Annotated in this window: 48 protein-coding genes (1 of these 48 only partly in view); 22 read left to right on the plus strand and 26 right to left on the minus strand. The window is 33.6% G+C overall.

The genetic code is table 11. The annotated features are described in order from the left end of the window. Positions 1 to 150 precede the first annotated feature (150 nt). Complete coding sequence (locus HYN86_RS20425) at positions 151 to 1,029, minus strand: helix-turn-helix domain-containing protein (RefSeq protein WP_113679723.1); 879 nt, start codon at positions 1,027 to 1,029, stop codon at positions 151 to 153. Between the two features lie 307 nt (positions 1,030 to 1,336). Between HYN86_RS20425 and HYN86_RS20430 the strand changes: the two genes are divergently transcribed. The 7 genes from HYN86_RS20430 to HYN86_RS20460 all read left to right on the plus strand — a co-directional run bounded on the left by HYN86_RS20430 (position 1,337) and on the right by HYN86_RS20460 (position 10,355). After that, entirely contained in the window at positions 1,337 to 2,473 is a 1,137-nt protein-coding gene (locus HYN86_RS20430; protein WP_113679724.1) for a glycoside hydrolase family 26 protein, read from the plus strand. A gap of 38 nt (positions 2,474 to 2,511) precedes the next feature. Next, complete coding sequence (locus HYN86_RS20435; RefSeq protein ID WP_113679725.1) at positions 2,512 to 3,900, plus strand: MFS transporter; 1,389 nt, start codon at positions 2,512 to 2,514, stop codon at positions 3,898 to 3,900. 28 nt (positions 3,901 to 3,928) lie between these two features. Further along, complete coding sequence (locus HYN86_RS20440) at positions 3,929 to 5,119, plus strand: glycoside hydrolase family 130 protein (protein WP_113679726.1); 1,191 nt, start codon at positions 3,929 to 3,931, stop codon at positions 5,117 to 5,119. Positions 5,120 to 5,125: 6 nt separating this feature from the next. Further along, a complete protein-coding gene (locus HYN86_RS20445) occupies positions 5,126 to 6,316 on the plus strand; it encodes an AGE family epimerase/isomerase (RefSeq protein WP_113679727.1) in 1,191 nt (396 codons plus the stop codon). Between the two features lie 29 nt (positions 6,317 to 6,345). Next, a complete protein-coding gene (locus tag HYN86_RS20450) occupies positions 6,346 to 6,885 on the plus strand; it encodes a hypothetical protein (RefSeq protein ID WP_113679728.1) in 540 nt (179 codons plus the stop codon). A 126-nt stretch (positions 6,886 to 7,011) separates the two neighbouring features. Then, the gene (locus tag HYN86_RS20455; protein ID WP_113679729.1) at positions 7,012 to 8,298 is read left to right on the plus strand and encodes a glycoside hydrolase 5 family protein; all 1,287 of its coding nucleotides are present in this window, start codon (positions 7,012 to 7,014) and stop codon (positions 8,296 to 8,298) included. A 74-nt stretch (positions 8,299 to 8,372) separates the two neighbouring features. Then, positions 8,373 to 10,355, plus strand: coding sequence for a glycoside hydrolase family 97 protein (locus HYN86_RS20460; RefSeq protein WP_113679730.1), 1,983 nt, complete (start codon positions 8,373 to 8,375; stop codon positions 10,353 to 10,355). A gap of 45 nt (positions 10,356 to 10,400) precedes the next feature. Here HYN86_RS20460 and HYN86_RS20465 read toward each other — a convergent pair whose 3' ends face one another. From HYN86_RS20465 to HYN86_RS20485, 5 genes are all read right to left on the minus strand, one after another. Beyond that, the gene (locus HYN86_RS20465; RefSeq protein WP_113679731.1) at positions 10,401 to 10,892 is read right to left on the minus strand and encodes a hypothetical protein; all 492 of its coding nucleotides are present in this window, start codon (positions 10,890 to 10,892) and stop codon (positions 10,401 to 10,403) included. 21 nt (positions 10,893 to 10,913) lie between these two features. Further along, the gene (gene mgrA / locus HYN86_RS20470) at positions 10,914 to 11,870 is read right to left on the minus strand and encodes an L-glyceraldehyde 3-phosphate reductase (RefSeq protein ID WP_113679732.1); all 957 of its coding nucleotides are present in this window, start codon (positions 11,868 to 11,870) and stop codon (positions 10,914 to 10,916) included. Positions 11,871 to 12,078: 208 nt separating this feature from the next. Further along, on the minus strand, positions 12,079 to 14,376 hold the full coding sequence (gene bglX / locus HYN86_RS20475) for a beta-glucosidase BglX (RefSeq protein WP_113679733.1): 2,298 nt from the start codon (positions 14,374 to 14,376) through the stop codon (positions 12,079 to 12,081). A 349-nt stretch (positions 14,377 to 14,725) separates the two neighbouring features. After that, the gene (locus HYN86_RS20480; RefSeq protein WP_113679734.1) at positions 14,726 to 16,108 is read right to left on the minus strand and encodes a sialate O-acetylesterase; all 1,383 of its coding nucleotides are present in this window, start codon (positions 16,106 to 16,108) and stop codon (positions 14,726 to 14,728) included. Continuing rightward, positions 16,098 to 17,198 carry an SGNH/GDSL hydrolase family protein gene (locus HYN86_RS20485; RefSeq protein WP_113679735.1) on the minus strand — a complete coding sequence of 367 codons (1,101 nt, stop codon included), beginning with the start codon at positions 17,196 to 17,198 and terminating at the stop codon, positions 16,098 to 16,100. The genes HYN86_RS20480 and HYN86_RS20485 overlap by 11 nt, the downstream gene beginning before the upstream one ends. 217 nt (positions 17,199 to 17,415) lie before the next feature. Here HYN86_RS20485 and HYN86_RS20490 point away from each other — a divergent pair, with 217 nt between their 5' ends. After that, positions 17,416 to 17,925 carry a C40 family peptidase gene (locus tag HYN86_RS20490; RefSeq protein ID WP_113679736.1) on the plus strand — a complete coding sequence of 170 codons (510 nt, stop codon included), beginning with the start codon at positions 17,416 to 17,418 and terminating at the stop codon, positions 17,923 to 17,925. Positions 17,926 to 18,036: 111 nt separating this feature from the next. On the opposite strand, the gene HYN86_RS20495 is transcribed toward HYN86_RS20490, so the two are convergent. Together HYN86_RS20495 and HYN86_RS20500 are read right to left on the minus strand one after the other, a co-directional pair. Continuing rightward, positions 18,037 to 19,617, minus strand: coding sequence for a L,D-transpeptidase family protein (locus HYN86_RS20495; protein ID WP_113680019.1), 1,581 nt, complete (start codon positions 19,615 to 19,617; stop codon positions 18,037 to 18,039). 165 nt (positions 19,618 to 19,782) lie between these two features. Then, positions 19,783 to 20,199, minus strand: coding sequence for a DUF1573 domain-containing protein (locus HYN86_RS20500; protein WP_113679737.1), 417 nt, complete (start codon positions 20,197 to 20,199; stop codon positions 19,783 to 19,785). A 164-nt stretch (positions 20,200 to 20,363) separates the two neighbouring features. Here HYN86_RS20500 and HYN86_RS20505 point away from each other — a divergent pair, with 164 nt between their 5' ends. The 3 genes from HYN86_RS20505 (at position 20,364) to HYN86_RS20515 (ending at position 23,159) form a co-directional block, all read left to right on the plus strand. After that, a complete protein-coding gene (locus HYN86_RS20505; protein WP_113680020.1) occupies positions 20,364 to 21,626 on the plus strand; it encodes a sensor histidine kinase in 1,263 nt (420 codons plus the stop codon). Next, a complete protein-coding gene (locus HYN86_RS20510; protein ID WP_113679738.1) occupies positions 21,623 to 22,309 on the plus strand; it encodes a response regulator transcription factor in 687 nt (228 codons plus the stop codon). The genes HYN86_RS20505 and HYN86_RS20510 overlap by 4 nt, the downstream gene beginning before the upstream one ends. An 85-nt stretch (positions 22,310 to 22,394) precedes the next feature. After that, positions 22,395 to 23,159: an MBL fold metallo-hydrolase gene (locus tag HYN86_RS20515; protein WP_113679739.1), complete on the plus strand. Its 765-nt coding sequence runs from the start codon at positions 22,395 to 22,397 to the stop codon at positions 23,157 to 23,159. Here the strand turns inward: HYN86_RS20515 and HYN86_RS20520 are convergent. After that, entirely contained in the window at positions 23,156 to 25,360 is a 2,205-nt protein-coding gene (locus HYN86_RS20520; RefSeq protein WP_113679740.1) for a B12-binding domain-containing radical SAM protein, read from the minus strand. The genes HYN86_RS20515 and HYN86_RS20520 overlap by 4 nt on opposite strands. A 135-nt stretch (positions 25,361 to 25,495) precedes the next feature. Here HYN86_RS20520 and HYN86_RS20525 point away from each other — a divergent pair, with 135 nt between their 5' ends. Then, positions 25,496 to 32,725, plus strand: a complete 7,230-nt coding sequence (locus tag HYN86_RS20525) for an Ig-like domain-containing protein (RefSeq protein WP_113679741.1) — start codon at positions 25,496 to 25,498, stop codon at positions 32,723 to 32,725. A gap of 65 nt (positions 32,726 to 32,790) precedes the next feature. On the opposite strand, the gene HYN86_RS20530 is transcribed toward HYN86_RS20525, so the two are convergent. Beyond that, a complete protein-coding gene (locus HYN86_RS20530) occupies positions 32,791 to 34,068 on the minus strand; it encodes an MFS transporter (RefSeq protein ID WP_113679742.1) in 1,278 nt (425 codons plus the stop codon). A gap of 271 nt (positions 34,069 to 34,339) precedes the next feature. Between HYN86_RS20530 and bshC the strand changes: the two genes are divergently transcribed. The 3 genes from bshC (at position 34,340) to HYN86_RS20545 (ending at position 37,863) form a co-directional block, all read left to right on the plus strand. Beyond that, positions 34,340 to 35,929: a bacillithiol biosynthesis cysteine-adding enzyme BshC gene (bshC, locus tag HYN86_RS20535; protein WP_113679743.1), complete on the plus strand. Its 1,590-nt coding sequence runs from the start codon at positions 34,340 to 34,342 to the stop codon at positions 35,927 to 35,929. A gap of 122 nt (positions 35,930 to 36,051) precedes the next feature. Further along, a complete protein-coding gene (locus tag HYN86_RS20540) occupies positions 36,052 to 37,323 on the plus strand; it encodes an acyltransferase family protein (protein ID WP_113679744.1) in 1,272 nt (423 codons plus the stop codon). A 120-nt stretch (positions 37,324 to 37,443) separates the two neighbouring features. Further along, the gene (locus HYN86_RS20545) at positions 37,444 to 37,863 is read left to right on the plus strand and encodes a nucleoside-diphosphate kinase (protein ID WP_113679745.1); all 420 of its coding nucleotides are present in this window, start codon (positions 37,444 to 37,446) and stop codon (positions 37,861 to 37,863) included. Between the two features lie 86 nt (positions 37,864 to 37,949). Here the strand turns inward: HYN86_RS20545 and HYN86_RS20550 are convergent, their stop codons facing one another. Genes HYN86_RS20550 through HYN86_RS20560 form a run of 3 tightly spaced genes read right to left on the minus strand, consistent with a single transcriptional unit; the run spans position 37,950 to position 39,168 of the window. Then, entirely contained in the window at positions 37,950 to 38,423 is a 474-nt protein-coding gene (locus tag HYN86_RS20550; protein ID WP_162789413.1) for a hypothetical protein, read from the minus strand. A gap of 27 nt (positions 38,424 to 38,450) precedes the next feature. Beyond that, a complete protein-coding gene (locus tag HYN86_RS20555; protein ID WP_113679747.1) occupies positions 38,451 to 38,747 on the minus strand; it encodes a DUF721 domain-containing protein in 297 nt (98 codons plus the stop codon). Then, the gene (locus HYN86_RS20560) at positions 38,728 to 39,168 is read right to left on the minus strand and encodes a lipocalin-like domain-containing protein (protein WP_113679748.1); all 441 of its coding nucleotides are present in this window, start codon (positions 39,166 to 39,168) and stop codon (positions 38,728 to 38,730) included. The genes HYN86_RS20555 and HYN86_RS20560 overlap by 20 nt, the downstream gene beginning before the upstream one ends. Before the next feature lie 329 nt (positions 39,169 to 39,497). Here HYN86_RS20560 and HYN86_RS20565 point away from each other — a divergent pair, with 329 nt between their 5' ends. Further along, complete coding sequence (locus tag HYN86_RS20565) at positions 39,498 to 39,986, plus strand: hypothetical protein (protein ID WP_113679749.1); 489 nt, start codon at positions 39,498 to 39,500, stop codon at positions 39,984 to 39,986. Between the two features lie 311 nt (positions 39,987 to 40,297). Here HYN86_RS20565 and ftsY read toward each other — a convergent pair whose 3' ends face one another. The 11 genes from ftsY to HYN86_RS20625 form a co-directional block, all read right to left on the minus strand. Beyond that, the gene (gene ftsY / locus HYN86_RS20575; protein WP_113679751.1) at positions 40,298 to 41,251 is read right to left on the minus strand and encodes a signal recognition particle-docking protein FtsY; all 954 of its coding nucleotides are present in this window, start codon (positions 41,249 to 41,251) and stop codon (positions 40,298 to 40,300) included. A 219-nt stretch (positions 41,252 to 41,470) separates the two neighbouring features. Further along, positions 41,471 to 41,623 carry a DUF4295 domain-containing protein gene (locus tag HYN86_RS20580; RefSeq protein ID WP_008468081.1) on the minus strand — a complete coding sequence of 51 codons (153 nt, stop codon included), beginning with the start codon at positions 41,621 to 41,623 and terminating at the stop codon, positions 41,471 to 41,473. A 75-nt stretch (positions 41,624 to 41,698) separates the two neighbouring features. Then, positions 41,699 to 41,881, minus strand: a complete 183-nt coding sequence (rpmG, locus tag HYN86_RS20585) for a 50S ribosomal protein L33 (protein WP_008253902.1) — start codon at positions 41,879 to 41,881, stop codon at positions 41,699 to 41,701. A gap of 27 nt (positions 41,882 to 41,908) precedes the next feature. Next, on the minus strand, positions 41,909 to 42,145 hold the full coding sequence (gene rpmB / locus HYN86_RS20590) for a 50S ribosomal protein L28 (RefSeq protein WP_008468080.1): 237 nt from the start codon (positions 42,143 to 42,145) through the stop codon (positions 41,909 to 41,911). Positions 42,146 to 42,216: 71 nt separating this feature from the next. Continuing rightward, a complete protein-coding gene (locus HYN86_RS20595; RefSeq protein ID WP_113679752.1) occupies positions 42,217 to 43,470 on the minus strand; it encodes a CinA family nicotinamide mononucleotide deamidase-related protein in 1,254 nt (417 codons plus the stop codon). Between the two features lie 176 nt (positions 43,471 to 43,646). After that, positions 43,647 to 43,991, minus strand: coding sequence for an Hpt domain-containing protein (locus HYN86_RS20600; protein WP_113679753.1), 345 nt, complete (start codon positions 43,989 to 43,991; stop codon positions 43,647 to 43,649). Then, a complete protein-coding gene (locus HYN86_RS20605) occupies positions 43,991 to 44,602 on the minus strand; it encodes a fumarylacetoacetate hydrolase family protein (protein WP_113679754.1) in 612 nt (203 codons plus the stop codon). The genes HYN86_RS20600 and HYN86_RS20605 overlap by 1 nt, the downstream gene beginning before the upstream one ends. Before the next feature lie 95 nt (positions 44,603 to 44,697). Then, positions 44,698 to 45,468, minus strand: coding sequence for a 3'-5' exonuclease (locus HYN86_RS20610; protein ID WP_057116877.1), 771 nt, complete (start codon positions 45,466 to 45,468; stop codon positions 44,698 to 44,700). A 218-nt stretch (positions 45,469 to 45,686) separates the two neighbouring features. Continuing rightward, positions 45,687 to 47,036 carry a dihydrolipoamide acetyltransferase family protein gene (locus HYN86_RS20615; RefSeq protein WP_113679755.1) on the minus strand — a complete coding sequence of 450 codons (1,350 nt, stop codon included), beginning with the start codon at positions 47,034 to 47,036 and terminating at the stop codon, positions 45,687 to 45,689. 83 nt (positions 47,037 to 47,119) lie between these two features. Beyond that, the gene (locus HYN86_RS20620; RefSeq protein ID WP_113679756.1) at positions 47,120 to 48,283 is read right to left on the minus strand and encodes a glycosyltransferase family 2 protein; all 1,164 of its coding nucleotides are present in this window, start codon (positions 48,281 to 48,283) and stop codon (positions 47,120 to 47,122) included. Between the two features lie 31 nt (positions 48,284 to 48,314). Then, entirely contained in the window at positions 48,315 to 49,499 is a 1,185-nt protein-coding gene (locus HYN86_RS20625; RefSeq protein WP_230406400.1) for a BamA/TamA family outer membrane protein, read from the minus strand. 142 nt (positions 49,500 to 49,641) lie between these two features. Here HYN86_RS20625 and HYN86_RS20630 point away from each other — a divergent pair, with 142 nt between their 5' ends. Continuing rightward, on the plus strand, positions 49,642 to 50,196 hold the full coding sequence (locus tag HYN86_RS20630; RefSeq protein ID WP_230406401.1) for a hypothetical protein: 555 nt from the start codon (positions 49,642 to 49,644) through the stop codon (positions 50,194 to 50,196). Between the two features lie 124 nt (positions 50,197 to 50,320). Here the strand turns inward: HYN86_RS20630 and HYN86_RS20635 are convergent, their stop codons facing one another. Further along, positions 50,321 to 51,511 (minus strand): DUF5009 domain-containing protein, encoded by a 1,191-nt coding sequence (locus HYN86_RS20635; protein WP_113679758.1) that lies wholly within the window; start codon positions 51,509 to 51,511, stop codon positions 50,321 to 50,323. Positions 51,512 to 51,621: 110 nt separating this feature from the next. On the opposite strand from HYN86_RS20635, the gene HYN86_RS20640 reads away from it, so the two are divergent. After that, positions 51,622 to 52,359: a tyrosine-protein phosphatase gene (locus HYN86_RS20640; protein ID WP_113679759.1), complete on the plus strand. Its 738-nt coding sequence runs from the start codon at positions 51,622 to 51,624 to the stop codon at positions 52,357 to 52,359. A 9-nt stretch (positions 52,360 to 52,368) separates the two neighbouring features. Here HYN86_RS20640 and HYN86_RS20645 read toward each other — a convergent pair whose 3' ends face one another. Then, positions 52,369 to 53,787, minus strand: a complete 1,419-nt coding sequence (locus HYN86_RS20645) for an undecaprenyl-phosphate glucose phosphotransferase (protein ID WP_113679760.1) — start codon at positions 53,785 to 53,787, stop codon at positions 52,369 to 52,371. Between the two features lie 138 nt (positions 53,788 to 53,925). Between HYN86_RS20645 and HYN86_RS20650 the strand changes: the two genes are divergently transcribed. The 4 genes from HYN86_RS20650 to HYN86_RS20665 form a co-directional block, all read left to right on the plus strand. After that, the gene (locus HYN86_RS20650; RefSeq protein ID WP_113679761.1) at positions 53,926 to 54,891 is read left to right on the plus strand and encodes a T9SS C-terminal target domain-containing protein; all 966 of its coding nucleotides are present in this window, start codon (positions 53,926 to 53,928) and stop codon (positions 54,889 to 54,891) included. A 92-nt stretch (positions 54,892 to 54,983) separates the two neighbouring features. Continuing rightward, entirely contained in the window at positions 54,984 to 56,846 is a 1,863-nt protein-coding gene (locus HYN86_RS20655) for an ABC-F family ATP-binding cassette domain-containing protein (RefSeq protein ID WP_113679762.1), read from the plus strand. A 103-nt stretch (positions 56,847 to 56,949) separates the two neighbouring features. Beyond that, positions 56,950 to 57,423 (plus strand): FKBP-type peptidyl-prolyl cis-trans isomerase, encoded by a 474-nt coding sequence (locus HYN86_RS20660; protein WP_113680021.1) that lies wholly within the window; start codon positions 56,950 to 56,952, stop codon positions 57,421 to 57,423. 21 nt (positions 57,424 to 57,444) lie between these two features. Continuing rightward, positions 57,445 to 57,671, plus strand: the 5' end (the start) of a protein-coding gene (locus HYN86_RS20665) for an O-methyltransferase (protein WP_113679763.1). The gene runs 553 nt beyond the window's last position; 227 of the gene's 780 nt are visible here — the first part of the coding sequence; the start codon lies at positions 57,445 to 57,447; its stop codon lies off the right edge, out of view.

Genomic DNA, 57,671 nt, shown 5'->3' on the forward strand with positions numbered 1-57,671 from the left:
AACATATATGAAAATAAATACACATAAAAACTGAATTATTCGCAACGACAATCCTCAAAAAGAACCTAACACTTACATAAAAATCAACAAAAACCGTAAAATCAAACGATTTCGTTAAAAATAATATTTATTAGTGATAAAAAAGTATCACTATAAAATACGTTTCAATCCAGAAAAATCTTCTCTGTACTGACTTGGGGTACAATTTTTTGTAGCTTTAAAACTGCGGTTAAAATTGGCAATATTATTAAATCCCGATTTGAATGCGACTTCAGAAACACTCATATCTTTTTCAACCAGCCAGCGCGCCGCGTATCCAATTCGAATATCATTAATATAATTGACAAAAGTTTTACCCGTACGTTTTTTAATAAATCGGTTAAAAGAAATGATCGACATACTAGCCACATTTGCAACATCTTCTAATGTAATCTTTTCAGCGAAATGTTTCTGTACATATTCATAAACCAATTTCATTTTATCATAATCATCAAAAGTATCATAATCAACAGTATAGGTAGAGAGCAAGCGCTGATTTCTAGAATTAGCTAAATCATATAATAAAGAAGTAATTTCCAAAAAATAATCCATACCATCTAATTTCGAGAGCCTTACAAGTCTTGGCGTTAATTCTTCTGCTGTTTTTTTTGAAAAAAGGATTCCATGAATAGATCTATTAAACATATCACGTATCGGATTCATAATTCGTCTTGACAATAGAGATTCATGAAACAAATCATTATGGAACTGAATTGTTATTTCATGGATTTTTTTACTCGTGCATTTACTCAATTCCCATCCGTGATATAAATTCGGACCAATTAAAACCAATTCAACATTATCAATTTCTTCAATATTATCACCGACAACCCTTTTAACTCCTTTTCCATTCAGAATAAAATTAATTTCAAATTCGGGATGATAATGAACAGGAAAATCAAAGCTGTCCTTTACACGATCAAAAACCAAAAAACTATCACTCGCTGCTAATGGAGCAATCTCCCTATAAAAATTTTTTGCTGTACTCATCTCAAAAATTATTATTCCTCAACTTACTATTTTATTATTTTACTGCAATAATATGATATATAATTGATAAAATAATATTAATTACACGATATTCATCCGTTTATCTTTGAAAAAATTAATTATCATTTCTTTAAAAAGAACATTAATAATAAACATTAATCATTTTTAATTGAATAACTTTTTATAGTTTTAATAATTTTAACAACAATATTATATTGATTTTTCGACTAATAAAATAATAGAAATACCATACTATAATCCCTTGTTTATTTTACTTTTAGCTAAAAAAATAACTAATCATAACCTAATGAAAAAATACATTTTAACGTTTTTAACCCTAACCTTTATAAGCAGTTCTTGCTTCTCCAGAAAAAGTATGGATAATACTAATTTGTCACTTTCAGATAAAAAAGCTACCGCAGAAACTCAAACGCTGTACAAGAATCTAAAGAAATTATCGAAAAAAGGGTTTCTTTTTGGTCATCAAGATGATTTAGCATACGGTGTAAAATGGAAATATGAAGACGGCAGAAGCGATATAAAAGATGTAGCTGGAGATTACCCGGCAGTTTATGGATGGGATATTGCAGGTTTGGAAAACGATAAACCAAATAATATTGACGGCGTTCCTTTTGTCAAAATGAAACAATATATTAATGAAGTGAATTCACGCGGCGGTATTTCTACCATAAGCTGGCATTTTGATAATCCAGCTACTGGAAAAGATGCATGGGATCATACTCCAAATTCTTTAAAAACCATTTTACCAGGAGCCGAAAACCACAAAAAATTCACTTCTTGGTTAGATAAAGCAGCCACATTTTTTCTTTCTTTAAAAGATAAAAACGGTAAAAACATTCCAATACTTTTCAGGCCTTTTCATGAGCTTACCGGCGGATGGTTTTGGTGGGGAAAAGGGAACTGTACTCCTGAAGAATTTAAAACTGCTTGGAAATTTACGTTTGATTATTTGCAGAAAAAAGGCGTTCATAATTTAATTTATGTGTACAACACCAGCAGTTTTGGCAGTGAATCAGACTTTTTAGCTAATTATCCTGGAGACGAATATGCCGATATTTTAAGTTTCGACACCTACCAAAACAATACCGATTCGACTGGGCAGAAATTTATCAGCGAAGTTCAGAATCAGTTTAAAATCCTAAATGAAATCAATAGCAAAAAAAATAAATTAATGGCATTGGCCGAAGCAGGTTATGAAGCCGTTCCAGATCCTAAATGGTGGACAGGAACTTTACTAAAAGCTGTTGAAAATTATGAGGTTTCTTATGTCTTATTATGGAGAAACCACGGCTGGCAGGAAAAAGAACAGAAAATGCATTATTACGCGCCTTTCTTGGGACAAGTAAGTGAAAAAGATTTTGTCGATTTTTATAATCTAGATCAAACTATATTTGAAAAAGATATTCCAAAAAAATTAAAATAACTGCCCAAAAATAAATGACAATCTTTAAAAAAAACCTAATGCACGACAAAATTAGTTTAAAAGAAAAAATAGGTTACGGTCTTGGAGACGCGGCATCATCTATGTTCTGGAAAATTTTCAGCATGTATCTGTTGTTTTTCTACACCGATGTTTTCGGATTAGCGCCTGCAGTAGTCGGAACCATGTTTTTAATTACCAGAATCTGGGATTCCTGCTTTGACCCAATTGTTGGAATTTTAGCTGATAGAACCAAAAGTAAATGGGGAAAATTTAGACCGTATTTACTTTGGGTTGCCATACCATTTGCCGTAATCGGAGTTTTGACTTTTTATACTCCAGATTTTGACGAAAAAGGAAAAATCATCTATGCCTACGTGACTTATTCTTTAATGATGATGATTTATTCTTTAATCAATGTTCCTTACGCATCCCTTTTGGGTGTAATGTCTTCTGATCGAAAAGAAAGAAATACACTTTCATCTTACAGAATGGTTTTTGCGTTTGGAGGTAGCCTTTTGGCTCTTTGGCTGATTGAGCCTTTGGTAAATTACTTCGGCGGAAGCTTAAATTCTAAAGCTGGCTGGCTGGCAACTATCGCAGTTTTCGGATTAATCACAACTATCTTTTTCTGGGCTTGTTTCGCATTTACAAAAGAAAGGGTACAGCCAATTGGAGACGAACAAAATAATCTAAAAGAAGATTTAAATGATCTCTTAAAAAATAGACCTTGGTGGATTTTACTTGGAGCTGGAATTGGAGCTTTAGTTTTCAATTCAATTCGCGACGGTGCTGCGGTTTATTATTTCAAATATTATGTCAGCAGCAGTATAAACTTCGATTTTTCGCTTTTCGGAACCGATTTTCACATGACTCCAACTTCAATATATTTAGTTTTAGGACAGGCAGCCAACATCATCGGAGTGATCGCAGCGACACCAATTGCAAACAGAATTGGTAAAAAGAAAACCTTTTTTGGTGCAATGGCACTGGCGGCAATTCTTAGTTTGATTTTCTATTTATTCGGAAAAGAAGATATTTTCTTAATCATGACTTTCCAAGTTTTAATAAGTATTTGTGCGGGCTGCATTTTCCCATTAATCTGGTCAATGTATGCAGACAGTGCTGATTACTCTGAATGGAAACAAGGACGCAGAGCCACAGGCTTAGTATTTTCTGCTTCTTCAATGTCACAAAAATTTGGATGGACAATTGGAGGCGCAGGAGCTGGATGGCTTTTAGGATATTATGGTTTTCAGGCAAATGTAGAACAAACTGCAACCGCTCAAAACGGAATTCAATTAATGCTGAGCATACTGCCGGCAATTGCTGCTGGAATATCAGTAGCCTTTATAGCATTTTATCCATTATCTGAAGAAAAACTTCAAACAATTGAACAAGATTTAAACCAAAAACGAGACCAAAAATAAATTAGTATAGATACCGAAATCAATTAATATGACAACGATAACATCTTCAGCCACTTTTCAGGAAAGAAAATCGGCATTAGAAAAACAACATAAAACGCTTCTTGAGCAAAAAAATGCAGCTCAGGAAATTATTGGAAACGGAATTTATGACCGTTACAAAAACCCTGTTGTAACTGCATCCCACATTCCATTAAACTGGCGTTTTGATTTTAACGAAAGTACGAATCCTTTCCTGCAGGAAAGAATCGGAATAAATGCTGCTTTTAATGCTGGTGCAATGAAATGGAACGGCAAATATTTATTAGCTGTTCGTGTAGAAGGAATCGACAGAAAATCATTTTTTGCCATTGCCGAAAGTCCAAACGGAATTGACAATTTCAAGTTTTGGGACAAACCCTGCGTAATTCCGCAAACCGAAGAACCAGACACAAATGTATACGATATGCGTTTGATTCATCATGAAGATGGTTATGTATACGGCATTTTTTGTACTGAAAGAAAAGATCCAAAAGCACCAAAAGGCGACACAAGTTCGGCTGTAGCCAATGCTGGAATAGTCCGTACAAAAGATTTAGTAAACTGGGAAAGACTTCCTGATTTAATTTCGAATACGGGACAACAGCGAAATGTTGTTTTACATCCAGAATTTGTAAATGGAAAATACGCTTTATACACACGCCCGCAAGATGGTTTTATTGATGTTGGAAGTGGCGGCGGAATTGGTTTAGGTTATGTGGAAGACATGATAAACCCTGTTGTTAAAGAAGAAAAAATAATCTTTGGAAAACAATATCATACTATTTATGAATTGAAAAATGGTCTTGGCCCTGCTCCTATCAAAACCTCAAAAGGCTGGCTGCATTTGGCACACGGCGTTCGTAATACTGCTGCAGGTTTGCGCTACACTTTGTATATGTTCATGACAGATTTGAATGATATTACAAAAGTTACGCACGTTCCTGCCGGACATTTTATGGGACCAGAAGGAATCGAAAGAGTCGGCGACGTCTCGAATGTTTTATTTTCTAACGGATGGATTGAAGATAACGACGGAACTGTTTATGTATATTATGCCTCTTCAGATACCAGAATGCACGTAGCAGTTTCAACTGTAGATAAATTAGTTGATTATGTTACCAATGCACCAGCAGACACTTTTATTTCTGCAGGTTCTGTACAGACTATTATTGATCAAATCGAAAGAAATAACGCAATTTAAAATATCGTGTCATTACAAAGAAAGCTTTTAAAATCTGAACTCACCTCAGAACTTGATTCCATTTTAAAATATTGGTCAGAACATACTGTTGATGAGCAAAATGGCGGTTTTGCAGGTCAGATCGATTTTAATGATCAAAGAATTGAAAATGCAGAAAAAGGTTCGGTTTTAAACTCCCGAATTCTTTGGACTTTCTCTGCCAGTTATCAAACCACAAAAAACGAAAACCACAAAAAATTGGCAGAAAGAGCATTCGAATTTCTCATTGCTTATTTTTATGACACAAAATTTGGCGGTCTTTTTTGGAGTATTAATGAGGATAAAACTCCAAAAGACACCAAAAATCAAATTTATGCTTTAGCATTTGCAATCTACGGATTGTCTGAATATTATGTGATTTCAAAAAATGAAAAAGCTCTAGAAATTGCTAAAAATTTATATCTAAAAATTCAAGAACACAGTTACGATCCTGTAAATAAAGGTTATTTTGAGGCTTTTACAAGAGACTGGCAGCCAATTGAAGATTTACGTTTGAGCGCAAAAGATGCGAATGAAAAGAAAACTATGAATACGCATCTTCATATTATTGAAGGTTATGTGAATTTATACAAAGTCTGGAAAGATGAAAAACTGCTTGAAGATATTATTGAATTATTAGAAACAATCGACAAATATTTCATTAATATTGAAACTGGTCATTTACGTTTATTTTTCAACGAAAATTGGATTGAAAAACCAGATGTTGTTTCTTACGGCCATGACATTGAAGCGGCTTGGCTTTTACAGCAGTGTGCGGAAATTTCGGGCAATGAAAAACTGATCGAAAATTATAAAAAGTACGCCGTTCAAATTGCTGAAGCGACAAAGGAAGGACTTGATTCTGATGGAGGTTTGTGGTACGAATTTGATCCAGAAAAAAATAAATTAATTGCAGAAAAACATTGGTGGCCGCAAGCAGAGGCTTTAATTGGTTTTTACAACGCTTACCAATTAACTGGAAAAGAAGAATATCTGGACATTGTTTACAAAAATTGGAAATTCATAAAAAAACACATACTCGATCAGCAAAACGGAGAATGGGTTTGGGGAATTTTTGATGATTATTCTTTAATGCAAAAAGACAAAGCCGGATTCTGGAAATGTCCTTATCATAACGGCAGAGCCTGCTTAGAACTTATCAGTAGAATTCAGGATTAATTTATTTTTAAATCTAATTTACAGCTGCTATGAAACATTTTTTTCTTTTAAGTTTACTACTTGCTGCTGCAATTACAAATGCACAGAAGAATCTTTTAAAAAATGCAGGTTTTGAATACGACTTTGTAAATTGGAGAGGTGAAGAAAATGGTGCGCTTTCTATTTATGATAAAAAAACAGGAAAAAATGCTGCCCTCATCAATCAATATACGGGTGCAGAATGGAGGGCTTTTGATCAAATTGTTTCCATTCCGCGAAATACTTTTGCAATCGAATGCAGTGCTTGGATGAAAACCGACGGTGTAGAAATCCAAAAAGAAGATTATAAAGCTGCCGCAGTAATTATCGAATTTACCACTGATGCTGAAAAGAAAATCAGTTCTGAAATAATTGGCAATGCAAAAGGCACCACAAGCTGGATTAATTACAAAAAAGCTATTAAGGTTCCTGCAGATGCTAAAAAAATCAGGATAATGCTTGCCTTAGCCCAAACCAACGGCACTGTATTTTTTGACGATATTAAAATAACAACGCTTTCAGAAGAAGTATTTCTAAAACAAAATCCTTAAACGAAATAATAAAAAGGTCTAAAGTAACGTGAAGTCCTAGCCCCGATAGAAGCGGCATCCTTTTATGGTGGGGTTCACCATAAAAGATACAGCGGATAGCGGGATTAGCTCCTTAAAATATAAATCATGAAAAACAGATTTCTCAAAACACTTTCTCTTACACTGCTTTTGTCGACAATTGCTTGTCAGGCACAGGAAAAAATAACGCTAAAAGGCACGCAGTTTTATAAAGGCGACAAACCTTATTCCTACATCGGAACCAATTATTGGTATGGCAGTATGCTTGCTTCTAAAAAAATTGGGGACAGAAAAAGACTTTTACGCGAACTGGATTTAATGAAGAAAAACGGAATTGATAATCTTCGTGTTTTGGTTGGTGCTGATGGTGGCAAATACGCTTTTACAGTTCGCCCAGCTTTGCAATATGAGCAGGGAAAATATGATGAAGATTTATTAGACGGTTTAGATTTTTTGATCAATGAAATGAGCAAACGTAATATGCATGCCGTTTTGTACTTGACAAACAACTGGGAATGGTCGGGCGGAATGTCACAATATTTAGAATGGAATGGCAAAGGTGCAATTCCGGTTCCGAATATTCCGCCGAATACTTGGCCTCAATTTATGTCTTATACAGAACAATTTCACAGCTGTGAACCTTGTATGGAAGCTTTAAATAATCATGTGAAATTTATTATTGGAAGAACAAATGCTTACTCTAAAAAGAAATACAACGAAGACAACACCATTATGTCTTGGCAGGTTGGGAATGAACCGAGACTTTTTACGGTAGAAAATGAAGCTAAATTCACAAAATGGCTAAATAATATTGTGGATTTAATTGATAGTTTAGATAAAAATCACTTGGTTTCTACGGGTTCTGAAGGGAAAAACAGTTCAAACGACAGCATGGAGATTTTCGAAAGAACACACCAAAATCCGAATATTGATTACCTGACAATGCATATCTGGCCTAAAAACTGGAACTGGTTTAAAGCCGACAATGCCGAAGCTACAATGCCAAAAACAATCGAAAACGCTGGAAAATATATTGACGATCATATTATAGTGGCAAACAATTTAAAGAGACCAATTATTATTGAAGAATTCGGTCTTCCGAGAGAAAATGAAAACTTAAATGCAGGTGCTTCTTCAGTCTACAGAGATAAATTTTACAGTTATATTTTTGGACGAGTTCTAGAAAGTCATAAAAATGGAGGTCCATTGCAGGCTGCGAATTTCTGGGGATATGGCGGTGAAGGAAAAGCCGTTAATGAAACTGGAAAATGGAATCCGGGTGAACCGCTTACGACAGATCCTCCGCAAGAACCACAAGGTTTGAATTCTGTTTTTAACGGCGACAAATCGACTTTAGAAATCGTTAAGAAATACAATCTAGAATTGAAGAAATAAAAAAATATTCATCCCCCTTTTCTGTGGAGACGCACCGCAGTGCGTCTTATGCGTAAAGAACAAACCAAAAATTGATGAAAAAATCTCTAACAATATTGCTGCTTTTATTTTTCGTAAAACTATCTTTTTCGCAGAAGAAGCAGGATTTTATTTTGAAATCTCCTAACGGAAAAATTAAAGTAAAAATTAATGTTGATGATAAAATCAGTTGGACAATTTTGCATGAAAAAGATGTGATTTTATCTCCATCAGAAATGTCTATGACTTTGGACGAAAATATTGTTTTAGGAAAAAATGCTGTTGTTTTAAATTCAAAAAAGGAAACGGTAAACACTTCTTTTGAAACACCTTTATACAAAAAGAAATCAGTTCAGAATAATTACAATCAATTGACTTTAAACTTCAAAAATGATTTCAGCATAGAATATCGTGTTTTTGATGACGGCGCTGCCTACCGATTTATTACGAAAAAGAAAAAAGATATTACCGTAAAATCTGAAGAAGTGGTTTTAAACTTTGATCAGGATTACAATACTTTAATGCCTTACGTACGCGATTTACGAAACCCAAAAGATCCGTTTATTTCTTCATTTGAATCGCATTATGAAAACAAGAAAATAAGCGAATTCAAAAAAGATACTTTAGCCTTTTTACCTTTTTTAATTGATTATAAAAATCATAAAAAAGCCGTTTTCCTAGAAGCAAATCTGGAAGATTACGCTGGATTGTTTGTAACCAATAATAAAAACAAAACTGGTTTTGAATCTCGATTTTCTAAATATCCATTACAGGAAACCAACGGCGGATTCAATTACCTCAACAAATTAATTACAGAAAGAGCAGATTATTTGGTAAAAACCAAAGGAACAAGAAGTTTTCCGTGGAGAGCAATTGTCATTTCTGAAAATGATGCTGCTTTAGCCAATAATGATATGGTTCAGAAATTAGCCGAGCCATCCAAAATAAAAGATGTTTCGTGGATAAAACCTGGAAAAGTAGCGTGGGACTGGTGGAACGACTGGAACATTTATAATGTTGATTTTAAAGCTGGAATCAATACACAGACTTATAAATATTATATTGATTTCGCTTCTAAAAATAAAGTGGAATATGTGGTTTTAGACGAAGGCTGGAGTGTAGAAACCGATATTATGAAACATAATCCAAATGTAGATTTGGAAGATTTGATTGCTTACGCGAAAGAAAGAAACGTCGGCATTATTTTGTGGGCTTCGTGGATGGCTTTGCATGAAAATATTGATGGCGTTTTTGACAATTATGCAAAGCTGGGCGTAAAAGGTTTTAAAGTTGATTTTATAGACCGCGACGATGCTAAAATGGTCAATTCGGTTTACGATATTGCTCAAAGAGCTGCGAATCATAAATTAATTACTGATTTTCACGGAATGTACAAACCAACAGGAATTCAGCGAACTTATCCAAATATTCTAAATTTTGAAGGTGTAAAAGGTTTAGAAAATAATAAATGGACACCAAATGATGATGTTCCATTATATGATTGTACGATTCCGTTTATCAGAATGATGGCCGGCCCAATGGATTATACGCCTGGCGCAATGCGAAATGCCACAAAAAGCGAATTCAAACCAAGTCATTCCAACCCAATGAGTCAGGGAACAAGATGTCATCAACTGGCGCTTTACACTATTTTTGAAGCACCTTTGCAAATGATGGCAGACAGTCCGACCGCTTTTATGAAAGAGCAGGAAAGCACCGATTTTATTGCTAAAGTTCCAACAACTTTTGACGGAACAGTTTCTTTAAATGGTGAAGTTGGCAAATACATTTCCATTGCCAGAAGAAAAGGCAATACGTGGTATTTAGGTTCAATTACAAATTGGGACTCCAGAGATATTACTATTGATTTTTCTTTCCTTGAAAAAGGCAAAAAATTCCAAGCCGAGATTTTCTCTGATGGTTTAAATTCAGATAAAGCTGCAATTGATTATAAAAGAGAAATCATTACAATTGATTCGACAACGAAATTAACGTATCGATTAGCAAGCGGTGGCGGATTGGCGATGATTATAAAATAAAGATTGGGACAAATTGTCCCAATCTTTTTATTTAATTTATATGTTTTAATCTTTTTCAATTAAGGCTTTAGCTCCAACATATTTTTCTAGTTTAGAAATAATACCATTATTGAATCTATTTTCAATTCTTGTTTTTTCTTCTTCATTAAAATCTTTTTCATATAACCAACGGTTATTTTTTCTTGTAAACACTGCTCTAATTGCAATACTAACAGAATTAGCATTTGATTGAATGGAATCATTTTCATCTCCAATAAAAGAAACATAATACAATTCTTCCGGAGTATCCTGTAAATAAAAAAATCGAGCATCTAAAAAATCATAACCTCGTTTTTTCCAACTCTCTTGCTCTTCTTTCCATTTTGGAGGAGTTATAAACTGTGGATTCCTTTCATAAAAGCTTTCAATTGCAACAACTAACTTTTGCTTCGAAACAGGAAATTTTCTCGTTTTAAATCCTCCTAACGTTCCATCACAGCCAACTGCAATAAAGATCAAAAAAAGTACAATTATTTTTATTTTAATACCTTTTCCCATTTAATCAGTTCTGAATATTTTCTATAATAAAATCTGTTCAATCGCATTCAATTCATCATTCGAAAACTCGGTATTCTGAAGACAATCAATATTATTACACAATTGCTTTACAGAACTAGCCCCAATTAAAACAGAAGTAATTCGTTTGTCTTTTTGCAGCCAGGCCAAAGCCATTTGAGCCAAAGACTGGTTTCTATTTTGAGCAATTTCATTCAACTGCAATAATTTCTGAATGCGTTCTGCCGTAACCTCATCTTCTTTCAAATGTCCGTTTGGGTTATGCGCTCTTGAATTTTCTGGAATTCCGTTTAAATATTTATCTGTTAGAAGTCCTTGTGCCAAAGGCGAAAAAGCAATACAGCCCACTCCTTTTTCTTCTAAAACATCCAATAAACCATTTTCAACCCAACGCTCTAACATTGAATACTTCGCCTGATGAATTAAACATGGCGTTCCCAATTGTTTTAAAACATCAACGGCAACACGAGTCTGCTCCGCCGAATAATTACTGATTCCAACATACAACGCTTTTCCACTTCTTACGGCGTGATCTAATGCCATCATCGTTTCTTCAATTGGCGTTTCAGGATCTGGACGGTGCGAGTAAAAAATATCAACATAATCAATACTCATTCGTTTCAAACTCTGATCTAAACTAGACAACAGATATTTTCTCGAACCCCAATCTCCATAAGGTCCGTTCCACATCGTGTAACCCGCTTTGGTAGAAATTACGATTTCATCACGCAGATTTCCCTGAAAATTATGCCATAGTATTTTTCCAAAATTCTCTTCAGCAGAACCAGGAACCGGCCCGTAATTATTTGCTAAATCAAAGTGTGTAATTCCTTTATCAAAAGCTTCTACGGCAATACTTTCGCAATTTTCAAAATTATCAACCGAACCGAAGTTATGCCATAATCCTAAAGAAATTTCAGGTAATAATAACCCGCTTTTTCCGCATCTGTTATATTTCATTATTTTAATTTAATGGTTGGAGTTTTTATAGGTTTTAAAAATACAAAAAACTCTCGAAGTTTTGCCACGAAGACACGAAGACACGAAGATTTTTATACTAAAATGAAATCGCCACGAATTCACGAATTTTTAAACAATTAATTCGTGAATTCGTGGCGAAAAAAACCTTTGCTTCTTTGAACCTGTGCAACTTTGCACCTCAAAAAACCTATTCTTTTATCTCAAAACCACCCTGTAAACCTTTATCAGAACTTCCTCCAACCATAATTTTAAAAGTTCCCGGTTCAACTAAATAATTTCCTTCATTATTATAAAAACCAAGTTCTTTATCCGTTAAAGTAAAATTTACCGTTTTAGTTTCACCCTTTTTAAGATTCACCAATTCAAAGCCTTTTAATTCTTTTATTGGGCGAACGATACTTGCAAATTCATCATGAATATATAATTGCACTACTTCTTTTCCATCATAATTTCCTGAATTAGTTACTTCAACACTTACCTCCACTTTTTCTCCTTTTGCGAAAGCAGTTTTATTCAATTTCAAGTTTTTATAATCAAATTTCGTGTAACTCAATCCAAAACCAAACGGAAATTGAGGCGTTTTCTCCACATCCATATAATGCGACCAAAAAACATTTTTATCGCTGTCAATTGGTCTTCCTGTGCTGTATTTGTTATAATAAATCGGCACCTGACCCACATTTCTAGGAAATGACATTGGCAGTTTTCCACTTGGGTTATAATCTCCGTATAAGACCTGCGCCACTGCATTTCCAGTCTGAGTTCCCAAATGCCAAGCTTCTACAATTGCCGGAATATTTTCTGCTGCCCATGGAATACTTAATGGACGACCATTATTTAAAACCAAAACTACATTCGGATTCACTTTATAGATTTCTTCTAATAATTCCTGCTGTAAACCTGGAAGATTCAAATCTGTTCTACTTCTTCCCTCACCGCTTTGGAAACCATATTCGCCTAAAACCATTATGACAACATCGGCATTTTTTGCTGCAGTTTTAGCTGCTTCAAATCCGCTTTTATCTGTAGTGTTGAAAACTGTTTCAGTTAAAAAAGTCGCTTTTTGTTTTAATAAATCTACTCCTTTTTCAAAAGTCAGCTGATTGTCTTTATATTGCTGCATACCTTCTAAAACTGAAACCGCAGTATCATCGGAAGCGGCAATTCTCCAACTTCCCAACGGACTGTTTTTATCATTTGCTAAAGCTCCGATCAAAGCTATTTTCTGTCCAGATTTCTTTAGCGGAAGCAAGTTCTTATCATTCTTCAACAAAACGATTGATTTTTTCGCCATATCCAAAACGCCGTCGTTGTTGGCTTTACTTCCAACAACTTCTTTTTCGCGTTTTTCATCGCAATATCTGTACGGATCATCAAATAATCCCAATTCAAATTTCACTCGTAGAATTCTGCGAACGGCATCATCAACCAAAGCTTCTTTTACCTTTCCTGATTTTACCAAATCAACCAATTTTGCCACATATAAGTACGATTCCATATCCATATCAGAACCCGCAATTACGGCTTTTGCAGTTGCATCGGCTTCATCTTTTGCATATCCGTGCGCGATCATTTCACGAATCGAAGCATAATCAGAAATTACAAATCCGTCAAACTTCCATTTTCCTTTTAAAATATCTCTTTGCAGAAAAGCATTTCCCGTTGCCGGCACACCATTCAAAGTATTAAACGAATTCATAAACGTACGAACTCCCGCTTCAACCGTAGCTTCAAAAGGAGGCAAAACCGAGTTGTACAATTTAGAATTGCTGATATCCACAATATTATATTCCAATCCAGCTTCAACATAACCATAAGCCGCAAAGTGTTTCGCGCAAGCCGCAATCGTATTTACTTTCTGAAGATCTGCAACGGTTTCTCCTTGAAAACCTTTTACTCTTGCATACCCCACTTTACTTCCCAAATACGGATCTTCCCCTGCACCTTCCATCACACGTCCCCAGCGCGCATCATTTGCGACATCTACGTTTGGTCCAAAAGTCCAGTTAATTCCAGATGCCGAAGCTTCATCTGCTGCAATTGCTGCCGATTTTTTAATCGCTTCTAAATCCCAACTCGCAGCTTCTGCCAACGGAATCGGGCTTAACGTTTTATAACCATGTATAACATCAAAGCCAATAATTAACGGAATTCCTAATCGCGTTTCTTCAACTGCAATTTTCTGTACGGCACGAACTTCTTTCACGCCACGAACCGTCAGCATTGAACCCACTAGTCCTTTTCTTAAATGTTCGTATTTTAATTCCGCTGTTCCGCCTTTTGGTGCTGGTCCCGTTACATCCCAAAAACCGTTATATTGGTTCATCTGTCCAACTTTTTCCTCCAGCGTCATTAACGGCAAAAACAAATCTATGCGCTGCTCAACAGTTTTATTTTTATCCAGATACGGCTTTTTTTGTGCATTCATATTTCCAATCGTAAAAAGGGCAAAAACCCCAATAGTTATTATTTTTTTATTTTTCATATGTGTGGTTTAGTTAGTTTTTTTTTAAGACGCTAAGGTTCTGAGATGCTGAGATTCTAAGGTTTCTTTGGGCGTGTCCCGCCGAAAAAGGCGGGTCGGGCTATCCGTTTCAAGTCCTCGCACTTCCTTCGTCAGGCTGTGGGCTTTCCACTGCTATCCTTCACGCAAACATTTTCAAAAGACACAATCTTGTCATTTCGACTGAAAGGAGAAATCGCACTATCCCGACGCTTCGGGACACACAGAATATTCCCAATCTTTGGCGAATCCCGAGTGTGATCCTTCGTTCCTCAGGATGACAAACTATGCGGGCTTCGACTTCGCTCAGCATGACAAAAAAATCTAAAATCTAAAATTCTGACGTAAAAGAAGATGCAGGCAAATTCGCTTTATTAAACAAATCTGACTGTATTGTATTTCCCCATGCAAACCTCACTTTTGCTGGACTTGTAACTTTTTTACTTGTCAAAATCACTTCATTATTTTTAATCGAAGCTTCGGCTGGATAGAAAACTCCATCTGTTCCAGCGACTTCAAATTGATTCGATTTTTTATCTTTAAAATACAATCCATCAGCATAATCAAAAGAAACTACCACTTTATTTTTCTCAATTTTAATGTCTTTAAAAAGTGGTCCATTTACCAAATTGGAATTGACTTTATAGGTTTCAGCCAAAGCCAACTTGGCCAGACGAATTCCAACATCTTTTTTATTTTTGGGATGAATATCAATTGTGTCTGAAATATCGCTGATAACGACCATTCCGGTTTTTGAAACTTCTTTCAATAATTTTCTTTGAGAATCTCTAACCGTCACATTTGAAAAGTTGTTTGTTCCCGTTTTAAAAGGCGCGATTTGAACATAATAAAAAGGGAAATCATCTTTCCATTCTTTTCTCCATGACGTAATTAAGGCGCCTAAAGTTTTATCATAAACCAAAGAACCTACATTCGATTCTCCCTGATACCAAAGCGTTCCTGCAATCTTAAATCCGACAATTGGATAAATCATTGCATTATAAGCGCGTCCAGGCTGTCTTGGTCCGTATTCTTGTTCGTTTAGTTTTTTGGCATTTTCCAGTAAAAGTGTATCATTATTAACCACATCTTCTGGCATCCATATTTCGGCTGGAGTCCCGCCCCAATTGGAAGAAATTAATCCGATTGGAACATTTTTTAAATCTTCGCGAAGGCGTTTGGCAAAAAAATAACCAATGGCACTAAAATATTTCATAGTTTCCGGTGTCGATTCAGTCCAATTTCCAAGCAAATTATTCTGCGGACTTTCTGCAGTCAATTTCGGAACGGTAAAAAATCGAATATTAGAATTCGAGGCGTTTTTCATCTCTTCTTCACCATTGTCAATTCCCCAGCTTGCCGACATTTCCATATTCGATTGTCCCGAACAAAGCCAGACTTCGCCAATCAAAATATTTTTTAAAATGACTTCATTGTAGCCTTTTATCGAAATAGAAAAAGGTCCGCCAGCCTCTGGAGTTTTAATCGTGATTTCCCATTTTGCCTGATTATTGGCAACGGTTTTATATTCCTGATTATTCCAGCCAGAAACCAGTTTTATTTCCTCTTTTGGATTTGCCCAACCCCAAACTTTCACTTCAGAATTGCGCTGTAAAACCATATTATCACTAAAAATATTCGGAAGCGAAACGTTTGCCATCATAGTACTGGAAATCAATAGAAAGAAAACAAACTTATAAATATTATTTTTCATGTAATAAGCTTTTTAAAAATGGAGCATATTCATCAGCCAAAACTTTATGATCTGCCACATCTGGATGTCCTGAACAACCTTTTGGTGTCATCGGCTTAAATTTGAAAATCTGAATAGGTTTGTGTGTTTTATCAGAATCGAATGCTGATTTTACTTTGTTCAGACAATCTTCAAAAACAACTGCTCTTTCTCCGCCAACCATTGGACTATTCGTAATTACAATCTGCACATTCGGATTGTGTTGGTATAACATTTTGATGAAATTGATGTAATTCGAAACATACTTTTCAGGATTAAATGCAAGGCGTTCTTTTTTTCCGTCTCCACCAGAAAAATCATTGGTTCCTAAAGCAATACTTATAATATCCGGCTGAAAAGCAAAATCATATTTAGGTTTCGAAGGATCTTTCGTTAAATATAAATTCGGATAAATATCCGGCATTATTGCTTCGTCTTTGTTTTCGTCATTCCAGTTGCGATACATTCCGATTCCAGACACACAGCTCATTAAATAATCGACACCAAGTGTTCTCGAAAGTCTTGGTCCGTATGCATAATAACTGTTGTGATGATCCATATATTCTCCTTTATCACAAGGAATATCAGACGGATCACTTGCCGCGCCACAAGTAATTGAATCACCGATAAATTCGATTTTCTTTTTCTTTTTAAAAGAAATTGTAGTCAGTTTTGCCGTTGTTCCTGCAAATAAAATATTACCGCTTTGCGCTTCTGTATTTTTATAGATTTCTAAACGATGTTCTTTCTTGTTTGAAGTCACTTTTATTGGAAATGTCTGAACATCGCCTTTTTCTATCCTGATTTTCCCAATATATTTTCCATCCAAAACCACCTGAACATAATTATGATGTTGATAAGAATCTACACTTTGAAGTGCAATTGAACATTCATTTCCAATAAAATTAAACGAAACCGAAGATGCAGTCCCTATCAAAATGACATTATCGTTTTGAAGTTTATCAATTCGGCCATGGTATAAAAAAGTTTTACTTGAATTTTGCGTTTGCGAAGTCGAAACGATCGAAATCAGCAAAAACGAAATTAAAAGAGCTATTTTTTTGGGAAACATAATTTATTTGTTAAAATATAAATACGATTCACAAATATATTTGAAATGAATTAGACAGAAAGATACTAAAATGTCAAAATACAATAAAAAAACACCACATAAACACATCATTTGAAGGATAACGAATGTTATTTGTACTTTTAAAGGGTGTTTTTGTTCTTTTAGAAGAAAATAACGGTTTATCTTTAACGTTTCAACTTATATAAGACTAAAAAAAATGAAATCGATCCTTTATATTTTTTTACTTCCTCTTTTTTTATTTTCTTCTTTTACTGTGAAAAGAGAAGAGAAACAAAAAATAACTCAAAATCCTAAAATTAAAGCCGAAATTGATCGGGATTCTATTATTGCATATGCCAAAGAATATTTGGGAACACCTTACTTGTACGCAGGCAGTAACCCGAAAAAAGGTTTTGACTGCTCTGGTTTTGTAAGTTATGTGTATAGCAATTTTGGTTTGACATTGCCAAGAAGTTCGAGCGGTTATAAGAATTTGGGAAAAGCTCTAAAACCTGAAGATTTTAAGGTTGGAGATATTTTAGTTTTTTACGGTTACAAAGACAGAACTATTGTTGGCCACCTTGGAATTATATGCGAAGCTAACGGAATGCATTCTAAATTTATTCACGCTTCATCTGGAAAAGCACAACAAGTTACGATTACAGCTCTTGATACAGAACATTATACCAAACGTTTTTATAAATGTATTGATGTTTTATCTAAGTAGTTTTTGCCACAGATTAAAAGCTTAGCACCCATTTTCTATAATTCTCTTTAATCGATCAATCTCTGGATTCAATTTTTTCCTTCTGAATTATTGGAATTGGAATTTAAACTTTTATTCTTCCGTCAATAGTTTCAGCAGACTTTCATCTCTTTGATAAATATCTTTGTAGAAATTCAACTGCCCTTCGCGGTCTACCCACGCTGTAAAATAGCCAATATAAACAGGAACTTTTTTCTTAAGCGTATACCAGCTTTCTTTTCCGGCGTGCATGGCTTTATCGATTCTGGCAGGATTCCAAGATGGATCTGGTTTTAACAATTCAATTGCCAATTCACGAGGTTTTGCCACACGCACACAGCCGTGGCTAAAAGCTCTGCTTTCTCTTTCAAACAAACTTTTAGAAGGAGTATCATGCAGATAAATATTACTTGAATTTGGAAACAAAAACTTCACCAATCCCAAAGAATTATTTTTTCCCGGAAGCTGGCGAACGGCACCATTATTCCATTCTAAATTTTTCTTTTGCAGATAGTTTTTATCTTTCGCCATTCCTGGTTTTATCTCTTTTGCAATAATACTCGGCGGCACATTCCAATACGGACTAAAAACAATATTGTTCATCATTCCGCTGAAAATTACGGTTTTTGTCATCGCTTTACCCACAACAACAGGCGAAGTAAAAGCAATTTTTCCATCCTCAATTAAATACAATTTAAATTCAGGAATGTTTACTTCGATGTACTTTTTCCCTTTTTCCAATTCAGGGTCAATCCATCTGCAGCGTTCCATATTGGCGATTATGGTTTTTATCCTGTCAGAAACTGGAATATTCAAATCGTTTATATGTTCTGCTAAAATGGTGTTTTTTGGCGCATAACCGTGTCGCAGTTCATAGTTTTTCATGGCTTTTATTAAAACCGTATCACAAACCGCGCTTTTAGTATCTTCTTTAAGATCTTTAGTTACAAAAAGTCTTTCTCTAATTTGAGCTATAACATTTGAAGAATCGCCTAATTTTAAACTTTTAAAATCTTCTCCCGTTTCAATGGTTTTCCAGCCGCCTTTTTTCTCAATTTCTCTGTATTCTTTTAGAGCATCACGAAGTTTATAATATTGGCTGAACATCTTTCTTTTCTTATCGTCTAAAATGGTCGATTTTTTAAAGATCGAATCTGAAAGCACTTGATAATTGAACTTTTTACGAGGTAAAAGCCATTCTAAAGAAATAACCGTTTTTTCATCAAATCCTCCGTATACTTTTTCGGCATAATAGTAATAAAGATTAGAAAGAAGTAAATCAGTATCTTCCTTTGATAATTTCTTGGCAGCATTATTATCAAAAACCAGATTCAATTGTTCGCTGTATGGAAAATTCGCTTTTAATCCTTCTTGATCCAGGTTTTTGTATTGATTGAATAAAGTATTACCAAATTCTACAACTCCTTTGTTATCCTGCCACAATTGAGTTGATTTATTTTTTTGATATAAAGAAGTTACATCACTTTTAAATTTAGCAAGTTTCGGATAACTTTCATAAAATGCAGCAACTCGAGTACTGTCAATTGTAAGTTTCAATTCTGGAATTTTCTCAACTGTTTTAATCGAATTTTCTTCTCTTTTATCTGCTTTAGAGTTACACGAAAAAACAGTAAAAAGTACAACCGTAATAAAAAGCGAATACCAAATTTTCATACCAGATTTTTTTATTAAAAGTAGAAAAAATTCTATTAAATCAAAGTCTTCGCAAATAAATTTACTCAACTTCTTTTCTTCTTTTCAAAGTAATGATACTCCATAAAAAAAGCTCCAAACAATTACTTGTCTGGAGCTTGCCATATAACCAACCTATTAAAATTCTTAGATAACCGTACCTTTTAAAGTAAGGATTTTTGGTGTTGTTTCTGCACTAGTTGTTACAGTAACTGTTTTTGTAAAAGCGCCTTTGTTTGCAGCATTGTAAGTTGCAGTAACTTTTGCCGACTTACCTGGCTGAATTGGCTCTTTTGTATAATCTGTTGCAGTACAACCGCAAGATCCTTGCACGTTTGTAATTACAACGGCTGTTTTTCCTGTATTTTTAAATTCGTAAACAATTGCTTTTGGAGTTCCTTGTGGAATTTGTCCAACGTCAATTGTTTCTGCTTTCCAAACAATAGTAGAAGCAGCTATTTCAACAGTTGAAGTTCCTGAAACTAAAGATTGAACTGGTGCAATTGCCGAAAAAGACATTAGGCCTAAAGCTAAAGCTAACATCGAAATTTTAATCATTTTCATAACGGATATATTTAAAATGGTTTATAGTTCTAATTTGATATTACAAAGGTATTTCAGACAAAATCAAATCGCTGTTAACTGCTTTCAAATGTTTGTTAATGACTTGTTAATCGCTTATTTTCAGGGTAAAATTGATTAATATTACACTTTTAAATTCCTTATTCTTGAAAATTAATAAACTCAACAGCATCATTCTATTAGGGTTGGTGGCCATAATAAGTATTTTGGTTGCGCAGCTGTTATGGACAAAAGAGGCTTTTACTATAGAACAGAAAAAACTGAGCCAGAAAGCACATATTGCTTTATTGGAAGTGGCAAAAAAGCTTTATGAAGGAACAAACCATGAACTGCCGGTACAGAATCCCGTACAGAAAATATCGAACGACTATTATATCGTAAATGTCGACAATGAATTTGAACCCGAGATTTTAGAATTTTATCTCAAAACGGAATTCAAAAAAATGAATATCACTACAGATTTTGAATACGCAATGTATAATTGTCAGAGTGATGAAATGATTTATGGGGATTATATTGCACTTTCTAAAAAGGAGAAATGCAAAAAAAGCGTCTATTTCCCTAAACATAAAAATCTTGTCTATTATTTTGCTGTTCGTTTTCCAAATGAAACTACATATTTATTTAGCTCCATGCGTTTTTGGTTTGTCCTTTCAACCGCTTTAATTTTGATTTTGCTCATTTACGTTTATTCTATTTTTAAACTTTTGCAGCAAAAAAAATATTCAGAGTTACAGCGCGATTTCATCAATAACATGACGCACGAATTTAAGACACCATTGGCTTCAATTCTGATTGCATCTAAATATTTAATTGAACAAAAACCTATTAAGGAAGACAAAAAGCTTTTTACCTATACCGATATAATTATCAATCAAGGAAATAAATTAAATGGGCACATCGAGAAAATTCTAAATATTGCTAAGTCCGATTATAAGCCATTAGAACTTAAAAAAGAGAGTATTTTAATTGTTCCGATAATTGAAGAAGCGATTTCAAATATCAATTTAAAATATCCCGAAGCTGTTTTTAAAATTGAAACTTCATCCAATGATTATGCAATAGAAACTGATACTTTTCATTTTGCCAATTTAGTTTATAATTTATTGGATAATGCTGTAAAATACTGCAGCGTAAAACCAGAAGTAACAATCAAAATTACAGAAGAAAAAAATTGTTTAAAACTTGAGTTTATTGATAATGGAATTGGGATTACTCCTAAAAAAATATCTTTTATCTTTGATAAGTTTTACCGTGTCCAAAACGAAAAAAGCAACGAAGTAAACGGATTTGGTCTCGGTTTATATTATGTAAAAGAAATCTGTACGCTGCAGAACTGGAAAATAAAAGCTGAAAACAATGTTGAAAAAGGCGTAACAATAACCTTATCAATTCCTTATAAAAAATGAGAAATTTCAAAATACTATATGCCGAAGATGACGAAACTCTTGCGTTTTTAACCAAAGACAACTTGGAGCAGAATAATTATGAAGTAATTCATTGTTCTGACGGAAAAGCGGCACTGAAAACTTTTGAAGAAGAAGATTTTGATATCTGCATTTTTGATATTATGATGCCGAAAATGGATGGTTTTAATCTGGCAGAAGCTATTAGAAAAATCGATCTTGATATTCCTATTATTTTTCTTTCGGCAAAAACTTTAAAAGAAGACAGAATTAAAGGATTACGTTTAGGAGCTGATGATTATCTCGTGAAACCTTTTAGCATAGAAGAATTACTTTTGAAAATTGAGATTTTTTTAAAACGTTCGCAGAAAAATATTCCGCTTGTAAAAACTATTTACGAAGTGGGAAAATATCAGTTTGACACTAAAAATTTTATTCTTTTTAATAATGAAGAAAAAGTAGGTCTTACCCAGCGTGAAGCCGAATTATTGAAACTTTTTCTAGATCATAAAAATTCAGTTTTAAAGCGTGAACAAATTTTAACTTCTTTGTGGGGAACGGACGATTATTTTATGGGCAGAAGCCTTGACGTTTTTATTTCGCGTCTTCGCAAAATATTAGCAAATGAAGAAGGCATTTCGATAGAAAACCTTCATGGCATTGGGTTTCGATTTTCTATTGGATAAAATCACAATTCTACTAAAAATAAAGAAAAATCTGTAAATAGATTTTCGAAAATCTTTGTATTTTTAATATCTAAATTTCCTCGATATGAAATTACATCATTTGCGAAATGCCACTTTGGTGATTGAAACAGAAAAGCATGTCATTTTAGTGGACCCAATGTTAGGCAAAAGAAAAACGATTCCGCCTTTTACTATTTTTAGATACAAGCCCAAAAGAAATCCGCTGGTGGCACTGCCAAAAAACAGCCGTGAAATATTAAGCCGAGTTACACATTGCTTAATTACTCATTTGCATCCAGATCATATTGATAAAGCCGGCGAAGTATTTTTACGAAGAAAAAGTGTTCCTGTAATCTGCAGCTCTAAGGACGAAAAAGCACTTCTTCAAAGAGGACTGACCGTTATTCAAACTTTAGAATATTGGGAACCTCAAAAATTTTTAGACGGAAAAATAACTGGAATTCCTGCCATTCATGGTTATGGTTTTATTTCTAGATTAATGGGAAATGTAATGGGATTTCTTATCGAATTGGCAGATCAAAAATCAATTTATGTTAGTTCTGACACTATTTTTACCGAACATGTCGAAAAAGTTCTGACACAGTTTAAACCAGATATTTCGATTGTCGCCTGCGGTACTGCACGATTAGATATCGGACAGCCGTTATTAATGCGAATGGATGACATTTTGAAATTTGCAACCCTTGCTCCAGGAAAAGTTCTGGCCAATCATATCGAAGCTTTAAATCATTGTCCTACAACGAGATTGCAATTACGAACTGCTCTTTCAGATCATGGACTTTTAACCAAAACTTCCATTCCGAAAGACGGGGAATGTGTTGAATATTAAAGCAATAATAGTCCGAATTCGCGAAGCGTATTTACTGGTTTTGAATACCAAAATAATTCGAAATCTTCTAATGAAGTTTCGAAATCATTTTTCACTTCTTGAAAGGTATAATTTTTAGCATTTGAAATGGAAATTTTAGACAAGATTGAAATCAGCCACTCCCCTTCTTCTTTGCTGGTTTGAATATTGAAGCTTTCTTTTTTATCGTGAAAAGTTAAGAACATCATTTCCCAGCTTCTTCCTTTTTTCGATTTTATAAAAATTTCAGCAGATGGTTTTCCGCCAAGCCAAACCACTTTTGCATTTGGTTTTGTGTTAAAATCGTTCTGTTCCTGAAGTGCATCAAAAATAAAATCGGGATGAATTTTGGTTTTCGGAATTTTAAAATCAAACCAATCTTGCAATTCGTAATCAAAACAAATTCCGTGCATGAAATTGAAAAGCGATTTCTTTAATCCGAAGCTAAATTTATCGTGATTGATTCCAGTTGAATCGGTATATTCAATATCATTATTGGCAAAAGTTCCAATTGCTTCTGTTTTTTTGGTTACGCCAAATTTTTCAGGATATAACCCGACCGGACTATGAGCTGTCAAAGCAAATTGATGCCAGAATCCAGACTGTAAAACTCCAGCTTCAAATAATTGACGTACCATTTCGAGACTGTCAATTGTTTCCTGAATCGTCTGCGTTGGATATCCATACATTAAATAGGCATGAACCATAATTCCCGCTTCAGTAAAATTTCGGGTTACTTTCGCAACTTGTTCAACCGTAACACCTTTATCAATTAATTTCAATAATCGATCTGAAGCTACTTCTAAACCACCTGAAACAGCAATGCAACCTGAAGCCTTCAGTAACAGACATAAATCTTTTGAAAAACTTTTTTCGAAGCGAATATTAGTCCACCAAGTTACGGCTAGTTTCCTTTTTAGAATTTCAAGCGCCAAAGCACGCATTAAAGCTGGCGGTGCAGCTTCATCAACAAAATGAAATCCGTTCTGACCTGTTTTTTCGATCAATTCTTCCATTCGATCGCAAAGCAGACTTGCAGCAACAGGTTCGTATACTTTGATGTAATCTAAAGAAATATCACAAAAAGTACATTTTCCCCAATAACAGCCGTGTGCCATTGTGAGCTTATTCCACCTTCCGTCACTCCACATTCGGTGCATCGGATTAACAATTTCGATAACCGAAATATATTTATCCAAAGGCAGATCTGAATAATCTGGAGTTCCTACGTAAGCTTGTTTATAATCGTGTTTTAAGGAATTATTTTTATAAACTACTTCTCCATTTTCCAATAAAAATGTTCTTTTGAAAGAATTTGAGTCTGGATTTTCTAAATGAAAAATTAATTCTTCGATAGGAACTTCTCCATCATCTAAAGTGATAAAATCGAAAAATTCGAAAACACGTTTATCAGAAAGCGAACGCAATTCGGTGTTAGGGAAACCTCCACCCATCGAAATTTTAATTTCAGGATGATTTTCTTTTACCCATTGCGCACATCTAAATGCGCTATATAAATTCCCTGGAAAAGGAACAGAAATTAGAAATAAAGTTGGTCTTACAGCTTCAATTTTGGCTTTTAAAAGAGAAATTAAAATCGAATCTATATAAGTTGGTTCTTGCTGTAAAGCTTCGTACAATTCATCAAAAGAATTGGCGCTTCGTCCTAAACGTTCGGCATATCGGCTGAAACCAAAATTCTCGTCAACACATTCTACAATAAAATCTGAAATATCTTCCAGATATAAAGTTGCCAAATGTTTTGCTTTGTCTTGAGTTCCCATTGTTCCAAAAGCCCAATCTAGTTCTTCTAGTTGTGCAAAACGAGAAGCTTCTGGCAGAAAATCTTCCTGACAAATCTGTAAAGCCAAAGTTGGATTTTTCCCTTGCAAAAACTGGATTACAGAATCGATCGTTTTAATATATTCGTCTTGAAGAGCAAAAATTCTTTTGGAATTATCGGAAACTTCAACGTTTCCAACTTCAAACCTGAAACTTGAAACTTGAAACAAATTAATTAATCCCTTTTTCGAAAACAGTTCCAAAATTACATCAATACCCAAGTCAGCTTGAGCCGATTCGATATTTTTGGTATTCAGAAAACCTTTTATATATGCCGTTGCCGGATACGGAGTATTCAGTTGGGTAAAAGGAGGCGTAATTACAAAAAGTTTCGTTTTCAAGAGGAATTATTTTTTGCAAAAATACGAGATATTTAGAGACTTTTATGGGAAAGATTTTATTGGATGATGTTTTGAGTTTTTGATTTTGTTTTGTAGGATATTTAATTACATTTGCCTCGCTGTTAAATATCCTATATGAAGAAAATTTTACTCTTATTTATTGTTTTTATCAAATGTGCTTGTGTTTTTGGGCAAGAAATTAATCCGAATTCGTCCAATAATTTTTTATTAGAAGATAAAAATGGGCATCTAATTCAAAATTTGGAACAGCAAAAACAATTTTTGAAAATTAGGGAGGAAAAGATGAAAGAAGAAGTCCTGAATTTAAAAAAAGTGATTTTAAATTCAAAAGATGGAAATTTGACTTCAAAAACAGCAGCTACTCTTCAAGGAGTAGAAATGTGTACCAATGGAGGTTTTGAGCAATATGAAACCGTAAACGGAAACAGTTATCTTAAGAATTTTCTTTGCACAATAGGTGATCCTCCCGGACCAACGCAATGCCGATCGATCACCAATACTGCCGATTCATATATCAATCGCTATAATCCTAATAACATGAATATTATGGCAACTGGCGTTTCTGCCAATTTGGTTGACCCATATATAGGAGACATTAAAGCATTTGATCAATATGCTCTTAAAATTAATTATGAAAATTCCTCTACCTATGGTTCTATTGTTCAGGGCAAAAGGTTTAAAACAAATAATGAAAATTATCTAAAATTTAACTACAAAGCAGTATTACAAAGTGTTTATGACAATAGTCATACTGATAATCAAGCTTTTGTAAAAGCACGAATTTTAGATAAAAATAATAAGGTTGTGAGTGAATTTTGTTTAGTTGGAGATGAAAAAAATTGCATTTTCAGCAAGGTTCCGAGTCAGACTTCTGACTATGTTACTTTATATACCGGTAATTGGCAATCAGGGTTATTGGATATTTCATCAATTCCTAATAATGAAGAATTTACAGTTGAATTTATGGCTTCAAGATGTGGTTTGGGCGGGCATTTTGGGTATATGTATATTGATGATGTTTGTACCTTACATTCTGCAGAAAATCTGCAAGGTTCTATAGAACTTGATCCTTTGAATAAAGTTTGTCCTACTCTACCTATATCAGTTTGCGGCAGTTATACTATTCCTAATTCTGGAGGAATTTCTGCGTCTGTAAACAAAATCACTTTAAATGTTTACAATAGTAATAATGTGTCAATTTATAGTACATCCACTACTTCAAGTTTAGATACAACAAATAAAAAATTCTGTTTTACATTAAAAAATAGTGATTTTCCAAATATTACAAGTGCCAATTATAATGTAGGCGTACAAATTGATTATGACATTTCTGGAACTTCCTGTGCAGGAACCACATTTAATTCTGCCATAGATTCGGACGCAAATCCTGGCTGGGATATTTCTTTTTTGAACTGCTCTTCAAGTTGTGCCATTAATGTAACAACTGCCAAAATATCTCAATGTGATGCAAACCGTGACGGAAGTGAAAATTTTGATTTGTCTACACTAAATCCTCTAGTGGTTCCTTCAACTACGGGTTTAAATTTTAGTTATTTCAAAAATTATAACGAGGCAGATTCCAACTTAAATGCTATTACTAATTTTACAAGTTATCCAAGTTCAAGTGCTTCTATTTTTGTCAGAGTGAGCAAGGACGCAACTTGCTACAAAATTATTTCTGTCAATCTAGAGGTAAGAAATCCGACAGCAAATATTACAGGTATCTTAAATGTCTGCTCTGGAAGCACTGTATTAACTGCTTCTCCAGGATCTTCGTATTTATGGAGTACTGGTGGAAGTACACAAAGTATTACGGTAACTTCGTTAGGAGATTATTCTGTTACTGTCACAGATTCTTTTGGATGCACCAGCACTGCAAGTGTTACCATAGAACCCAGTCAAACTGCTGTTTCTCCTTCCTTACAGATTACGCAGCCCTCATGTTTTGTTTCTACAGGAACAATAAAAGTAACCTCAGCGGCATCACAATATAGTTTTGATGATGGCTCTACTTGGGGTACAAGCGACACGAAGAGTAATTTATATCCTGGAACTTATTTAGTAAAAATAAAGACCATAAATGGATGTACTTCCTACTCTCAAAGTGTGACTATTACAGCTGCTTCTACCTTGTATCCAAATTACACTTATACTAATCCTTTATTTTGCGGAGATAGCGGAAGCATTACTATTACAACTCCAGCCGCATATTACAGCTTTGATGACGGTACAACTTGGGTAAATAATTCTACCGCTAACAATCTTTTACCTGCAAATTATAAAATTCGTACCAAAGACTCACAAGGTTGTATTTCATCGGCAAACAATGTACTTATCAGTAGTAATACGCTACAAACCCCAACTTATACAATTCTATTGCCTGCTTGTACTGCAAAAGGAAGTATAACCATTAATACACTTTCGGATTTTTACACTTTTGATGGAGGAAACACATGGGTTACAAACAACACAATGAGTAATTTAAATGCAGGAAGCTATTCTTTAGGAATTAAAAATGCTTTAGGCTGTACTTCTTATTATACATATGCTTATTTAAATGATTTTAAGGATTTCTATCCTCAATATACAACTGAACAACCAATTTGCGGAACAGATGGCAGCATAACTATTACTACTGCAGCAGATTCATACAGTTTTGATAATGGAGTAACTTGGACTAGCAATAATATTAAAAAGCTGCCATTTGGAAGCTATCAAATAAAAATAAAAAACAGCGCGGGATGTATCAGCGCTTCTAGTTATGTTTCTTTATATCAGCCTTATCTGAGTTCGCCAGTTATTACTCAAGAACAGCCCACTTGTGGCGCAAACGGAAAAATCACTATCAACTCACTATCAGATTTTTATAGTTTTGATAATGGTGCAACCTGGACAACTGTCAATTCTAAATCATTACCTCCTGGGATTTATACCATAATTATAAAAAATAGCCTTGGCTGTACCTCTTATCCAACTACTATTTATCTAAATAATCCAAATATAGATGTACCCGCGTATACAGTTGTTCAACCCACTTGTACATCTGCAGGCAGCATTACTATAAATACAACTGCTAGTTTCTATAGTTTTGATGGAGGCTACACTTGGGGAACTTCTCCTTCCTTATCAAACCTTAATTCTTATACCTATTACAACATTGCAATAAAAAACAATTTAGGTTGTGTTTCTAACTCTGTAGGTGTTTTGATTAATAACGCAAAACTTCCTGACCCAGATTATACAGTTACTAATCCGAGTTGTGGAAATATTGGCAATATTACATTCAATACTACTGCAGATTATTACAGTATTGATTATGGCACAAACTGGAGCACGAGTAATGTTTTTAATAATTTAGGTCCGGGATATTACAATTTAATGATAAAAAAAGATAATTGTACATCCAATTATGTTTCTATTTATCTCGATTCCTCCAAACTGGCACAGCCCAACTTAACCATCGTTCAGCCAGGATGCGGCACAAAAGGCAGTATTAAAATTAATACTGCTGCAAGTTCTTATAGTATTGACGGGATAAATTGGGGGACAAATCCTGTGTTTTCAAATCTTTCAGCAGGATATTATTACCCAGTAATCAAAAATGCTCAAGGTTGTGTTTCAAGCTCAAACTCGGTATCGCTTCAAGAATTTTATCTTCCAATTCCCACTTTTAAAACTACACAACCTACTTGTGGAGTTGGAGGAACTATAACCTTTACTTCAACTGAAGCACAATACAGTATAGATGGAGGCAAAACCTGGAGTACTAGCCCTACATTTACTAATCTAAGTCCAAACACTTACTATTTGATGGTAAAAAATGCTACTGGGTGCATGTCTAACCCTTACAGCGCATACGCTAGCCTACAACAATACTATTTACCTAATCCAGATTTTACATTAATCCAGCCAACATGTGGAATCAATGGAAGTATTAGTATCGCAACAGTTGCAAGTTCTTACAGCTTTGATAACGGCAATACTTGGACAACTAATCCTGTTCTTTCAGGACTTACTTCTGGTTATTACAACATCGTGATAAAAAATGCAACGGGTTGTAAGTCTTATGGTTTATCGATGTATATTAATCCTTATTATCTTCCCAATCCAAATGTAAAAGTAGTACAACCAACCTGCGGAAATGGAGGAAGTATTACTGTTACAACTCCTGCGGACCAATATAGTTTTGATGGGGGCAGTACTTGGACTACAAATCCAATTTTATTAAATCCTGCTAGTTCATCTTATAATGTCCTTATTAAAAATGCAACGGGTTGTAAATCAAATTCACAGTATTTCTCCATAAACAAATTTTACCTTTCCTCACCAAATGTATCTGCTATTCAACCAACATGTAGTGCTCCTACTGGAACTCTAATAATAAATACTGCTGCGGACCAATATAGTTTTGATGGAGGAATAACTTGGACTACAAATCCTGTAAAGAAAAATTTAGCTGGCGGCTCATACAATGTAATAATAAAAAACACTCTAGGCTGTACCTCTTACAGTAGTTATATGTATATAAATACTCCCCCTTCAATTCCTGCTGCGCCCGCTGTAAAAATAGTTCAACCTTCTTCCTGCGGGGCCACTGATGGCAGCATAACTATAACAACATCAGCAATAAGTTATAGTTTTAATGATGGAAACAGTTGGACGACAAGTCCTACGAAAATAAATGTAGGGGCTGGTACGTATATTATTAAAATCAAAACAAATTCTTATAGTTGTGAATCAGCAACAACTGTTGTCAATTTGAGTTCTGGCACTACAATTGCAGCTCCAGATTTTACTAGCACCCAGCCAAATTGCAGCTCATCAAAAGGTTCTATTAACATTACAACAAATGCGGCAACTTATAGTTATGACAACGGATTGACCTACGTTTTTTCTAATACAAAAACAGATCTTTCTCCGGGTACTTATTTTATAAAAATTAAAAACTCAGCGGGTTGTGTTTCAAATGCTGCTACAGTTACCATTTCACCACTTGCACCGCTTACTGCTCCTGCCTTTACGGCAATCCAGCCTAATTGCACAGATTTTACAGGATCCATTTCAATTAATACTACAGCCGATTTTTATAGTTTTGATAACGGAATTACGTATGGAACATCCAATACAAAATCTAACCTATCCGCAGGAACCTATAATTTGATGGTTAAATATAATTCTGGTTGTATTTCTCTGGCGGCACCAGTCACTATACAAGCCGCACCTGTAATTCCTGACGCACCACAAGTGGTAGTTACGGATCCAATTGGCTGTAATTCGCCAAAAGGCAGTATTGTGGTTTCTACGGTTGCTAATCTATATAGTTTTGACGATGGTCTTACCTGGGATACTAGCAATAGTGCAAATTTATCTCCCGGAAGTTATTTTATCCGAATAAAATATACAAATGGCTGCGCATCTATAGCGTATAAAGCAACAATCAATGTTGCGCCAAACGCTCCCGCAACTCCAATTTTAACTGTTACTCAGCCTATTACTTGCAGCAATCCATTTGGCTCTATTTTAATTACAAGCACGTCCGATCAATATAGTTTTGACGATGGTAAAAATTATTCATCCAATCCTAATTCAGGAAATTTAATAGCTGGAACCTACATGGTTCGCGTTAAAAATAGTAGTGGTTGTGAGTCTGCTGCAGTAACTACAACCATTAATCCTCCAACGGATTATCCGAGCAATCCTCTATTTAAAACTATCCAGCCAGACTGCAATAATCTTAAAGGTACTATTACAATTACCGACACTGCAACAGAATATAGTTTCGATAATGGTGTTAGCTGGACTACAAGTGCAATGAAATCAGATCTTGACCCTAACACCTACTTGATCAAGGTCAAAAATAATAATGGCTGTATTTCAAATGCAGCCACAGTTACTATCAATCCTTTTACAAATTTTATTCCAAAGCCTGCTTTAGCCAGCCTTCAATCATTTTGTATTCAGGAAAATGCCGCACTAAATTCAATTATAATCACAGGGCAAAACATAAAATGGTATGACGCATTAACAAACGGATCCCTTTTACCCAATACAACTTTGCTTCAAGACGCTAAGACCTATTATGCTTCTCAAACTATAGATGGCTGTGAAAGCGAAAGAACTCCTGTATCCATAAAAATTCAAGATACTCATGCTCCTTCTGGCGATGCAAATCAGACATTTTGTACGGGACAAAATCCAACTTTAGCAAACATTCAAATTACAGGAACTTCAATAAAATGGTATGACGCTTTAAGTAATGGTTCGTTATTATTAGAAACCACAAATCTCGAAAATGGAAAAACTTACTATGCTTCTCAAACAGAAAACAATTGTGAAGGTTCTAGATTGGGAATTACAATTTCATTTATAAGCACTCCATCTGCTCCAACTGCCAACGGAAATCTAGAGTTTTGTAAAAGCGAGAATGCGAAATTAAGTAACATTCAAATGACAGGTCAAAATGTGAAATGGTATGACAGTGCTTTTTCGGCAGCTTCCCTGCCAAATACCACTTTGTTAGAAAACAATAGAACTTATTATGCTTCTCAAACTGTTGGATGCGAGAGCGATCGAACATCTGTTTTGATAAAGGTTTATGATACTAGTTTACCAACTGGTAATAACAATCAGCAATTCTGCATTGATGAAATTGCTACTTTAGAAAACCTTAATATAACCGGAACGAACCTTAAATGGTACGATCAAGCAACAGACGGAAATATTTTACAAGAGACAAGTTTATTACAAACTGCGGTTTATTATGCGACACAAACTCTAAATAATTGTGAAAGCCCACGATTGGCTGTAACAGTAAAAATTCAGGATACCCAAATTCCATTTTCAGATTCACCACAATCATTTTGTATTCAAAAAAATGCCAAAATCAGTAATATTGCTATAAACGGTCAAAATATAAAATGGTATGGAAGTTCTTCATCAGACAGCCTTTTATCTGAATCAACGACTCTTGAAAACGGAATGACATACTATGCTTCTCAAACAATTAGCAACTGCGAAAGTGATAAAATTCCCGTAACTGTAAATATACTTGGAGCGACGACAGCAGAATGCATTCACTTTGTTGAAGAGCTTCCCTATCCAAAATTCTTTACACCAAATAATGATGGCCATAATGATACTTGGACAATTGATTTTGATTATTTAGCTCCTAACAGCGGTATCAGAATTTTTGACCGTTATGGAAAATTAATTAAAGAATTACGTCCCGATACTTCTTGGGATGGAACTTATCTTGGACATCAAGAACCTGCATCAGATTATTGGTTTACCGTGACAAGATTCAATGGAACAGAATTTAGAGGTCATTTTAGTTTAAAAAGATAAAGAAAAGAAAGTCCGCAAAGTAAATTAATACGTTGCGGACTTTGCTTAAATTTTCAAGGTATAAATTAAAACTTATGTTCGTCTTTGCTAATCACCAAAAATGAAATTAAAGATATAAATGCCGCAGCTGTTAAATATAACCCAACATAACTAACACTGTAAGTAGAAGCCAGCCAAATGGCTATCATTGGCGCGAAAGCAGCTCCAAGAATTCCAGCCATGTTAAACGTTAACGAAGCACCAGAATAACGGACATTCGTTGGAAATAACTCGGATAGAAAAGTTCCCAGCGGACCGTAAGTGAATCCCATTAATGCCATTCCGATGCAGGCAAAAGCGGTGACTAAAACAATATTTCCCGAACTTAAAAAGTAAGAAAAGAAAAATCCGAAAACAGCAATTGCTGCTGTAGCTATAATAAGCATTTTACGACGTCCAATTTTATCAGCCACTACAGCAGAAACCGGAATAAAAATCGCAAAAAACAATACCGAAAATAATTGTATTAATAAACCATCTCTCTTTACAATTCCCAAGTCCGAAGTTGCCCAGCTTAATGTAAAAACGGTCATTAAATAAAAAACCAAGAAAGTTGTAATCGCGGCAAATGTTCCAAAAATCAGCTGGTTTTTATATGATTTTACTAATTCTAAAAATGGGACCTTGACTTCTTCTTGTTCTTTTTTAGAATTTTCAAAAGAAGGAGTTTCCGTAATTTTTGTTCGAATATAAAATCCTACTATTACCAGAAGCGAACTGGCAATAAACGGAATTCTCCATCCATAATCCATAAAATCCTCATTGCTCATAGAATCTGTTAATAGTAGAAAAGTTCCACCAGAAAGTAACAAACCTATTGGAGCGCCCAATTGTGGAAACATTCCGTACCAAGCACGTTTATTTGGCGGTGCATTTTCGATCGCCAATAAAACGGCTCCACCCCACTCGCCTCCTAAACCAACACCTTGTCCAAATCGACATAACATTAACAATAAAGGCGCAGCAACTCCAATGCTCGCATAACTTGGCAAAAATCCAATTGTAACTGTAGAAATTCCCATCGTTAATAAGGCTGCAACCAAAGTAAATTTACGACCGATTTTATCTCCATAATGTCCAAAAAAAGCAGAACCTAGAGGACGTGATAAAAAAGCAATTGAAAAAGTAGCTAAAGATTCTAATGTAGCCATTGTTGAATCTGAACTAGGAAAAAATAGCTGAGGGAAAACCAACACAGCGGCGTTGGCATAAATATAAAAATCAAAAAATTCGATTGTCGTGCCAATAAGGCTTCCAAAAAGAACATGTTTTAGGGAGTTCTTTTGATTTGGGTTCGTTTTCATGTAAAATAGATATAACTTTTTTTTGACTACAAAAATATAGTTTCATTACTAATAATTCATTTTTAATAGAATTAGTTTTAGAACACTTATGTTTTTTTAACAAATTTCATGTATTTTACATTTTAAAAAGAAGCATTTAATCTGTTTTTAAAAACTTGATTACTGGAACTTTAAAAGAAAAATCAAAAATCAAATCTTAAGCAATCGTTAAAAGAGTTTTTAACTGTATATTTTCATTAAATTTACAGCTGTCAAAAATAAATTTAAAATTATGCCTACCGACTGTATCAGCTTTCAATCTTCTGGATATTTTTCTAAATTGATGCAAGATTATTTAGATCAAAAAACAGAATTAAAACCGCTGTACAACAACTTCCCTACGTTCGAAAATTTCGAAAAACAGATTGCAGAAAAAGCATCTAATTTTGATAACAATAATAGAACTGCATTGGTTGAAACTTTAAAAAAACAATATGAAAATATTGATGTTTCAGAATCAACTCAACACAACATTACTCTTTTAGCGTTAGAAAATACATTTACAATTACAACTGGGCATCAATTAAATTTATTTACCGGTCCACTGTATTTCTTATATAAAATTATTTCTACCATTAATTTAACTAAAGAATTAAAATCAAAATATCCTTCGTATAATTTTGTGCCTGTTTATTGGATGGCGACTGAAGATCATGATTTTGAAGAAATTAATTATTTTAATTTTAAAGGAAAAAAAATCCGCTGGAATGCAGAAAGCACTGGTCCTGTTGGTAGATTATCGCCAAAAGGTTTAGAAGATTTATTTGAGGTTTATTCTAAAGAATTAGGTTCAAGTTCAAATGCAAATACTTTAAAAAAACTATTTGAAGAAGCCTACTTAAAACATGAAAATCTAGCTGATGCTACACGTTTTCTAGCCAATAGTCTTTTCTCAAATTATGGACTAGTTATTATAGATGCTGACAATGCCGATTTAAAACGCGCTTTTGTTCCGTATATAAAAAATGAGTTAGAAAATCAAACGTCATTTAAGGAAGTTCAAAAATCTATTGAAAATCTTTCAGACTATACTGTTCAGGTAAATCCGCGAGAAATTAATTTATTTTATATAGAAGATAAATTACGAGAAAGAATAATTTTCGAGGATGATAAATATTGGGTTAACAACACCAAAATTTCATTCTCTAAAGATGAAATTCTAAAATTAGTTGACAGTAATCCTGAAAAATTTAGTCCAAATGTAATTATGCGTCCGTTGTATCAGGAAATTATTGTGCCAAATTTATGTTACATTGGCGGAGGCGGTGAAATTGCTTATTGGCTGGAACTAAAAGCATTCTTTGATGCCGTAAATATTACTTTCCCAATTTTATTGGTTCGAAACTCTGTACTTTTAGCTACCGAAAAACAAGCTAAAAAAGCTGATAATTTAAATTTAAGCTGGAAAGATTTATTCAGTAAATCTGAAACCTTAACTAATACAATTACACACAAATTATCTCCTTTTCCAATTGATTTAACGGAACAAAAAGAAGCACTTGAAAAACAATTCAATTATCTTTTTGAGTTGGCCGAAAAAACAGACAAATCTTTTTCTGGAGCTGTAAAAGCACAAGAAGTAAAGCAGAAAAAAGGGTTAGAAAATCTGGAAAAACGTTTATTAAAAGCTCAAAAGCGAAAGCTTCAGGATCAATTACAGCGTGTAACCGATTTACAATGTGAATTGTTTCCTAATTACAGTCTTCAAGAACGTCAAGCCAACTTCTCTGAATTTTATCTCGAAAACGGAGATCAGTTAATTCCACTATTAATTCAGAAATTAAAACCGCTGGAAAACAATTTTAACATCATAATCACCTAAAATAATTATCTTTAAAAAATTAAAGTAATTATTTCGGAACAAATAACCAGCTCATTTCCGAGATTATTGCTTCTCTCAAACCAAATAGAATTATTTTTATAACCTATTAACTAACTAACCAAATGGTAAGAGAACGCCTAATTTCGCTTGATGTCTTTCGCGGACTGACTATTCTATTAATGACTATTGTAAACAATCCCGGTGACTGGGGAAATGTTTATCCGCCGCTTTTACACGCACATTGGAACGGCTGTACGCCAACCGATCTTGTATTTCCATTTTTTGTATTTATAATGGGAGTTGCAGTTCCTCTTGCAATGCCGGACAAAATTTACGACGATACTACATTTAGTAAAATCCTTGTTCGTTCTTTAAGAATGTTATGTCTTGGAATATTTTTTAACTTCTTTGGAAAAATTCAGTTATTTGGACTTGAAGGCATTCCATTACTTATTGCAAGATTAGCCATTACGATTGCAATTGGATACGCACTAATGGGGAATTTCAGCACTAAAATAAAAAACATACTAGCTTTTGGCATATTATTTATATATCTGATCTTAGCATACGGTGGTTTCGAAAATTACGAAGGCGTGAGACTTCCTGGTGTTTTGCAACGTATTGCAGTAGTTTATTTTGTTGTTTCACTTTTATATTTAAAAACATCTAAGAAAACACAAATTATTACTGGAGCGTTTTTGCTTCTAGGATATTGGGCAGCGATGACTTTTATTCCTGTTCCCGGAATTGGAGAAGCTAATTTGGAACGAGGAACCAATTTAGCAGCGTGGGTTGACAGTATTCTTTTAAAAGGACATATGTACCATGAGACTAATACTTGGGATCCGGAAGGAATTTTGAGCACTATGCCGTCAATTGTAAACGGAATTATTGGTTTACTAATCGGCCAGCTATTACTCCAAAATATATTAAAACCCGAAAAGGCAAAAAAAATGGCAATTGCCGGAATTGCTTTAATTATTGGAGGATTAATCTGGAATTTTGTTTTTCCAATTAACAAATCACTTTGGAGCAGCAGTTATGTTTTGTATACAACAGGTTTAGCTTCAACTTGTCTTGCCCTATTGTATTACATTATTGATATTGCCGAATATAAAAAAGGCTTTAAATTATTTGTAATTTGGGGTGTAAATCCAATGATTGTATTTTTTGCTTCACAGATTATTCCGCAGGCATTAACTATGATTCGATTTCAAAATCCTCATAATCCTGAAGAGCAGACCAATCTTTTAGATTATTTATACCGCTTCGGAATTGCACCTTTTTTCAGCAACCCAATGACAGCATCTCTTGCAGGCGCTTTGACATATGTAGCAATCTGGACATTTATTTTATGGATATTCTACAGAAACAAATTAATATTTAAAGTTTAATTTTTTACCATATAATCTTTTCTTGATCAAAACATTATTCTAAAGAGTTTTAATTATGATTTTATTAAAATCAATTGATAAAAAAAGTATACTTTTGCACAAAATTTAATAAAATATAAAATGGCAACAAATAGAACTTTTACAATGATTAAACCAGATGCTGTTGCAAACGGACACATCGGGAATATCTTAGCAATGATTACTAATGGTGGTTTCAAAATCGTTTCATTAAAATTAACTCAATTACCTGTAGCTGATGCAAAAGCATTTTATGCAGTTCACGCAGAAAGACCTTTCTACGGAGAATTAGTTGAATTCATGTCTCGCGGACCAATTGTTGCTGCTATTTTAGAAAAAGATAACGCAGTAGAAGATTTCAGAACTTTAATTGGAGCTACAAACCCAGCTGAAGCTGCTGAAGGAACTATTCGTAAAGCATACGCTACTTCTATCGGAGAAAATGCAGTTCACGGATCTGACAGTGACGAAAACGCTGCTATCGAAAGCGCATTCCACTTTGCTGGAAGAGAGCAGTTCTAAGAATTGGTTTTCAATCGTAATTACAGTTTTCTGTATTACAATTCATAAAAAAATCCTGTTTGTAAAAACAAACAGGATTTTTTTATTTATCTAAACAACTCCGCATTTTCTTTTATAAAAGAAGATTCTCTTTCTCCGAGATCGATCAGTTTCTCTTTAAAAACTAACTTTAACTGATTAAAATTAATGTGATAAAAACTAGAAATACTACCTACTCTTTTTCCATTTTTAAGAATAAAAATAGATTCCGAAACATTTCCCTTACTCGATTCAAATAAAGTTATAAAACCATCTAATGAATCAAAATCATAATCGATAGATTTTCCTAATCCAAAATAACGTTTTATAATTATAACATTATCACTAATTTCAACCTCACATGCTCTAGTCCTAAAAACTGTCATCCAAAAAAAGACAATAAAAGCCAAGAATAAAACTGGTAAAATCAAGCCAGCTACTGGAGATGCAGCCGATAGATAAACGACCAAAAAAGGCAAAACACTTATATAGACAACCAATAAAACTGGAAAAATTTTAAATTTAGATTTTATATTCATCACAATAAAGTCGGTATTAACTACAAAATATTATCTCAAAACCACATCCCTTACAACCTCACGGCCTAGCTCTTCATTAATCATTTTAACGATTTTAGATTTTCCGTGGCTTAATTCTTCACGCAAAACGGCAGACCCCAGTTCTACATAAAGCGTACTTCCTTTTAGCACAACATTTTTTGTGTATGTATTTACACCGCTGCCCATAAGCTGTTTCCAAGCATCACGAACATCAATTTGATCCATTCCAGGCTGTAATTTATTTACTTGAATAATCTGCTGCAAAACAGCACTAATTGTAGATTCGTTATTTATTCTTTTCGCCATCGTTCAATAGATTAATTGGTCCCGCTTTTTTATAATGATATTCTATTTTTTGTGGATTTTTAACCACTAACTGCTTATCAGAAAGCGAAATAATTTCTTCACTCCATTTTGCATAATCCGTTTTGTAATCTAAAAAAACTTGTTCACCAGTAAAACGAACTGATACGTTCTCAAAGGTATCTGTAGTTAAAAATGTCCCGTCAAATTGCGGCATCACTTTCGTTCGAACTCCTTTATTATTTTTGATTTGAAAAAAATCAAACGTCTCATTCATTTTATAATCCTTCTCTTCGCCTTTGTCAAAAACTACTTTTTCAATTTCCCAATAACCATTTAATTTAGCAATATCTTCTGGTTTCACTTCTTGTTTGCAGCTTACAAACAAAATCGACAAAACCAAAATCATCAAAGTGTTCTTCATAATTATTATAATATTTAGGAGCTGATACCTGCTGTCCGCTGTATCTTTTACTTTTTAAAGAAAAAAGTAAAAGGATGCCGCTTCCATCAGGGCTAGGGCTTCAGTTTTCAAAAGAAATTTAGCGAACTACAAAGGTAAACTTATAATCATCAAAAGAAATACTTTAACTCTTAATTATTTTACCCATTTAAAGAACTCCTTTCAACAAATCAACTGCTTATATAAATTACCCTATTTTAACAAAATAAAAACTTTTAAAGGTAAAAAATATTGAAATTTTTAATGAATTTCAAATACAAATTACCTTTGAAAATCTCTACAAAAAAAAGATGAAAAATATATTGATATTACTTTTTAGTTCAATACTAATATTCTCAAAATGTGAAAAGCCAGAAAAAGCTAAGAAACAAATTGCAGAACCAACATCTTCAATTATAAAAGATACTGATTCAACAAAAACCGATTCTTTAAAAAGCAAAAAAGAAGTTTCACCCATAAAAATCACAGCAGCTACATTATTAAAAAACGATTATTCCCATCACAAAGACCTGAAATTAACTTTTAAAAACTCAGGAAAGAAAAACATTAAAGCCATCAAATTTGAATGGTTCTGTAAAAACGCATTTGACAAACCAGCAAGTGGCAGATATTTTTATGCTGACGGAAGATTTACAGAAAATGTAACATCCACAATAAAACCTGGCCAAAGCAGAACAGAATTCTGGGAAGACTTTTCTACAGATGCGGATAAAATAACTAAAATTAGAGCCTATTATATTGTCTTTGCTGACGGCACAAAATGGGGATCTGATCAGTAAATTTCAACATTAAAAAAATCTAATTCTTGTATTAATAAAAATGAGCTTTCAAATAAAACGAGTTATCAATTCATTTTATTTAAAAGCTCAATATTTTTATAGAAATAAATATATCTAAATATAAACTAGCGATTAGTTTTTATCCTTTTCAAAACACCTAGAAAGAATAATATTATACCAGACACGAGTAAAACATAATAAAGTGAAAGATTATTATCCTTCAATAAATTTGCAAAAACAAAACATATCACACTTGCGAAATAAAAAGCAATCGCTGGTATATTTTTTAAAGAATCAAAACTCATTGTAAATTATTTAAAGAAACTATCAACAAATTCATACTTATTAAAGACTTGTAAATCTTCAATTCCTTCACCGACACCAATATATTTTACTGGAATTTGAAACTGATCTGAAATTCCAATTACAACGCCGCCTTTTGCAGTTCCGTCCAATTTAGTTACAGCCAATGAAGTAACCTCCGTCGCTGCTGTAAATTGTTTGGCCTGCTCAAAAGCATTTTGACCTGTTGAACCATCTAAAACTAAAAGTACATCGTGAGGAGCATCGGCAACAACTTTCTGCATAACACGTTTTACTTTCGTCAATTCGTTCATTAAATTGATTTTATTATGAAGACGCCCTGCGGTATCAATAATTACAACATCAGCATTTTGAGCTACTGCAGATTGTAAAGTATCAAAAGCTACAGAAGCTGGATCGCTTCCCATATTTTGTCTTACAATAGGCACATCAACTCTATCCGCCCAAACTTGTAATTGATCAATTGCTGCAGCACGAAAAGTATCTGCCGCACCCAAAACAACTTTGTGACCTGCTTTTTTAAATTGATAAGCCAGCTTTCCAATTGTTGTAGTTTTACCAACCCCGTTTACTCCAACAACCATTAAAACGTAAGGTTTTTTATCTTTCGGAATTTCAAATTCAGTTGCTTCACCTGTATTAGTTTCAGATAATAAAGCTCCTATTTCTTCTCTAAGAATTTGATTCAATTCATCCGTTCCTAAATATTTATCTTCAGCAACACGTTTTTCAATTCTTGAAATTACTTTTAAAGTTGTATTTACTCCGACATCTGAAGCAACAAGAATTTCTTCTAGATTATCTAAAACATCATCATCAACTTTAGATTTTCCAGCAATGGCTTTGCTTAACTTAGAGAAAAAAGTAGTTTTTGTTTTTTCAAGACCTTTGTCTAAAGTCTCTTTTTTTTCGGTAGAGAATAATTTTTTAAAAAAACTCATTTTTTGTAGATTTTTAGATTTATTAGATCTCTTGATTTTTTAGATCAGAAATCCAAATCTTTAAAGAAAGCGCAATTGTTTTTCAATTAACCTTAATTTAAACAGAAATTCATATTAAAAAAAGTCAATTACTGCGTTTCTTTAAATTTATAGACAAATATAGGTAATAAAAAAGCTACTTCCGAAAGAAAGTAGCTTTTCTATATAATGTAAATGTAATTATTTCTTTTTCAAGAATTCATCAACTTCTTCAGGAGCCATAATAGATTCTACGAATGTATATGCACCAGTTTTAGGAGATTTTACCATTTTGATGGCTTTTGATAATCTCTTAGAAGATGTTTGTAACGATGCTACGGTTTTCTTTGCCATGATTCAAATGTTATTTGAAGCTTTTATAAAACTCTCATGGCAAAACCATTCGAGATTTACAAAAATCTCTAATTATTACTTAATTTCTTTATGAACAGTTACTCTTTTTAAGATTGGATTAAATTTCTTAATCTCTAATCTGTCTGGAGTATTTTTTTTGTTCTTAGTTGTAATGTATCTAGAAGTTCCTGGAACACCAGAAGTCTTGTGCTCAGTACATTCTAAAATTACCTGGATTCTATTACCTTTCTTTGCCATCTTGCTATATATTTATTTAGGAAAAGATTATTTGATAAATCCTTCTGACTGTGCTTTTTTCAAAACAGCAGTGATTCCATTTTTATTAATTGTTTTTATCGTAGATGCTGCTACTCTAAGAGTAATCCATCTATCTTCTTCTGGAAGATAAAAACGCTTTTTAACTAAGTTTACAGAAAACTTTCTCTTAGTTTTGTTCATAGCGTGAGAAACGTTATTTCCTACCATCGCTCTTTTACCTGTAAGGTCACAAACTCTTGACATTATACTTATCTTTTATCGTTATTCAAAATCAGGGTGCAAAGAAAAGAAAAATAAACCATTGTAGCAAAAAATTATTGCACAAATTTTAAAATTTCTTTCTGCAATATTTCTAAACTCTTAACTGTTGCCCTATCTATCACTTTTTCACGCGGTTGTCCAAAGTTAAATTCTTCTACAATTACTTCGCTCGGCGTTGCCAAAGCAATAAAAACAGTACCAATTTCTGCATCTGAATCACCTTTTGAAGGTCCTGCGTTACCAGTCGTAGCAATACCGTAGTCGGTTTTTAGTAAGTTTTTCACACTCAAAGCCATAGCAGATGCAACTTCTGCACTTACCACAGAATGTTTCTTTATTATTTCTTCTGAAACTCCTAAAACATTTATTTTGGCTTCAGTTGCATAAGAGACAACACTTCCCTTAAAATAGCTCGAAGCGCCTGGAACAGCAGACAAAAGCGAAGCCACTCTTCCGCCGGTAAAACTTTCTGCTGTCGAAACTGTTTTATTTTGTTTGGTTAAAATTTTACCAACCACAGATTCTATTGTTTCATTCTCTTCATATCCCACAATAATATCATGGATAATCAAATCTAAAGAACGTACATTTTCCTCTATCGCAGCTTCTAACAGCTCTTTATCTATTCCTCTTGCGGTCAATCTTAGGCGTACGCGCCCTGGATTCGGCAGATAAGCGAGTTTTATAAATTCTGGCAGATTATTTTCCCAATGTTCGATACGTTCTGCAACTAAACTCTCGCCTTGACCATAAGTTAAAATCGTTTTATGAATAATATACGGACGTTTATATTCGCGAACTATTTTAGGAATTATTTCTTCCTCAACTAAATATTTCATTTCATAAGGAACACCTGGAAGCGAAATAAAAACGGTATTTTCTTTCTTCATCCACATTCCCGGTGCAGTTCCCACTTTATTATGCAATACTGTGCAAGTCGACGGAACCAAAGCCTGATCTTTATTAAGCTGCGAAATTGGTCTTTTATAAAAACCTTCAATTAATTGCGTTACATGCGCTAAAACATCTGGATTTACAACTAATTCGTCGTTAAAATAGTCACAGAAAGTTTTTTTAGTAACATCATCTTTTGTCGGTCCTAATCCGCCGGTTACAATTACAACATCAACTTTATTTTGCAGTAGGGCAAAAGTGTCCAAAATATGCTTTTTATCATCGCTTATCGAAAGCATTTCTACGACCTCAACTCCAATTCTGTCGAGAGATTTTGCAATAAAAGCCGAATTTGTATCTACGATTTGACCAATTAAGATTTCATCTCCAATTGTTATGATTGCTGCTTTCATATCTACGTAAGGAATATTACCTGTCACTACCAACAGGTTTATTATAAGAAGAAGTTATTTGTGATGATCGTTTAGAATTCATCATATCGAACCCAAACCACCAAGATTGAATCTTTTAGATTTAGATAAGAAAACCCAATTCTTAAAAAAAACAAGAATTGGGTTGGTATTATATTTTACAAATCAAAGTCTTTTTTGATTTCTTTGATTGCTTCTTTAACTTGTATTCTAATACTTTTAAAAGTTTCAATTATATCTTTTTTCTTGCCTTCTGCTTTTGTCCAAGCTTCAACTTGCAAAATCTCTTCAAAAGCCACATTTAATCCCATTAAATCTAAAGTAGGCTTTATTTTGTGCGCGTACGAATAGGCATATTTATGATCTTTTTTCTTTATCCCCTCTTTAATTTGTTTTAAATCTTCGGGAACTTCTGTAACAAATAAATTTAAAATTTCGTTTACAAATTCAGGATCGTTGTCTGAAAGCGCATACACTTTCGAAAGGTTGTATTTTAAAGCCATTATTTTACTTGTATTCTGAATAATTTTTTATCTTCTAAAAAGCCTTCTAAAACATCATTTGGTTTTACAGCCGCAACACCTTCTGGCGTTCCTGTAAAAATAATATCTCCGATTTTCAATGTAAAAAACTGAGACACATAAGAAACCAGTTCATCTATTTTCCAAAGCATCATGTTTGAATTTCCTTTTTGAACTGTTTCTGCATTTTTCTTTAATTCAAAATTAAGATTTTCCATAGAAACAAAATTAGTTTTTGGCAAAAAATCACCAATAACTGCCGAACCGTCAAACGCTTTGGCTTTTTCCCAAGGAAGTCCCTTTTCTTTTAATTTACTCTGCAGATCTCGTGCTGTAAAATCGATTCCAACACTAATTTCATCATAATATTTATGAGCAAATTTAGGCTCAATATATTTTCCAACTTTATTAATCTTTACGATTATTTCAAGTTCGTGATGAACATCTTCAGAAAACTCTGGAATTACAAACGGGTGCTGTTTCAACAAAACCGCCGAATCGGGCTTCATAAAAACCACTGGCTCTGATGGACGCTCGTTTTTTAATTCCTCTATATGATTGGCATAATTCCTGCCGACACAGATAATTTTCATTTCTTTTTAAGTTGTAAGATTCTAAGACGCTAAGATTCTAAGAAAAACTACGCAAAAAAAACTTAGCGCCTTAGAACTTTAGTAACTCAGCAGCTTTATTTAGTGTTTAGTTTTCTTAATTTAATTGCCGTTAATACTTTTTTGGTATATAAAGGAAAATCAGCGTTTTGTATCCAGCTGAAATATCCTGGTTCAGCTTCTAAAACTTTTTCAACTTTGGCTCCTTTATGTTTTCCGAAAGTAAAAATCTCTTCATCGTCTTTGTCAAAGGCGATCATGCCGGCAAAATCGGCTATTTTTTTACGGGTTGTAAATTCAGACAACGATCTCATATCGTTTTCCAATTCTGGATAACGATCTAACTGCGCTTTTAAAATTTCATAAGTCGCCATTGTATCTGCTTCTGCCGAGTGGGCATTTTCCAAGCTTTTTCCACAATAAAACTTCAAAGCAGCACTCAAAGTACGCTCTTCCATTTTATGAAAAATAGTCTGAACATCTACAGAAACTTTATTTTTCATATCGAAATCGACTCCTGCACGAAGTAATTCTTCTGCTAGAAGCGGAATATCAAAACGATCTGAGTTAAAACCACCCAAATCACTATCTTTTATCATATTATGGACCTGCGGAGCAAGCTCTGCAAAGGTTGGTTCGTTGGCTACTTTTTCATCTGTAATACCATGAACTGCAGTAGTTTGTGGAGGAATTGGAATTGTTGGATTAACCAACCAGGTTTTACTTTCTTTATTTCCGTTAGGAAAAACTTTAAATATTGAAATTTCTACGATTCTATCTTTACCGATATCAATTCCCGTTGTTTCGAGATCAAAAAAGCAAATTGGTTTGTTTAGTTTGAGTTCCATTTCTAATTTTTATAAGTTTACAAATGTAATTTTTAAAGCCGAATTTCCTCGTCTATTCTCATTTTTTTTGTCGAAAAAAGCTGTCAATTTGCAATTTTAACTTTTCAAAAATAGGTCATCATAAAGTTCATGCTTTGATTTCTAACCTTTTCTTACAAAAGAAAAATCCGATAAGCTTTTATACTTATCGGATTTGAATCTATACTTATAATATATTTTTAGAAATCTCTATCAACATCAAAAGCTTCTAAATATTCTGCTACTCTTTTTACAAAACTTCCTCCTAATGCCCCGTCTACAACTCTATGATCGTAAGAGTGCGACAAGAACATTTTTTGACGAATTCCAATAAAATCTCCTTCTGGAGTTTCTATTACAGCTGGAACTTTACGAATCGCTCCAAGCGCCAGAATTCCAACTTGAGGCTGATTGATAATCGGCGTTCCAAAAACACTTCCAAATGTTCCCACATTTGTAACTGTGTAAGTTCCGCCTTGTGTATCGTCTGGTTTTAGTTTTCCAGCTTTCGCACGGTTTCCTAAATCGTTAACCGCTTTTGCCATTCCAACAAGATTTAATTGATCTGCGTTTTTAATTACAGGAACAATTAAATTTCCGTTTGGCAATGCTGCTGCCATCCCTAAATTAATGTTTTTCTTTTTAATGATATAATCGCCGTCTACAGAAATATTCATTCCTGGAAAATCTTTCAATGCTTTTGCAACAGCTTCCATCATAATTGGAGTAAAAGTAAGTTTTTCACCTTCTCTCTTTTCGAAAGCAGTTTTTACTTTTTCTCTCCATTTTACAATGTTTGTTACATCCACTTCAATAAACGATTGTACGTGAGCAGAAGTTTGAACCGAAGCTGTCATGTATCCTGAAATCAGTTTACGCATTCTGTCCATTTCTACAATTTCGTCGCCTCCATTTACAGAAACTGGAACTGCCTGCTGGCTTTTTTGAACAACTGGTTCTGGCGTTTGAACTGCTTTTGGAGCTTCAACAACAGGTTTAGAAGTTTCAACTGCTTGCGGTGTAGTTGCAACACCAGATTTACGATCTTCTATATATTTTAAAATATCTTCTTTTGTAACTCGGCCGTCTTTTCCAGATCCCGCCATGTTTTCCAACTCATTTAGAGAGATATTTTCTTCTTTAGCGATATTTTTCACTAGTGGAGAAAAGAATTTTTCTGATCCTGAAAAATCTTCTGCAGTGGTTACAGTTTCTTTTACTGCTTCAATTGTTTTTTCAATTTCAGCCGCCGCTACAGGAACAGCAGTTTCTTCAACCGAACTTGTTTCTGGAGCTGGTGTCGCACCGGCTTCAGTTTCAATAATAGCAATAGTCTGCCCTACTTGTACCAAATCATCTTTACCAAACAACTGCTCAACTAAAATTCCTGATACTTCGCTAGGTACTTCACTGTCAACCTTATCTGTTGCAATTTCAAGTACTGCTTCATCAGCTTCAATTTTGTCTCCAACTTCTTTCAACCAATTTGTAATAGTTGCTTCAGCGACACTTTCTCCCATTTTTGGAAGTTTTAATTCAAATCTTGCCATATTGTTATTCTAAAGGATGATTTTGATTTTCTGATTGCGAAATTACTGAAAAAATTAAACATAAATTATACTTTGCATAATTTTTACTCAATTTTTCTGATTTCCCCTCTCCCATTTCTTGAATTACTTCCAATAATAAAAGCTGTTCTTTTAGGGAAAATCTTAAAAGTAATGTTCTTATCTTTAAGAGTTTCTATTAGATTGATACATTTTTTGAATGAAACATATTGATTATCCAAAATGATCTCTGTCTTTTTACCCTTTAAAATCAGGCACGAATTTACCATTTTTTCTTTTTTCAAATCCAAAAAACTAACTTTATTTTCTAAAATCGAAGCTAGTTTTTCAGATAAATTCGCATTTTCAGAGCACAAAATATAGGATTCTGGTAATGGATTTTCCTTTACCTTTCCCTGAAACATTTTTACGAAAGAGAAAAACCAAATTCCTATTTGGATAAAAAAACTAAAAAACCATGATTTCTTAAAATGTTTCTCATAAAAGAAATTCATAGCTTCTTGAAAACGTTTCATGTATTTTTCGTCTTTTATTGTGCTTTCTCCTTTATAATGCAAAACTGTCGTTTCATGAAAATAAAAGTTGCTTTTCCCTTTCTGAAGCGCCCGATATGACAAATCGATATCATCGGCATACATAAAACAGTTTTCATCAAAACCATTTAAATCTTGATATAATTTACTTTCTAAAAACATAAAAGCGCCAACTAAAATATCGACTTTTCCTGTTTGATTTTCACTTAAATCCTGTGCGTAATATTGATTAAAAAGTTTTGTTTTGGGAAAGATTTTATACAACCCGAAAATTTTAGTAAATGCAACCCAAGGCGTAGGAATACCCCGTTTACTTTCTGGCAGAAAATTTCCTGTTCCGTCTATTAATTTACAGCCGACAATGCCGAGATTGGGCTGTCTTTCGGCGAAAGCCAGAATCTTCGTAAAGGTATCTTCAGCCACAACTGTATCGGGATTTAATATACAGATGTATTTTCCTTTCGCTTGACGAAAACCAATATTATTTCCCTTCGGAAAACCAAAATTTTCTTTGTTTTGAATCAAAGTAACTTCTGGAAATTTTTCCTGCGTCATCAAAACACTTTCGTCTGACGAATTATTATCGACAACAATAATTTCCGCATCAATTCCAACAGTCGCTTCCTGAACACTTAAAACGCATTGTTCCAGAAAGTAACGGACATTATAATTGAGAATAATAATCGATAACTGCATGAATATTTAATCTGTAAATTTGGGGCGAAAGTTAGAAATTTTCTGATAACCCCAAACGCAATGACCAATCGTTTTTACTAATTCCGTAATCCAGCGCGAGATTGCTGCCGTTTCGTTTGTTCCATTTGATACGAATTCCTGTTCCCACAGCTGGATTCCATTTTTTAAAATCGTAAGTATCCAACTTAGAAACCGAAGAAATATTGGTAAAAAATACGGCACCAAAAAATCCATTTCGGCTAATATCCGTTCGATATTCGGTTTCAAAATAAATCAAGGCATTACTTCTATATCTGTTTTTGGTAAAACCGCGCCCTGTTTTTCCTTCGCGGTCCCAGCCAATACTTGGAAGATCTAAATAATGTGGTTTTCCGCCAAACGTTGACCAATAAAAAGCTCTTGATGCCCAGACTCTGTGTTTGGTTTTACTAAATGAATGATATTTTCGAGCATCAATATATAAGGACTGCCATTTATCGCCTTCCACTCCGCTGGTGTTAATCCGCAAATCGGCTTCTATATATAAACCTTGTTCTGGATTTATAATATTTTTTCGAGAGTCGTATAAACTTTGAACGGCAAAACCAAAAGAACTTTCATCAGAATAATTGCCATTCATATATTTAAAATAATCTGTTTCTTCATCTATATAAGATTCTTCAGAAATATTCTGATAATTATCAAAAAGAAAACCAACTCCCAAACGATAATTTCCGATAATTTTTCTGGTTATGAACTGATAAAAACGCCACTGCTGATAATCGAGAGTTGACATTTCTTTTTTTGAATCATGTTCACCCAAGCCATAAGTAAGCTGCGGATAAATCATGTACCGATAATCTCCAATAAAATTCCACTTATCTTCGCTCGTATAAATATAAGTCTGAATTGGAAAAACATATTGCTTGCTAAAACTGAAATAGGGAGAAAATGTAACCTGAGACATTTTGGTTTTTTGATGATCTTCGCCTAAATAAAATGTAGTTAAAAAAGAAACCACTAAACCTGTACTGGAATTTACATCTACAGGGACTGGGAGCAAAGAGAATGCTACTTTTTTCTGATTGTCTTTTTTGACTGTATCATTTTTATCAAAAATTCTATGAATAACATCTAGAATGTCTCTATTCCCCATATTTATATTGTCGTTTTGCGCATTACAAAACGAAGCGATTAAGAAAAAAGAGAGTGCTGATACAATTCCTAAACTATTCACTTACAATATTTTAAAAACCACTTCTTACAAATTTAAAACTTTATTAAGAATTATAACCAAAAATTTAAATGAATAAAAAAGAATTTTAAATGAATGAAAAAAAGTTACATTTGAATATGTAAACATTTGACTTTAAATCTCTATGCGTTATTTATTCGCCTACTTTTTAATTTTTTCCCTTTTTTGTTTTTCTCAAAATGACGAACAAAAACAAAACCTTGTAAAGTCGAATAAATGGTTTATAGCTGGTCCTGTTAAAGAAAATGAAGAAACTATTAATTCTATTCGCATAGAAAAAGGAATTATTTCTGTCACTGCGAAAGATAACCCAAAAGGAGAAATAGAACTGAATGTAATGATTACAGCGTCTGAGACGAATGACGGAATTCCGACCAATGTTTCCAGCGAATCAAAATATGTTGAAATTACATATCAATCGACTCAGCTTATAAAATTACAAGCCAGAGAAGGAAATACTGAAGGAACAGGCTGTGTGCACGGAGGTTCGCATCCGAGAGTTAGTCTTCCTGCCTCTCCAAACCACTTTAGAACTATAAAAATTCCGTGGTCAAATTTCAAACAAGATGAACTTCCAGATGGAAAAGTTTTAGATATTCACAATTTATGCAAATTCAACTTCGTAAATTACAATCCAGTTTCTGGAGATATATTACGGATAAAATCGGTCTTTTTTTAGTTTTCAGCCACAGTCGCAGTTTTCAGTTTTTAACACTGAATACTGAGACTGAATACTGAGACTGAATACTGAGACTGAATACTGAGACTGAATACTGAGACTGAATACTGAGACTGAACACTAACTAAAGATGCAGCTGAATTTTATATCTATTAAGAATTTTCATTATCAAAAGCATAATTGTAGAAAAGACTAAAGACCAAATAATCCCAGGCACTCCCTCTCTGAAATATTCTGGTATAATATGAATATCAAAGGCAAGTGTAAAATAATAAATAACTCCCGGCAAAATATAAATCAATAACGGATTTGCAGCGGCCGGCATGAAAAAATCACTCCATCTTGTCTGTTTTTTAACTTCCATTAACCAATACAAAAAGTAAAATAGAATTGTACAGATTCCAGCCGACAGCATTGTCCAAGAAGGAGTTCCTTGTATTTTTGAGATCCCGAAATAAGGTCGGAGAGCAAATCCAGCGGCAAAGAACAAAACTATAAAACCAATAACCGGCCAATTGATTTTGTTTTCGATTTTTCGGTCAAAAAACAATAACGAAATAATGATTCCTGCAGAGGCTAAAGCAGCATGTGTAAGATGACCTGCAATAAAGCTAAGCCATGAAATGTGTTGAACAAATGAATTTTCGGTAAGATTTAAAGAATTCATTACCACGCAAAAAACTAAAAATCCGATCATTGCACAAAAATTTCCCGACACCAGCCAATAATACACTACTGTAAAAAGATATGCCCAGCCAATAAGCCCTAAAATTCCCCACCATTTTGGAGTCATTCCTCTTTCTCCAGTGTCTTGAATGTATAAAAAGTAAAGCGCAATTAAAACTAAAATTCCTCCATATTGAAGCACATTTTTGAGCCAGAAAGGAAAATCTTTGGGATATTTATTCCAAATTGGAATTGGCATTGCATACGCTAAAAGCCCCCAAAAAGCTGGAGCAATTATCATTTTAGAAGCTTCATAACCATATTCGGCATTCACCATAAAAACACCAATAATTATAAGTGCCAAAGCTCGTTTGAAAGTATGCGTCCAAATTGTTTTTGGAGAGTCGTCTTTTAGTAATCTGGCATTAAAAGCAAATGGAATAGACATCCCAACGATAAATAAAAAAGCAGGAAAAACTAAGTCTACAAAAGTCATTGCATCTGCATCTGCGGGCATGTGTTTCATCCATTGAGGAACATTTTTAATACTTGCCAGCTCATTAACAAAAATCATAACAAAAATTGTAATTCCACGCAAAGCATCAATAGAAATAATTCTTTGATTGAACAAATTCGTTTTTATTTTCATAATTTTTTACTTTTTTACTAAAAATCAAATATAGTGTAATTCTAAAATGTCTTATTACAATTTCTATGTTAATTTTGTTACTTATAAATTGAATTACACAGCTTTACCCCATGCTTACATTCTTTAAGTCGAAACCTGCATTAAAAGACCTGCTTAACGGCAGTTTTGTTGACATTCATTCTCACCTTTTACCAGGAATTGATGATGGGGCTAAATCTCTCGCGAAATCTGTTGAGCTTACTAAATCTTTTCAAGAATTAGGAATTAGTCAAATTATTACGACACCGCATATCAGTCATTATGTTTGGGATAACTCTTCTGAAATCATACTATCAAAACTTCAGGAAACACAAAATGTATTAGAAGAAAATGAAATTAAAATCCCTTTTAAAGCTGCAGCTGAATATTTTATAGACAATTGGTTTGAAAATCATTTGAAAGAAGAAAAACTTTTGACTCTAAAAGACAACTATGTACTTGTGGAAATATCTTATTTAAGTGCTCCGTTAAATCTTTATAAAACTATTTTTGACATACGAGTTGCGGGCTACATTCCAGTTTTAGCACATCCTGAGCGATATGTTTTTTATCATAAAAATTTTAGTGAATACGAAAAGCTGAAAAACGCGGGTTGTGTTTTCCAATTAAATCTGCTTTCTACGGTAGAATATTATGGCTCTAAAGTTGCCAAAATAGCAGATGAACTACTAAAAAAAGGAATGTATGATTTTTGCGGAACTGATATACACCACAGAAAACATGTTGAAGCTTTTGACAAAAAAATAAAAATTAGCAGCATTGACCATTTAAAAGCAGTTATTACCAACAATCAATTTTTTAAATTTTAAAAAAGGCAATCAATAAGCGTTCTCTTCTCCTTTAAAAATATTAATTACCGTTTTTACAATAATTTTTATGTCGAGGAGAAAACTCCAATTTTCGATATACCAAATATCATACTCTACTCTATTTTCCATATCGCTTAAAACTTTGGTTTCGCCTCTAAAACCATTTACCTGCGCCCAGCCTGTAATTCCCGGTTTTGCATATTGGCGAACCAGATAATTATTTATTAAATCGCTATATTCTTTGGCAAGGTTAACCATGTGAGGCCGTGGTCCAACAACTGACATATCTCCTAAAAAGACATTAAAAAACTGCGGTAATTCGTCTATGCTTGTTTTACGAATAAAAGCTCCAAATTTCGTAATTCGGCTGTCGCCTTTTTCAGCTTGTTTATTGTGTGCCAAACCATTAACATACATGCTTCTAAATTTAAAACACATAAAAGATCTATTATCTCTCCCTGATCTTTCCTGCTTAAAAAAAACTGGTCCAGGTGACTCTAATTTTATGATAATCATTATTATAGGAAACAGCCACGGAAAAACAAGCAGAATTACCAGACTAGAAAAAAATACATCAAAAACCTTTTTTATAACCCGATTTGAGGCAAATTCAAGAGGTTCTGTTCGAAACATTAATACAGGAGTATTTTCATAAAAAGCAACTTCAACTTTACTGGCTTTGGTATACAGCTGAAAATCTGGAATAAATTTAATACGAATCATATTTTGTTCGCAGATTCTAATCAATTCATTAATTACTTCGATTTTATCAATATGGAGCGCAACATACATTTCATCGATTTTATGCTCAATTACAAATTTCGCAACATCATTAAACTGTCCCACAATTAAAGCTGGATCTACAACTTTTACTGCATCAAGATTGTCGAAAAAACCTAAGAAACGATATCCGTAGGTTAGGTCTTTTGCAAGCACTTTTCGAATTCCTTCTCCGGCTTCATTTGCACCAACTATGATAAACTTTTTAAAATTATACCCCTGCGCCCGAATGTATTTTAAAAGCTTCATTGACAGCAGTCTAGAAATCATTAAGAGTCCAAAAAAGATGAGATAGAAATATACCATTCGAAGTCTCGATATATCGCCGTATTTTAGATAAACAACACAGATAGAAACTATCGCTGCGTGAATTAACAGCTTCTTAATCGTTCTCCATAAAATAGATTCTATAGGCTCGACACGAACGCTTCTATTTGAGTCATTTTGAAGTAATAATGCTATCCAAATTAAAATTGCTAACAGAGAAATTGTTTTTTCTTCTCTAGACAATAATTTATCTAAACTCCCGAATCTTGCCAATGCAGAGAGAATAGTAGCCAGATTTAACAATATAATATCTACCACAACAAACAAAAGTTTGAAGTAACGCGAGATTCGGTAATGAGATAGTTCTTGTAAAATCTTCATAACTGGATTAATCTTATTCTTAAAGAATAAAATTTAAATTGCTGCAAAGTAACATTTTTAATTATATTGTTTTGTAGTTATTTTATTCTAATTATTTAAAAGTTTACTTTTAGCTTATGCAAAATTAATATTGCAATCATGATAAAAATTATTTTCTTCTTTCTTGCAATTACAGCACACGTCTATTCGCAAAATTCAGGATGTACAGATCCTCAAGCTTCAAATTATAATTTGAATGCGACATTAAACGACGGCAGCTGCAGTTATAAAAAATTAAAAATTAAACCCGAGTACTCAAAAATTCTAAGCGATTCTATAAAAGAAACTTCCGGATTAATTGCTTTCGAAAATCTACTTTGGACGCATAATGACGATCACGACAAAACGATTTACGGTTTAGATTCTTTAGGAATAATCAAGAGAAAAATTGTTTTAAATGAAGTTTCAAATCACGATTGGGAAGAAATTACCCAAGACAGGGCACATATTTATATAGGTGATTTTGGAAATAATTATTCTGGAAATAGAACTGATCTTAAAATTCTTAAAATCGAGAAAAAATCTTTTTTGGATGAAAATCCTAAAATAGAAACGATTTCATTTTCTTATGCTGACCAAACCGATTCTTCTGCTTCAAAACCCAATAAGACCAATTTTGACTGTGAGGCTTTTATCGTTGCAAAAGACAGTATTTATTTGTTTACCAAACAATGGAAATCTTCTAAAACTAATATTTATGCCATTCCTAATCAAGCTGGAACTCAGTTTGCAAAACTAAAATCAACACTCGATACAAAAGGTTTAATCACAGGCGCGACTTATCTGGAAAACAAAAACTTAATTGTTTTATGCGGTTATACCAAAGTCGGAAAACCATTTTTATACCTGCTTTATGATTTTAATCATCAGGATTTTTTGTCAGGAAATAAAAGAAGAATTGACTTAAAACTTCCTTTTCATCAAATTGAAGGAATTACAACCAAAGACGGAATTCATTATTTTTTGACTAATGAAGCTTTGGTTCGTAAACCTGTAATAAATGTGAAGCAGCAAATTCACTATATCGATTTGAGCAGTGCCCTAGATTTGTATCTTCATAAATAATTCGCAAATCGCAAGATAATAGTTTACTTTTGCAAAAAGTTATGTTTTCTAAAACATTCATAACTTATAATTTATAACTTATAATTTACAAAGTGAATTACTTATCTGTAGAAAATATATCAAAGTCATTTGGCGAAAGAGTCCTTTTTGACAACATTTCATTTGGAATCAACAAAGACCAAAAAATTGCTTTTATTGCTAAAAATGGCTCTGGCAAAACCACCATTATGAGCATTATTAATGGTTTGGACGAACCAGATACAGGACAAGTTGTACTGCGAAAAGGAATCAGAATGGCGTTTCTATCGCAAGACAATAATCTGCAGGATGAGTTAACGATCGAAGAAAGCATTTTTGCTTCAGATAATGAAACTCTAAAGATAATTGAAGCTTACGAAAAAGCGCTTGAAAACCCAAATGATGAAGAGGCGTATCAAAAAGCTTTTGACGGAATGGATCAGCATAATGCTTGGGATTTTGAAACGCAGTACAAGCAGATTTTATTCAAATTAAAACTAGAAGATTTTAAACTTAAAGTAAAAAATCTTTCAGGAGGACAAAAGAAACGCCTTTCATTGGCAATCATACTAATCAATCGTCCTGATTTATTGATTTTAGATGAGCCAACCAACCATTTAGATCTTGAAATGATCGAATGGCTGGAAAGTTATTTTGCCAAAGAAAATATTACGCTGTTTATGGTTACGCACGACCGTTTCTTTTTAGAACGTGTCTGCAACGAAATTATCGAACTTGACAACGGAAAATTATATCAATATAAAGGAAATTACTCTTATTATTTAGAGAAAAAAGAAGAAAGAATAACTTCTGAAAACTCAAGTATTGACAAAGCTAAAAACTTGTTTGTAAAAGAATTAGAATGGATGCGCCGCCAGCCAAAAGCGAGAACAACCAAATCTAAATCTCGTCAGGATGATTTTTATGTAATTAAAGAAAAAGCACAAAGCCGAAGAAAAGAAAACAAAGTTGAGCTTGAAATTAACATGGAAAGAATGGGAAGTAAGATTATCGAGCTTCATAAACTTTCTAAAAAATTCAAAGAAAAAGTTATTCTAGACAATTTTAGTTTCGATTTTCAGCGTGGCGAAAGAATCGGAATTATTGGTAAAAACGGAACAGGAAAATCTACTTTTTTAAATCTGCTGACAGGAACAATTCCGCCCGATAATGGCCGTGTTGTAAAAGGAGATACTATTAAAATTGGTTACTACACACAATCTGGAATCAATCCCAAACCGGGACAGCGTGTTATTGACATTATAAAAGAATACGGAGAGTATATTCCACTCGCAAAAGGAAAAATTATTTCAGCTTCACAATTGTTAGAGCGTTTTCTTTTTGATGCGAAAAAACAATACGATTATGTAGAGAAACTAAGCGGTGGAGAATTAAAACGTTTGTATTTATGTACAGTCTTAATTCAGAATCCGAACTTTTTAATTCTCGATGAGCCAACAAACGATTTGGATATTGTAACGTTGAATGTTCTTGAAAGTTTCCTTTTAGATTATCCTGGATGCTTACTAGTAGTTTCGCACGACCGTTATTTTATGGATAAAATTGTCGATCACTTATTTGTATTTAGAGGACAAGGTGAAATCGAAAATTTCCCAGGAAACTATTCGGATTTCAGGGCTTATGAAGACAGTGCAGATGTGGCTCAAAAAGAAGAAAACAAAGCTGAAAAGAAAGATTGGAAACAAAATAATCCAACAGGAAATCTAAGCTTTAATGAGCAGAAAGAATATCAAAAAATAGAAAGGGAAATCAAAGATTTAGAAATCGAAAAAACTAAAATCGAACAGTTATTCTCTGACGGAAAAGTTGCCGATGCTGATATTGAAAAGAAAGCAAATGAATTGCAAAATATCATCAGCAAAATAGACGCAAAAGAAGAGCGCTGGTTTGAGCTTTCTGCTAAAATTGAAGGATAATTTTTAGTTTTCAGTCGCAGTGGCAGTTTTCAGTTTAAAGTTTAAAGTTTTTAACCAAAAAGCCTATTTTATTATATTAGCATTTTTAAAATATAAATACCACATGAAAAAATTATTAGCCGCATTATTTAGTTTAACACTATTTGTTTCTTGTGTAAGTTCGGAAAAAGACACAGCTTCTGAACCAGAGAAGGATTACAGAGAACAAAATGAGCAGGAAATCAGAGATTATATTGCCAAAAACAATCTAACTGCACAACGCACAGAGTCTGGTTTGTATTACATTATAAATGAAGCAGGAACTGGTAAACAGCCAACAGCCTCATCAAATGTTACTGTAGCGTACACTGGCTCTTTTACAAGCGGAAAAACATTCGATCAAAGCAGTAGTGCCGGTATCTCTTTCCCTTTAAATCAAGTTATTAAAGGATGGACAGAAGGTATTCCGTTATTTAAAGAAGGCGGCAGCGGTACATTGCTAATTCCATCTCATTTGGGTTACGGAAGCCGCAGCAACTCTTCAATCCCAGGAGGTTCAGTACTTATATTTGATGTAAAATTGATCAAAGTAAATTAATTCCCAATTGCAAATTTCTAAATGCTTTTTCAAATAAAATCTTATCTAAAATTTCTTTGGAAATCTAAAAACGAACATGCGGTTCACTCCCCTTTTGTTTTTAATTTACTGACAAAATGTTTTTATGATAAGAAGCCAAAGCCAGAGTATTCTATTCTCAAAAATTATAGAAAATCGCTTTTAGAAAATAAAAATTTTATTGAGGTAACAGATTTTGGTGCGGGTTCGAAAGTCTTTAAATCAAACAA

Origin of the sequence: Flavobacterium fluviale, from assembly GCF_003312915.1 — a bacterium.
Classification (GTDB): Bacteria; Bacteroidota; Bacteroidia; order Flavobacteriales; family Flavobacteriaceae; genus Flavobacterium; species Flavobacterium fluviale.

Excerpts from the sequence above, each read along its gene's own strand:
- HYN86_RS20620 (WP_113679756.1), bottom strand. The coding sequence starts at position 48,283 with ATGCAGTTATCGATTATTATTCTCAATTATAATGTCCGTTACTTTCTG.
- bglX (WP_113679733.1), bottom strand. The coding sequence starts at position 14,376 with ATGAAAAATAAAAAAATAATAACTATTGGGGTTTTTGCCCTTTTTACG.
- HYN86_RS20515 (WP_113679739.1), top strand. The coding sequence starts at position 22,395 with ATGAAATTACATCATTTGCGAAATGCCACTTTGGTGATTGAAACAGAA.
- HYN86_RS20490 (WP_113679736.1), top strand. The coding sequence starts at position 17,416 with ATGAAATCGATCCTTTATATTTTTTTACTTCCTCTTTTTTTATTTTCT.
- HYN86_RS20595 (WP_113679752.1), bottom strand. The coding sequence starts at position 43,470 with ATGAAAGCAGCAATCATAACAATTGGAGATGAAATCTTAATTGGTCAA.
- HYN86_RS20455 (WP_113679729.1), top strand. The coding sequence starts at position 7,012 with ATGAAAAACAGATTTCTCAAAACACTTTCTCTTACACTGCTTTTGTCG.
- HYN86_RS20500 (WP_113679737.1), bottom strand. The coding sequence starts at position 20,199 with ATGAAAATGATTAAAATTTCGATGTTAGCTTTAGCTTTAGGCCTAATG.
- HYN86_RS20525 (WP_113679741.1), top strand. The coding sequence starts at position 25,496 with ATGAAGAAAATTTTACTCTTATTTATTGTTTTTATCAAATGTGCTTGT.
- HYN86_RS20430 (WP_113679724.1), top strand. The coding sequence starts at position 1,337 with ATGAAAAAATACATTTTAACGTTTTTAACCCTAACCTTTATAAGCAGT.
- HYN86_RS20435 (WP_113679725.1), top strand. The coding sequence starts at position 2,512 with ATGCACGACAAAATTAGTTTAAAAGAAAAAATAGGTTACGGTCTTGGA.
- HYN86_RS20610 (WP_057116877.1), bottom strand. The coding sequence starts at position 45,468 with ATGGAACTCAAACTAAACAAACCAATTTGCTTTTTTGATCTCGAAACA.
- HYN86_RS20530 (WP_113679742.1), bottom strand. The coding sequence starts at position 34,068 with ATGAAAACGAACCCAAATCAAAAGAACTCCCTAAAACATGTTCTTTTT.
- HYN86_RS20480 (WP_113679734.1), bottom strand. The coding sequence starts at position 16,108 with ATGAAAAATAATATTTATAAGTTTGTTTTCTTTCTATTGATTTCCAGT.
- bshC (WP_113679743.1), top strand. The coding sequence starts at position 34,340 with ATGCCTACCGACTGTATCAGCTTTCAATCTTCTGGATATTTTTCTAAA.
- HYN86_RS20600 (WP_113679753.1), bottom strand. The coding sequence starts at position 43,991 with ATGGCTTTAAAATACAACCTTTCGAAAGTGTATGCGCTTTCAGACAAC.
- HYN86_RS20605 (WP_113679754.1), bottom strand. The coding sequence starts at position 44,602 with ATGAAAATTATCTGTGTCGGCAGGAATTATGCCAATCATATAGAGGAA.
- HYN86_RS20565 (WP_113679749.1), top strand. The coding sequence starts at position 39,498 with ATGAAAAATATATTGATATTACTTTTTAGTTCAATACTAATATTCTCA.
- HYN86_RS20630 (WP_230406401.1), top strand. The coding sequence starts at position 49,642 with ATGCGTTATTTATTCGCCTACTTTTTAATTTTTTCCCTTTTTTGTTTT.
- HYN86_RS20440 (WP_113679726.1), top strand. The coding sequence starts at position 3,929 with ATGACAACGATAACATCTTCAGCCACTTTTCAGGAAAGAAAATCGGCA.
- HYN86_RS20580 (WP_008468081.1), bottom strand. The coding sequence starts at position 41,623 with ATGGCAAAGAAAACCGTAGCATCGTTACAAACATCTTCTAAGAGATTA.
- HYN86_RS20660 (WP_113680021.1), top strand. The coding sequence starts at position 56,950 with ATGAAAAAATTATTAGCCGCATTATTTAGTTTAACACTATTTGTTTCT.
- HYN86_RS20485 (WP_113679735.1), bottom strand. The coding sequence starts at position 17,198 with ATGTTTCCCAAAAAAATAGCTCTTTTAATTTCGTTTTTGCTGATTTCG.
- rpmB (WP_008468080.1), bottom strand. The coding sequence starts at position 42,145 with ATGTCAAGAGTTTGTGACCTTACAGGTAAAAGAGCGATGGTAGGAAAT.
- HYN86_RS20555 (WP_113679747.1), bottom strand. The coding sequence starts at position 38,747 with ATGGCGAAAAGAATAAATAACGAATCTACAATTAGTGCTGTTTTGCAG.
- HYN86_RS20425 (WP_113679723.1), bottom strand. The coding sequence starts at position 1,029 with ATGAGTACAGCAAAAAATTTTTATAGGGAGATTGCTCCATTAGCAGCG.
- HYN86_RS20495 (WP_113680019.1), bottom strand. The coding sequence starts at position 19,617 with ATGAAAATTTGGTATTCGCTTTTTATTACGGTTGTACTTTTTACTGTT.
- HYN86_RS20560 (WP_113679748.1), bottom strand. The coding sequence starts at position 39,168 with ATGAAGAACACTTTGATGATTTTGGTTTTGTCGATTTTGTTTGTAAGC.
- HYN86_RS20450 (WP_113679728.1), top strand. The coding sequence starts at position 6,346 with ATGAAACATTTTTTTCTTTTAAGTTTACTACTTGCTGCTGCAATTACA.
- HYN86_RS20615 (WP_113679755.1), bottom strand. The coding sequence starts at position 47,036 with ATGGCAAGATTTGAATTAAAACTTCCAAAAATGGGAGAAAGTGTCGCT.
- HYN86_RS20540 (WP_113679744.1), top strand. The coding sequence starts at position 36,052 with ATGGTAAGAGAACGCCTAATTTCGCTTGATGTCTTTCGCGGACTGACT.
- HYN86_RS20645 (WP_113679760.1), bottom strand. The coding sequence starts at position 53,787 with ATGAAGATTTTACAAGAACTATCTCATTACCGAATCTCGCGTTACTTC.
- HYN86_RS20545 (WP_113679745.1), top strand. The coding sequence starts at position 37,444 with ATGGCAACAAATAGAACTTTTACAATGATTAAACCAGATGCTGTTGCA.
- rpmG (WP_008253902.1), bottom strand. The coding sequence starts at position 41,881 with ATGGCAAAGAAAGGTAATAGAATCCAGGTAATTTTAGAATGTACTGAG.
- HYN86_RS20510 (WP_113679738.1), top strand. The coding sequence starts at position 21,623 with ATGAGAAATTTCAAAATACTATATGCCGAAGATGACGAAACTCTTGCG.
- HYN86_RS20640 (WP_113679759.1), top strand. The coding sequence starts at position 51,622 with ATGCTTACATTCTTTAAGTCGAAACCTGCATTAAAAGACCTGCTTAAC.
- HYN86_RS20465 (WP_113679731.1), bottom strand. The coding sequence starts at position 10,892 with ATGGGAAAAGGTATTAAAATAAAAATAATTGTACTTTTTTTGATCTTT.
- HYN86_RS20635 (WP_113679758.1), bottom strand. The coding sequence starts at position 51,511 with ATGAAAATAAAAACGAATTTGTTCAATCAAAGAATTATTTCTATTGAT.
- mgrA (WP_113679732.1), bottom strand. The coding sequence starts at position 11,870 with ATGAAATATAACAGATGCGGAAAAAGCGGGTTATTATTACCTGAAATT.
- HYN86_RS20460 (WP_113679730.1), top strand. The coding sequence starts at position 8,373 with ATGAAAAAATCTCTAACAATATTGCTGCTTTTATTTTTCGTAAAACTA.
- ftsY (WP_113679751.1), bottom strand. The coding sequence starts at position 41,251 with ATGAGTTTTTTTAAAAAATTATTCTCTACCGAAAAAAAAGAGACTTTA.
- HYN86_RS20650 (WP_113679761.1), top strand. The coding sequence starts at position 53,926 with ATGATAAAAATTATTTTCTTCTTTCTTGCAATTACAGCACACGTCTAT.